42 protein-coding genes and 2 pseudogenes are annotated in these 43,517 nt (G+C 59.5%); 23 read left to right on the top strand and 21 right to left on the bottom strand.

The window, feature by feature from the left end:
- The coding region (locus WLY71_RS13680; protein ID WP_347803967.1) for a cytochrome c oxidase subunit 3 at window positions 1-215 on the top strand (215 nt) is incomplete at its 5' end.
- Between the two features lie 3 nt (window positions 216-218).
- Here WLY71_RS13680 and WLY71_RS13675 read toward each other — a convergent pair.
- Window positions 219-422 carry a twin transmembrane helix small protein gene (locus tag WLY71_RS13675; protein ID WP_008152470.1) on the bottom strand — a complete coding sequence of 68 codons (204 nt, stop codon included), beginning with the start codon at window positions 420-422 and terminating at the stop codon, window positions 219-221.
- 70 nt (window positions 423-492) lie between these two features.
- Here WLY71_RS13675 and WLY71_RS13670 point away from each other — a divergent pair, with 70 nt between their 5' ends.
- From WLY71_RS13670 to WLY71_RS13650, 5 genes are read left to right on the top strand one after another with little or no spacing between them, the layout of a single operon-like run.
- Window positions 493-1,233, top strand: a complete 741-nt coding sequence (locus WLY71_RS13670) for an SURF1 family protein (protein WP_347803966.1) — start codon at window positions 493-495, stop codon at window positions 1,231-1,233.
- Complete coding sequence (locus WLY71_RS13665; protein ID WP_347803965.1) at window positions 1,199-1,792, top strand: hypothetical protein; 594 nt, start codon at window positions 1,199-1,201, stop codon at window positions 1,790-1,792. Before WLY71_RS13670 ends, WLY71_RS13665 begins: the two co-directional genes overlap by 35 nt.
- A 10-nt stretch (window positions 1,793-1,802) precedes the next feature.
- Window positions 1,803-2,882, top strand: a complete 1,080-nt coding sequence (locus tag WLY71_RS13660) for a COX15/CtaA family protein (RefSeq protein ID WP_347803964.1) — start codon at window positions 1,803-1,805, stop codon at window positions 2,880-2,882.
- Window positions 2,870-3,769 (top strand): heme o synthase, encoded by a 900-nt coding sequence (cyoE, locus tag WLY71_RS13655; RefSeq protein WP_111448123.1) that lies wholly within the window; start codon window positions 2,870-2,872, stop codon window positions 3,767-3,769. The genes WLY71_RS13660 and cyoE overlap by 13 nt, the downstream gene beginning before the upstream one ends.
- A complete protein-coding gene (locus WLY71_RS13650) occupies window positions 3,766-4,401 on the top strand; it encodes an SCO family protein (protein ID WP_347803963.1) in 636 nt (211 codons plus the stop codon). The genes cyoE and WLY71_RS13650 overlap by 4 nt, the downstream gene beginning before the upstream one ends.
- A 172-nt stretch (window positions 4,402-4,573) precedes the next feature.
- Here the strand turns inward: WLY71_RS13650 and WLY71_RS13645 are convergent, their stop codons facing one another.
- From WLY71_RS13645 to WLY71_RS13635, 3 genes are all read right to left on the bottom strand, one after another.
- Window positions 4,574-5,347 (bottom strand): MetQ/NlpA family ABC transporter substrate-binding protein, encoded by a 774-nt coding sequence (locus tag WLY71_RS13645; protein ID WP_347803962.1) that lies wholly within the window; start codon window positions 5,345-5,347, stop codon window positions 4,574-4,576.
- A gap of 78 nt (window positions 5,348-5,425) precedes the next feature.
- Window positions 5,426-6,100, bottom strand: a complete 675-nt coding sequence (locus tag WLY71_RS13640) for a methionine ABC transporter permease (protein ID WP_095126765.1) — start codon at window positions 6,098-6,100, stop codon at window positions 5,426-5,428.
- The gene (locus WLY71_RS13635; protein ID WP_347803961.1) at window positions 6,100-7,107 is read right to left on the bottom strand and encodes a methionine ABC transporter ATP-binding protein; all 1,008 of its coding nucleotides are present in this window, start codon (window positions 7,105-7,107) and stop codon (window positions 6,100-6,102) included. Before WLY71_RS13635 ends, WLY71_RS13640 begins: the two co-directional genes overlap by 1 nt.
- 263 nt (window positions 7,108-7,370) lie before the next feature.
- Between WLY71_RS13635 and katE the strand changes: the two genes are divergently transcribed.
- A complete protein-coding gene (gene katE / locus WLY71_RS13630; RefSeq protein ID WP_347803960.1) occupies window positions 7,371-9,509 on the top strand; it encodes a catalase HPII in 2,139 nt (712 codons plus the stop codon).
- 121 nt (window positions 9,510-9,630) lie between these two features.
- On the opposite strand, the gene WLY71_RS13625 is transcribed toward katE, so the two are convergent.
- The 4 genes from WLY71_RS13625 to zur are packed head-to-tail and all read right to left on the bottom strand — an operon-like array spanning window position 9,631 to window position 12,433.
- On the bottom strand, window positions 9,631-10,347 hold the full coding sequence (locus WLY71_RS13625; protein WP_347803959.1) for a PA5502 family lipoprotein: 717 nt from the start codon (window positions 10,345-10,347) through the stop codon (window positions 9,631-9,633).
- Between the two features lie 37 nt (window positions 10,348-10,384).
- Window positions 10,385-11,173, bottom strand: a complete 789-nt coding sequence (gene znuB / locus WLY71_RS13620) for a zinc ABC transporter permease subunit ZnuB (protein ID WP_347803958.1) — start codon at window positions 11,171-11,173, stop codon at window positions 10,385-10,387.
- Window positions 11,166-11,951 carry a zinc ABC transporter ATP-binding protein ZnuC gene (gene znuC, locus WLY71_RS13615; protein ID WP_347803957.1) on the bottom strand — a complete coding sequence of 262 codons (786 nt, stop codon included), beginning with the start codon at window positions 11,949-11,951 and terminating at the stop codon, window positions 11,166-11,168. Before znuC ends, znuB begins: the two co-directional genes overlap by 8 nt.
- A complete protein-coding gene (gene zur / locus WLY71_RS13610; protein ID WP_074872304.1) occupies window positions 11,951-12,433 on the bottom strand; it encodes a zinc uptake transcriptional repressor Zur in 483 nt (160 codons plus the stop codon). The genes znuC and zur overlap by 1 nt, the downstream gene beginning before the upstream one ends.
- A 66-nt stretch (window positions 12,434-12,499) precedes the next feature.
- On the opposite strand from zur, the gene WLY71_RS13605 reads away from it, so the two are divergent.
- Window positions 12,500-13,420 carry a zinc ABC transporter substrate-binding protein gene (locus tag WLY71_RS13605; protein ID WP_347803956.1) on the top strand — a complete coding sequence of 307 codons (921 nt, stop codon included), beginning with the start codon at window positions 12,500-12,502 and terminating at the stop codon, window positions 13,418-13,420.
- A 108-nt stretch (window positions 13,421-13,528) separates the two neighbouring features.
- Here WLY71_RS13605 and WLY71_RS13600 read toward each other — a convergent pair whose 3' ends face one another.
- A complete protein-coding gene (locus tag WLY71_RS13600) occupies window positions 13,529-14,479 on the bottom strand; it encodes a homoserine kinase (protein WP_347803955.1) in 951 nt (316 codons plus the stop codon).
- Between the two features lie 58 nt (window positions 14,480-14,537).
- Window positions 14,538-14,828 carry a DUF2782 domain-containing protein gene (locus WLY71_RS13595; RefSeq protein ID WP_347803954.1) on the bottom strand — a complete coding sequence of 97 codons (291 nt, stop codon included), beginning with the start codon at window positions 14,826-14,828 and terminating at the stop codon, window positions 14,538-14,540.
- 74 nt (window positions 14,829-14,902) lie between these two features.
- On the opposite strand from WLY71_RS13595, the gene polA reads away from it, so the two are divergent.
- A complete protein-coding gene (gene polA, locus WLY71_RS13590; RefSeq protein ID WP_347803953.1) occupies window positions 14,903-17,674 on the top strand; it encodes a DNA polymerase I in 2,772 nt (923 codons plus the stop codon).
- A 301-nt stretch (window positions 17,675-17,975) separates the two neighbouring features.
- On the opposite strand, the gene yihA is transcribed toward polA, so the two are convergent.
- Entirely contained in the window at window positions 17,976-18,617 is a 642-nt protein-coding gene (gene yihA / locus WLY71_RS13585) for a ribosome biogenesis GTP-binding protein YihA/YsxC (protein ID WP_046044882.1), read from the bottom strand.
- 191 nt (window positions 18,618-18,808) lie between these two features.
- On the opposite strand from yihA, the gene WLY71_RS13580 reads away from it, so the two are divergent.
- From WLY71_RS13580 to WLY71_RS13550, 7 genes are all read left to right on the top strand, one after another.
- On the top strand, window positions 18,809-19,099 hold the full coding sequence (locus tag WLY71_RS13580) for a c-type cytochrome (protein ID WP_008156007.1): 291 nt from the start codon (window positions 18,809-18,811) through the stop codon (window positions 19,097-19,099).
- A gap of 46 nt (window positions 19,100-19,145) precedes the next feature.
- Window positions 19,146-19,757 (top strand): c-type cytochrome, encoded by a 612-nt coding sequence (locus tag WLY71_RS13575; protein ID WP_283182376.1) that lies wholly within the window; start codon window positions 19,146-19,148, stop codon window positions 19,755-19,757.
- Window positions 19,758-19,957: 200 nt separating this feature from the next.
- Window positions 19,958-20,599, top strand: a complete 642-nt coding sequence (locus tag WLY71_RS13570) for a thiol:disulfide interchange protein DsbA/DsbL (protein ID WP_347803952.1) — start codon at window positions 19,958-19,960, stop codon at window positions 20,597-20,599.
- Between the two features lie 14 nt (window positions 20,600-20,613).
- Window positions 20,614-21,492, top strand: coding sequence for an endonuclease/exonuclease/phosphatase family protein (locus tag WLY71_RS13565; RefSeq protein WP_347803951.1), 879 nt, complete (start codon window positions 20,614-20,616; stop codon window positions 21,490-21,492).
- Entirely contained in the window at window positions 21,489-23,474 is a 1,986-nt protein-coding gene (locus tag WLY71_RS13560; protein WP_347803950.1) for a GGDEF domain-containing protein, read from the top strand. The genes WLY71_RS13565 and WLY71_RS13560 overlap by 4 nt, the downstream gene beginning before the upstream one ends.
- A gap of 103 nt (window positions 23,475-23,577) precedes the next feature.
- Window positions 23,578-24,357, top strand: a complete 780-nt coding sequence (locus WLY71_RS13555) for an N-acetylmuramoyl-L-alanine amidase (protein ID WP_347803949.1) — start codon at window positions 23,578-23,580, stop codon at window positions 24,355-24,357.
- Window positions 24,358-24,433: 76 nt separating this feature from the next.
- Complete coding sequence (locus WLY71_RS13550; RefSeq protein ID WP_347803948.1) at window positions 24,434-26,047, top strand: EAL domain-containing protein; 1,614 nt, start codon at window positions 24,434-24,436, stop codon at window positions 26,045-26,047.
- 12 nt (window positions 26,048-26,059) lie between these two features.
- Here the strand turns inward: WLY71_RS13550 and WLY71_RS13545 are convergent, their stop codons facing one another.
- Window positions 26,060-27,850, bottom strand: a complete 1,791-nt coding sequence (locus WLY71_RS13545) for an ATP-binding protein (RefSeq protein WP_347803947.1) — start codon at window positions 27,848-27,850, stop codon at window positions 26,060-26,062.
- Between the two features lie 10 nt (window positions 27,851-27,860).
- Window positions 27,861-29,207: a sigma-54-dependent response regulator transcription factor AlgB gene (algB, locus tag WLY71_RS13540; RefSeq protein WP_347803946.1), complete on the bottom strand. Its 1,347-nt coding sequence runs from the start codon at window positions 29,205-29,207 to the stop codon at window positions 27,861-27,863.
- A gap of 434 nt (window positions 29,208-29,641) precedes the next feature.
- Here algB and WLY71_RS13535 point away from each other — a divergent pair, with 434 nt between their 5' ends.
- The 5 genes and pseudogenes from WLY71_RS13535 (at window position 29,642) to WLY71_RS13515 (ending at window position 33,804) form a co-directional block, all read left to right on the top strand.
- Window positions 29,642-29,929, top strand: a complete 288-nt coding sequence (locus WLY71_RS13535; protein WP_347803945.1) for a hypothetical protein — start codon at window positions 29,642-29,644, stop codon at window positions 29,927-29,929.
- An 81-nt stretch (window positions 29,930-30,010) separates the two neighbouring features.
- Window positions 30,011-30,175, top strand: a complete 165-nt coding sequence (locus tag WLY71_RS13530; protein ID WP_003177151.1) for a DUF1328 domain-containing protein — start codon at window positions 30,011-30,013, stop codon at window positions 30,173-30,175.
- 66 nt (window positions 30,176-30,241) lie between these two features.
- A pseudogene (locus WLY71_RS13525) lies at window positions 30,242-30,334 on the top strand (inhibitor of vertebrate lysozyme family protein); the annotation flags it as partial.
- A gap of 706 nt (window positions 30,335-31,040) precedes the next feature.
- Window positions 31,041-32,372 carry a glutamate/aspartate:proton symporter GltP gene (gltP, locus tag WLY71_RS13520; protein WP_347803944.1) on the top strand — a complete coding sequence of 444 codons (1,332 nt, stop codon included), beginning with the start codon at window positions 31,041-31,043 and terminating at the stop codon, window positions 32,370-32,372.
- 202 nt (window positions 32,373-32,574) lie between these two features.
- Complete coding sequence (locus WLY71_RS13515; RefSeq protein ID WP_347803943.1) at window positions 32,575-33,804, top strand: nucleoside recognition domain-containing protein; 1,230 nt, start codon at window positions 32,575-32,577, stop codon at window positions 33,802-33,804.
- A 137-nt stretch (window positions 33,805-33,941) separates the two neighbouring features.
- Here the strand turns inward: WLY71_RS13515 and WLY71_RS13510 are convergent, their stop codons facing one another.
- The 7 genes and pseudogenes from WLY71_RS13510 to WLY71_RS13475 all read right to left on the bottom strand — a co-directional run bounded on the left by WLY71_RS13510 (window position 33,942) and on the right by WLY71_RS13475 (window position 41,770).
- Window positions 33,942-34,448: an ABC-type transport auxiliary lipoprotein family protein gene (locus tag WLY71_RS13510; protein WP_425589924.1), complete on the bottom strand. Its 507-nt coding sequence runs from the start codon at window positions 34,446-34,448 to the stop codon at window positions 33,942-33,944.
- A 1-nt stretch (window position 34,449) separates the two neighbouring features.
- Window positions 34,450-34,986 (bottom strand): annotated as a pseudogene (locus WLY71_RS13500) (ABC transporter permease); the annotation flags it as partial.
- 53 nt (window positions 34,987-35,039) lie between these two features.
- Window positions 35,040-36,071 (bottom strand): DUF5924 family protein, encoded by a 1,032-nt coding sequence (locus tag WLY71_RS13495; RefSeq protein WP_347803940.1) that lies wholly within the window; start codon window positions 36,069-36,071, stop codon window positions 35,040-35,042.
- Window positions 36,072-36,292: 221 nt separating this feature from the next.
- Entirely contained in the window at window positions 36,293-37,681 is a 1,389-nt protein-coding gene (locus tag WLY71_RS13490) for a M16 family metallopeptidase (RefSeq protein ID WP_347803939.1), read from the bottom strand.
- A 56-nt stretch (window positions 37,682-37,737) separates the two neighbouring features.
- Window positions 37,738-39,396 carry a Na/Pi cotransporter family protein gene (locus WLY71_RS13485; RefSeq protein WP_347803938.1) on the bottom strand — a complete coding sequence of 553 codons (1,659 nt, stop codon included), beginning with the start codon at window positions 39,394-39,396 and terminating at the stop codon, window positions 37,738-37,740.
- Between the two features lie 213 nt (window positions 39,397-39,609).
- The gene (locus tag WLY71_RS13480; protein ID WP_347803937.1) at window positions 39,610-40,377 is read right to left on the bottom strand and encodes a TerC family protein; all 768 of its coding nucleotides are present in this window, start codon (window positions 40,375-40,377) and stop codon (window positions 39,610-39,612) included.
- A gap of 85 nt (window positions 40,378-40,462) precedes the next feature.
- Window positions 40,463-41,770, bottom strand: a complete 1,308-nt coding sequence (locus WLY71_RS13475; protein ID WP_347803936.1) for a CitMHS family transporter — start codon at window positions 41,768-41,770, stop codon at window positions 40,463-40,465.
- Window positions 41,771-42,089: 319 nt separating this feature from the next.
- On the opposite strand from WLY71_RS13475, the gene WLY71_RS13470 reads away from it, so the two are divergent.
- Window positions 42,090-42,491 (top strand): GFA family protein, encoded by a 402-nt coding sequence (locus WLY71_RS13470; RefSeq protein ID WP_347803935.1) that lies wholly within the window; start codon window positions 42,090-42,092, stop codon window positions 42,489-42,491.
- Between the two features lie 5 nt (window positions 42,492-42,496).
- Here WLY71_RS13470 and WLY71_RS13465 read toward each other — a convergent pair whose 3' ends face one another.
- The gene (locus tag WLY71_RS13465; RefSeq protein WP_347803934.1) at window positions 42,497-42,823 is read right to left on the bottom strand and encodes a DOPA 4,5-dioxygenase family protein; all 327 of its coding nucleotides are present in this window, start codon (window positions 42,821-42,823) and stop codon (window positions 42,497-42,499) included.
- An 82-nt stretch (window positions 42,824-42,905) separates the two neighbouring features.
- On the opposite strand from WLY71_RS13465, the gene WLY71_RS13460 reads away from it, so the two are divergent.
- Window positions 42,906-43,517, top strand: a 612-nt coding sequence (locus WLY71_RS13460) for an NAD(P)-dependent oxidoreductase (protein ID WP_347803933.1), incomplete at its 3' end; no start/stop codon positions are given.

Genomic DNA, 43,517 nt, shown 5'->3' with positions numbered 1-43,517 from the left:
GTTCGGGCATCTACGGCGCGACCTTCTTCATGCTCACCGGTTTCCCCGGCGCCCACGTGACCATCGGCACCATCATCCTGTTTGTGATGTTGATGCGGGTCATGCGCGGGCACTTCGACGCCGATCATCAGTTCGCGTTTGAAGCGGCGAGTTGGTACTGGCACTTCGTGGACGTGGTGTGGATCGGTCTTTTCGTTTTCGTCTACGTGCTCTGAGGCTTACCAAGGTACATGCGACACCAACTGACCGCTGAAAAAACCCCAGGCAATCAAGCCGACGGTAATGGCGGCCAGCGCGACACGAACACTCAAGGCAATGACGAGGCGGTTCGAGCTGCTGTCGTCCTTGACCAGAAAAAACAGGCCGCTGAACAGGCTGACAACCGTGGCAATCAGCATCAGGACGATGGCTGCTTTGAGCATGGTGAGACTCCGGGGGAAAGGCGATGCACTTGAGTATAGCTATCGCGACTACCGACTTTCTGGCGACGCCATGAAGCGTTTCCGGCCGGGCATCGTACCGACCCTGGTGGTCGCGGTGTTGTTGCCCATGCTGGTGTCACTCGGGTTCTGGCAATTGAGCCGGGGCGCAGAGAAAAGCGCGCTGCTGCAAAGCTACACCGAGCGCCGCGCAGCTGAACCGATGGCCAGCACCGAGCTGCAACACACCGCAGATCCGGCCTTTCGCCGGGTTCACCTGCACGGCCAGTTCGATGCCGCCCACAGCCTGTTGCTGGATAACCGTCAGCGCGACGGCAAGGTTGGCGTCGAACTGCTGCAACCGTTTCAGGATCAGGCGACCGGGCTCTGGCTGCTGGTCAATCGTGGCTGGCTGCCGTGGCCGGACCGACGTACCCCGCCGCAATTCACCACACCGACTCAGGCCTTGAGTCTCGTTGCCTGGGTCTACGTCTCCCCCGGCGCCACCTTCCAATTGCACGCTGATCCGAATACCACGACCTGGCCACAACTGATCACCGCGGTCGAGCCGGTCAAGCTCTGGACGGCGTTGGATCGTGAAGGTTTTGCTTACGAATTACGCGCAGAAAACGGCCCCGCGTCCTACCAGGCCGATTGGCCGGTGGTGGCCATGGGGCCGGAAAAACACCTGGCTTATGCCGTGCAGTGGTTCGCCATGTCGATCGCCCTGTTCGGCCTCTATCTCTATCTCGGCTGGCACAACGCAAAGGAGAAACACCATGGGAGCGGCCATGAATCCACCCAGCATGTCTGAGGCGAAAACGCCGGCGAGTCGGCGTAAAGGTCGCTTGCAGTTACTACTGATCCTGCTTGGGGTGATCGGTCCGATGATCCTCGCCACCGGCATGTACAAATTGCAGTTCTGGGTGCCGGAAGGTCGCAGCTATCACGGCGAACTGATCGGCAACGGCCAGACCCGCGCCGACCTCGGCGTGCAGGCGCAGGAGGATCGTTGGCAGATACTGGTGACCGCGCCCAAGGATTGCTCGGTGGACTGCCAGCAACTGGTGTACCTGGCGCGGCAGATCCAGATCGGCCTCGGCCGTGATGCCGGGCGCGCCAGTCATGCCTTGGCCGCGGCACAACCGCTGAGCAGTGAATACGACGCCAAGCTGACGCGCGAGTATCCTCAATTGCAGCGCTATCCACTGAGCCTGACCGACTTCCATAAAACTGCCGGCGACAAGGCTGTGCCGCAGCTGTGGATCATCGATCCGCATGGCAATCTGGTGCTGCGCTACGACCCGACGGTGAAGGGTAAGGACTTGCTCAATGACCTGCGTCATCTGCTGAAACTGTCGAACATCGGATAAGGGCATCGTCATGGCCAAACCTGGATTTCGCCTCGCGCTGTTTGCCACCTTGCTGGCACTGATTGTGGTGTTGCTCGGCGCCTACACCCGCCTGACCCACGCCGGCCTCGGCTGCCCGGACTGGCCGGGTTGCTATGGCTTTATCAGCGTGCCGAAAAGCGAAGTTCAATTGGCCCATGCCGAACTGCATTTTCCCGACGCTCCCGTCGAAGCCCATAAGGGCTGGAACGAGATGGTTCACCGCTACTTCGCCGGCACGCTGGGGCTGCTGATCTCGGTATTGGCCGGCCGCGCCTGGGTTCATCGTCGTCACCCAGGGCAGCCGGTGAAGTTGCCGTTGTTTTTGCTGGCAGTGGTGATTGCCCAAGCGGCATTCGGCATGTGGACGGTGACGCTCAAGCTCTGGCCGCAAGTGGTCACCGGGCATTTACTCGGTGGTTTTGCGACGTTGAGCCTGCTGTTTTTGCTGACGTTGCGATTGTCCGGCGTGTTGCCGGCGCTGACCGTGCCACGGCGTTTGCAGTACTGGGCGACCGCCGGGTTGCTGCTGGTGATCCTGCAAATTGCCTTGGGTGGATGGGTCAGTTCCAACTACGCGGCGGTGGCCTGTATCGACTTCCCGACCTGTCACGGTCAGTGGCTGCCGCCCGCGGACTTCGCAAACGGCTTTCACCTGACTCAACACATCGGCCCCAATTACCTCGGCGGGCAACTGGACAGCGATGCCCGCACGGCGATTCATCTGACTCACCGCATTGGCGCTTTGCTGGTGACCCTGGTGTTGCTGGGGCTGGCCTGGCAACTGAAGGTGGTCGGCATGACGCGCCTGGCCGGGCTGGTGCTGATCGCACTCGCCGCGCAAATCACCCTCGGCATCAGCAATGTGCTGTTTCACCTGCCACTGCCAGTCGCCGTCGCGCATAACGCGGGCGGCGCGGCGCTATTGCTGACGGTGGTGCTGGTCAATTATCACGCGCGAACCAGTCTGGTTCGGGTCAAGCAGCAACCCCCTGCGCGCTGGCGGTTCAGCCCGCGTAAACACTCAGCCGGGCCCATAACAATAAAAGGAGAGATGCCATGGCGACTCTGATCGGCGCACGTCACAGTCAGGCGATCTGGCGTGACTACCTGGAGCTGACCAAGCCGAAAGTGGTGGTGCTGATGCTCATCACCTCGCTGGTCGGCATGTTCCTCGCGACCCGCGCCGGGGTGCCGTGGACGGTGCTGGTGTTCGGCAATCTGGGGATCGCCTTGTGTGCCGGTGGTGCGGCGGCGGTGAATCATGTGGTGGACCGACGTATCGATGCGGTCATGGCCCGCACGCACAAACGTCCCCTGGCCGAAGGCCGGGTGTCGCCGGCGGCCGCGCTGACGTTTGCCTTGGTATTGGCGGTGCTTGGGCAAGCCGTACTGCTGGCCTTCACCAATCCGCTGACGGCCTGGCTGACCCTGGCCTCGCTGCTCGGCTATGCGGTGGTCTACACCGGTTTCCTGAAACGCGCGACGCCGCAAAACATCGTCATCGGCGGACTTGCCGGCGCCGCCCCGCCGCTGCTCGGCTGGACCGCCGCCACCGGCCACGTCAGCGCCGAACCACTGTTGCTGGTGCTGATCATCTTCGCCTGGACCCCGCCGCACTTCTGGGCCCTGGCCATTCACCGCAAAGAGGAATACGCCAAGGCCGACATCCCGATGCTGCCGGTGACCCATGGCGAGCACTACACCAAGGTCCACATCCTGCTTTATACCTTCGTGCTGCTGGCCGTGAGCTTGATGCCGTACGTGATCCACATGAGCGGTGTGCTCTACCTGATTTGCGCGCTGGGACTGGGCGCGAGGTTTCTGCAATGGGCCGTGGTGCTGTACCGTGGCACTCGGCCGCACGCGGCGATCAACACGTTCAAGTACTCTATTTACTACTTGTTCCTGCTGTTTATCGCGCTGCTCGTAGACCACTACTTACTGTTGAACCTATGACTCGAACCCAGAAAACCGTCTTCATCCTCGTTGCCCTGATCGCGCTGGTCCTGGGCCTGACCATCAACAAAGTGCTGACCGGCAAAGGCCAGGGCGACCCGACGGCTCTGATCGATGCAGGGATCATTCTGCTGCCGCAAAGCCGCAACCTGCCGAGCGTGACAATGACCGACCAGGACGGCAAACCGGTGGCGGTCAACGAGCTGAAAGACAAATGGTCGCTGCTGTTCTTCGGCTACACCTTCTGCCCGGACATCTGCCCGACCACCCTCGCCCAGCTGCGTCAGATCAAGAGCGAACTGCCGCCAGAGGCTGTGGATAAGTTGCAGATCATTCTGGTCAGCGTCGACCCGAATCGCGACACACCCCAGCAGCTCAAGCAGTACCTGGGCTACTTCGATCCTCAGTTCAAAGGGCTGACGGCTTCGTCGGTGGAAGACATCCAGAAACTGGCCAACGCGGTGAGTATTCCATTCATTCCGGCGGACACCAGCAAGCCGAATTACACCGTTGACCACAGCGGCAACCTGGCGGTGATCGGGCCGGACGGGACGCAACGTGGGTTCATTCGGGCGCCGTTGAACAACGTGAAATTGGTGGCACAGTTGCCGGTGATGCTCAAGCGTCTGTAAACGACGCAGAACCTGTGGGAGCGGGCTTGCCCGCGAAAGGGCCAGTCCATTCAACATCCATAGTGACTGACACACCGCTTTCGCGGGCAAGCCCGCTCCCACAGGGTCCGTATTCCAGGCATAAAAAAACGGGGACGCAATCAATGCGTCCCCGTTTTTTATTGCTGTCGGATCAGAACGCCGGCAATACCGCGCCTTTGTACTTCTCGAGGATGAAGGCTTTCACTTCCGGGCTGTGCAGGGCAGCAATCAGCTTCTTCATCGCTTCACTGTCCTTGTCGTCTGGACGGGCAACGAGGATGTTCACGTAAGGCGAGTCGTTGCCTTCGATGACCAGCGCGTCCTTGGACGGATCAAGCTTGGCTTCCAGCGCGTAGTTGGTGTTGATCAGTGCCAGGTCGACCTGGGTCAGCACGCGCGGGATGGTCGCGGCTTCCAACTCACGGAATTTCAGGTCCTTGGAGTTCTCGGTGATGTCCTTGACGGTCGCGAGGATGTTGTTCGAGTCCTTCAACTTGATCAGGCCAGCCTTCGCCAGCAGCAACAGCGCACGGCCGCCGTTGGTGGCGTCGTTCGGGATCACCACGTTGGCGCCGCCTGGCAGCTCGGTCAGTGCTTTGTATTTGCTGGAGTAAGCGCCCAGTGGCTCAAGGTGCACACCGGCAACGGCCACCAGGTTGGTGCCCTTGGCCTTGTTGAATTCATCGAGGTACGGCTGGTGCTGGAAGAAGTTGGCGTCCAGCCGTTTTTCGGCCACCTGCACGTTCGGCTGGATGTAGTCGGTGAAGACTTTGACCTTCAGGTCCACGCCTTCTTTGGCCAGGGCCGGTTTCACGAATTCGAGGATTTCTGCGTGCGGGACCGGGGTGGCTGCGACGGTCAGGGTGTCGGCAGCGTGAGCGGAAAAGGCTGCAACGGCAGCGAACGCGACGAGTAGTTTTTTCATTCAGCTAACTCCTTGTGCGGCGCCTGAATTCGGCGCCTGCCAGCGAATGGCCGGCTCATTTGTCATTTACGGGACTCTTTATTTCCTGGAGAAGTGGACAACCAACTTGTCGCCAACGGTTTGCAGAACCTGAACGATCACCAGCAGCAACATCACCGTCACTACCATCACATCAGGCTGGAAACGCTGGTAACCGAAACGGATCGCCAGGTCGCCCAAACCACCCGCGCCGACCACACCCGCCATCGCCGTGTAGGACACCAGTGTAATGGCTGTCACCGTAATCGCGGCGAAGATGCCCGGGCGGGCTTCCGGCAGCAAGGCATTGGTGATTATCTGCCGCGTCGTCGCGCCCATGGCCTGGGTTGCCTCGATGATGCCGCGATCCACTTCACGCAGGGCGGTTTCCACCAGCCGCGCGAAGAATGGCGTAGCGCCCACCACCAGCGGTGGAATCGCACCGGCGACACCGAGGGACGTACCGGTGATCAACACCGTGAACGGAATCATCACAATCAGCAGAATGATGAACGGCAGCGAACGCAGGATGTTCACCATCAGCGACAGCATCGCGTAGACGCCTTTGGCTTCCAGCAACTGACGCGGGCTGCAGAGGAACAACAGCACGCCCAGGGGCAGGCCGAGCAAAACGGTGAACAACAGCGAACCGAAGAGCATCAGAAAGGTATCGCCGGTGGCCAGCCAGATTTCGAACCAGTCGATATTGACGAAGAAACTTGCCAGGACTTCCATCAGCGCAGCACCTCCATGTGGACGTCAGCTGCGGTGAAGTGGGCGAACGCCGCTTCCATGTCGCCACCGGTAACGGCCAGGGTCAACTGCCCGTAGGGCACGTCTTTGATGCGGTCGATACGACCGGCCAGGATGCTGTAGTCCACACCCGTTTCACGAGCGACAGTGCCCAGTAGCGGTGCGTAGGTCGCTTCGCCCTGGAAGGTCAGACGCACGATGCGACCTGGAACGTGGGCGAAGTCGTCGCGCTGCTCGCTTTCGTCGATCTGCTCGTCTTCTTGCACGAACCGCTTGGTGGTCGGGTGCTTCGGATGCAGGAACACCTCGGCTACCGAACCTTGCTCGACGATCACGCCAGCGTCCATCACCGCGACCTGGTCGCAGACCCGGCGGATCACGTCCATCTCGTGGGTAATCAACACGATGGTCAGCTTCAGTTCGCGATTGATCTCGGCCAGCAATTGCAGGACCGACGCCGTGGTCTGCGGGTCCAGTGCGCTGGTGGCTTCGTCGCACAGCAGGATTTTCGGCTTGGTTGCCAGGGCGCGGGCGATGCCGACGCGCTGCTTCTGGCCACCGGACAACTGCGCCGGGTACTTTTTGGCGTGGTCGGACAGGCCGACCCGCTTCAGCAATTCGGCCACACGCCGGTCAATCTCACTGCGGGACAGCTCACCGGCCAGGGTCAGTGGCAGCGCGACGTTGTCGGCCACGGTCTTGGACGCCAGCAAGTTGAAGTGCTGGAAAATCATCCCGACCTGCTGCCGGAAGCGCCGCAGACTGTTGGCGTCGAGCGCGGTGACTTCTTCGCCGTCGACGATGATCTTGCCGCCACTGGAGTTTTCCAGGCGATTGATCAGACGCAGCAAAGTACTTTTTCCCGCGCCGGAATGGCCGATCAGACCGAAGACCTGACCGTTCTCAATCGTCAGACTGGTCGGATGCAGGGCGGGAATATCCTTACCGGCGACGCGGTAGGTTTTGTGGACGTTTTGAAACTCGATCACGTAGCGAACCTTGTGGGGCGCGTTGGAAAAGGATCAGCGGTTAGCCGGGCGCGCATTTTAGCCTGTCCGTATAGAGGTTATTAGCATTTATTCCGCATTCAACCTTCCATTTGGCAATAACGCGATCAAAGGTTAGAAAAAAGGAACGGCGCAAAACGTCATCAGTCACTAATTAGGCAACTCGAAAACGCCCCCGGTCCGTGCCTGGGGTATTGCTCAACAGTCCTGGCTACGGCGGGAATCGCAACGAGGAGTTTTGTCTGATGAGTACTAAAAAACCTGCCGCAACCAAAAGCGCACTGGCCGGGACCGATACCCCGGACCGCGGTAACACCAATGCCAAGCTCGACAGCCTGGAGCAATTTCGCTCCGACGCCACTGAACAGGCCCTGCGCACCAACCAGGGCGTGAAAGTCGCGGACAACCAGAACACGTTGAAGGCCGGCGCCCGCGGGCCATCGTTGCTGGAAGATTTCATCATGCGTGAAAAGATCACGCACTTTGACCATGAACGCATTCCCGAGCGCATCGTCCACGCCCGCGGCACCGGTGCTCACGGCTACTTCCAGAGCTATGAAACCCATTCCGTGCTGACCAAGGCCGGGTTCCTACAAGACCCAAGCCAAAAAACCCCGGTCTTCGTCCGCTTCTCCACGGTGCAGGGCCCTCGCGGGTCGGGCGATACCGTGCGGGACGTACGAGGTTTCGCGGTGAAGTTTTTCACCGACGAAGGCAACTTCGACCTGGTGGGCAACAACATGCCGGTGTTTTTCATTCAGGATGCGATCAAGTTTCCTGACTTCGTGCATGCGGTGAAACCCGAGCCGCACAATGAGATACCCACCGGTGGCTCAGCTCACGATACCTTTTGGGATTTTGTCTCTCTGGTACCGGAGTCGGCGCACATGGTGATCTGGACCATGTCCGACCGGGCGATCCCGAAAAGCCTACGCAGCATGCAAGGCTTCGGCGTGCATACCTTCCGCCTGATCAACGCCGAAGGTAAATCGCGCTTCGTCAAATTCCACTGGCGCCCCACGGCCGGGACCTGTTCGCTGGTGTGGGATGAAGCGCAGAAACTCGCCGGTAAAGACACCGACTACCACCGTCGCGATCTCTGGGAGTCGATCGAGATGGGCGACTACCCGGAATGGGAACTGGGCGTACAGATTATCGAGGAGGAAAACGAACATAAATTCGACTTCGACATCCTCGACCCGACCAAGCTGATCCCGGAAGAACTGGTGCCCATCACCCCGCTAGGCAAAATGACCCTCAACCGTAACCCCGACAACTTTTTCGCCGAAACCGAGCAGGTTGCCTTCTGCCCAGGGCATATCGTGCCGGGGATCGACTTTTCCAACGATCCATTGCTGCAGGGTCGATTGTTTTCCTACACCGATACGCAAATCAGCCGACTCGGTGGGCCGAACTTTCACGAGATCCCGATCAACCGTCCGGTGGCACCGTTCCACAATGGTCAACGGGATGCGTTGCATCGCTCCACCATCGACAAGGGCCGCGCGTCCTACGAGCCGAACTCCATTGATAGCGGTTGGCCCAAAGAAACACCGCCGGCAGCCCAGGATGGCGGCTTCGAAAGTTATCCAGAGCGCATTGACGCCAACAAGATCCGTCAGCGCAGCGAATCATTCAGCGACCACTTCTCCCAGGCGCGGCTGTTTTTCCACAGCATGAGCAAGCACGAGCAGGAGCACATCATCTCGGCTTACAGCTTCGAGTTGGGCAAGGTTGAGCGGGAGTTCATCCGCGCGCGTCAGGTGAATGAGATTCTGGCCAACATCGATCTGGAACTGGCTAAACGCGTGGCGCAGAACCTGGGGTTGCCAGCGCCCAAAGCCGGGACGGTCGAAGTACGCAAAACCTCACTGGATCACTCGCCGGCCCTGAGTCAGGCCAACTTGCTGCCGGCGGATATCAAAACCCGCAAAGTGGCAATCCTGGCAGCCAATGGCGTCGATGGTGCAGCGATTGATGCCATGAAGAAAGCGCTGAAGGCAGAAGGTGCGCACGCCAAACTGCTCGGCCCGACTTCTGCTCCTGTGACCACCGCCGATGGCAAGGCGTTGCCGGTCGATGCGTCGATGGAAGGCTTGCCTTCGGTGGCGTTCGATGCGGTGTTTGTACCCGGTGGCGCGGCGTCGATCAAGGCGTTGAGCACTGACGGTGTGGCGCTGCATTACGTGCTGGAGGCGTACAAGCACTTGAAGGCGATTGCGCTGCAGGGCGAGGCCAAACAGTTGCTGGATGTGTTGAAGCTCGAGGCTGACGCGGGGTTGATCGTGGGCACGGATGCGAAGTTGATCAAACCGTTTTTTGCCGCGATCGGGCAGCATCGGGTGTGGGACAGGGAGCCTAAAGCCAAGGCGATTCCGGCTTAAGGTTTTGTATCGGTAGTCAGGACGCCATCGCAGGCAAGCCCGCTCCCACAGGGTATGTGGTTGATCACAGACTTTTGATCACCGCCGATCCATTGTGGGAGCGAGCCTGCTCGCGAAGCTTTTAGGGTTTACGCGGGCTCAGAACCATCTGCGCAGGAACGTTGCGCAGAATCTGCTTCTCCAGATTCAGATCAAAATCCGAATCGAGTTTCTTCACGCGTTTGGTCAGCAACGTGGTCAACCATGGGAAGTCCTGGGTGCGTGGCGCCTGAATACTCACATCACACTGGTAATTCACCACATCGGCGGCGATCGCATCCAGTTGACGACGAAGTTTCGTCATATCAGTCAGGTTCAACGCAACTGTGGTGCTTTCAGCCGTTGGATCAATGACCTTGGCCTGTGGCTTGGCTTCGGCAGCCATGAGCGCAGCTTCGGCTCTATCCAGTTCGGCTTTGCGGGCATCGACGATGGCGTTGTTGAGCCCACCGGTCAGCGCCGGAGCCTTGGGCATCAACGACCGAGCGCGGCTCAGCGCAGTGGCAGCGGCATTCACATCGCCTTTTTGCAGCACGATCTGGCTGCGGCGCAGATAGGCTTCGGCCAGTTGCCGCTGGTATTGCTCAAGGGATTGATCGTTGGGCGACTCAGCCTGCAAGGTAGCCAGTTGATCTTCGGCAGTCGCCAGTTCGCTGCTGGCTAGGCTTTGTTGCAGCTGCGCGATGGCCGTGGCCCGTGCACCGGTAGCCTCGGTGGCCGCCGGTGGCGTGCTTTGACAAGCGCCCAGTAGCAGCGAAAATGCGACAAGGAGCAGATAACGGGAGGCGAACGGCTTCATTCCTGCGACTCTCTATTTGCGCAAAAAACGAGCAAGTCTACACCCCTCGACGGGGCAGGACAAAACTCAGCAGAAACAGTGCGGCGGCCGTCACAACAATCGATGGGCCCGCCGGGGTGTCCTTGAACCACGACAGCGCCAGCCCGCCACAGACCGCGAGCATACCCAGCAGGCTCGCGCCCAGTGCCATCTGCTCCGGTGACCGGGCGTGACGTTGTGCCGCAGCCGCCGGGATGATCAGCAAGGACGTAATCAGCAACACACCGACGATTTTCATCGCCACCGCGATCACCACAGCGATCAGCAACATCAGGGTCAAGCGCAACGCCGCCACCGGCAGACCTTCAACCCTGGCCAGTTCTTCATGCACCGTGATTGCCAGCAATGGCCGCCACAACGTCACCAGCAAAGCCAGAACGACCGCGCTGCCACCGAGTATCCAGGCCAGATCGGTCGGGCTGATCGCCAGCAAGTCGCCGAACAGATAAGCCATCAGGTCGATCCGCACTTCGTGCATGAAGCTTAGTACGACCAGGCCCAAAGAGAGCGTGCTCGGTGCGAGAATTCCCAAAAGCGTGTCGGACGCCAGCGGTTGGCGCTGTTGCAAGGTCACCAGCAACACCGCCAACAGCAGGCAGCCTACGGTGACCGCAACGGTCGGGCTGACATCCAGCAGAAAACCCAGCGCCACGCCGAGCAGCGCGGCATGGGAAAGGGTGTCGCCGAAATAGGCCATGCGCCGCCAGACCACGAACGAACCCAACGGGCCCGCGACCAACGCCAGGGCCAGGCCTGCAAGCAGGGCGTAGAGCAGAAAATCAGCCATGCTTGCAGTTATCTCCGTGAACGTGGGTAGGGGCCGACGGGGCCGCGCTGACCACCGAGCCATGCAAGTCATGGGCGTGGTCGTGATGGTGGTGATAAATCGCCAGGCTTTGTGCGTTCTTTCCGAACAGCTCGACGAAAGCCGGATCACCGCTGACCTGCTCGGGATGCCCGGAGCAGCAGACGTGACGGTTGAGGCAGACCACCTGGTCGGTGGTGCTCATCACCAGGTGCAGATCGTGGGACACCATCAACACGCCGCAGCCGTGGCGGTCGCGCAATCGTGTGATCAGGCTGTAGAGCTCGGCCTGACCGGCCACGTCAACGCCTTGCACAGGTTCGTCGAGCACCAGCAGTTCCGGCTCGCGCAGCAATGCCCGGGCCAGCAGCACCCGCTGCATTTCGCCACCGGAAACACTTTGCACCGGGCTGTCGATCACCTGTTCGGCGCCGACTTCCTTGAGTGCCGCCAAGGCCATGGCGCGGTCCACGCCCGGCACCAGACGCAAGAAGCGCAGCACCGACAGCGGCAGCGTCGGATCGACGTGAAGTTTTTGCGGCATGTAACCGACCCGCAGTTTCGGCTTGCGCCACACGCTGCCGCTGTCCGGTTTCAACAGACCGAGTACAGCGCGCACCAGCGTGGTCTTGCCGGCGCCGTTAGGGCCGATCAGGGTGACGATCTGTCCGGGCTCGACGCTCAGCTCGATGTTATCCAGTACGTTTTGCCCGGCAAAGGTGACAGCAACCTGCTCGAGGCGGATCAGCGCATTGCTCATCAAACCCCCTGGCAACCCGAGCAGAGGCCGACCACTTCAACGGTCTGGCCCTCGACGACAAATCCGACATCCTTGGCGCTACTGATGATCGCGTCACTGATGGATTTCTGTTCGAGCTCGATGGCGGCGTGGCATTCGCGGCAAATCAGGAACTGGCCCTGGTGGGCGTGTCCCGGGTGATTGCAGCCGACGAAGGCGTTCAGCGAGGAGATGCGGTGTACGAGGCCGTTTTCCAGCAGGAAGTCCAGCGCACGGTACACGGTCGGCGGCGCAGCACGGCGGCCGTCCTGCTCGCTGAGTACCGCGAGAATGTCGTAGGCACCCAACGGTTTATGGCTTTGCCAGACCAGTTCCAGCACCCGCCGGCGCAAGGCGGTCAGGCGCAGGCCTTGACGTGCGCACAGAACATCGGCCTCAGACAATGCGCTATGGACGCAATGAGAGTGGTCGTGGGGACGGCTGGCAATCGGAGTTTTAGGCATGAGCGGCGACGAGTTTTGTGAGAGACGTTATTATGTTACCCGTTCTCGCCTCTTCGAGTGGTCATCGTGTCCCGACTTTTTTCTATCTTTGTCGCATTTGTCGCCAGTTTTCTGCTGATGGGTTCAGCTCACGCCGAAGTCAAAGTTCTCACCAGTATCAAGCCTCTACAGCTGATCGCCGCGGCGGTGCAGGACGGCGTGGCGATTCCGGAAGTCTTGCTGCCGCCTGGTGCCTCGCCTCATAACTATGCCTTGCGCCCATCCGACGTACGGAAGGTGCAATCAGTGGATCTGGTTTACTGGATCGGTCCGAGCATGGAAGGTTTCCTGCCCCGCGTGCTGAATGGTCGTACGCTACCCAGTGTCGCCGTGCAGGATTTGCCGGGCCTGAAACTGCGACATTTCGCCAAAGATAGCCACTCCCACGCTGAAGAAGCCGACGAACATGATCACGATCACCGTCCAGGCAGTCTGGACGCGCACTTGTGGCTTTCGCCGGTCAACGCCCGTGTCATCGCCACAAAAATGGTTGCTGACTTGAGTGCAGCCGATCCGGCCAATGCCGCGCGTTATCAGAGCAACCTCAAGGCGTTCGATGAGCGTCTGGATGCAATGGATCTTCGCTTGAAGGCGCGCCTGGCCGGCATCGCGGGCAAACCGTACTTCGTATTCCACGAGGCCTTCGACTACTTTGAAGACGCCTACGGTCTCAAGCACGCCGGCGTATTCAGCGTCGCCGCCGAGGTCCAACCCGGCGCCCAGCACGTCGCGGCGATGCGCACTCGATTACAGGAAGTCGGCAAAACTTGCGTGTTCAGCGAACCGCCTCTGCGTCCGCGCCTGGCGGAAACCCTGGTGGCGGGTCTGCCGGTGAAGCTGGCGGAACTGGATGCGCTGGGCGGGTACACGCCGGCGACCGCTCAGGGGTATGAGCAGGTGCTGGAGAAGTTGGGGAATGATTTGGCGGGGTGTCTGGAGTCGTTGTAACCCCATAAAAAAGATCGTCCGAACGCGGCCCGAACCTTCGGCAGCTCCTACAAAGATCAGTGTAGGTGCTGCCGAAGGTTCGGGCCGCGTTCGGACGATCTTTTGACTTTAAAGCGCGAAAGGCAAATGAGTACTGACGTGCTGGCGCTGCGCCAAACGCTGCTGAAACTCCATCGGATCGTGAATCAGCACGTCCTGCCCGGCAAACGACTCGGCGGCGATCAACCGCGACAACCAGAACCGCACACACGCTACCCGCAGCGTGGTCGGCCACAACTCCGCCTCGGCCGCCGTGAACGGTCGCAGCGCTGCATAAGCGCCAAGCAACGCCCTCGCCCGTGGCCCGTCGATCAACCCGCTCTCGTCCGAACACCAGTCGTTCAAGGCGATCGCCACGTCGTAGAGCATCGGCCCCGAACACGCGTTATAGAAGTCGATCAACCCGGTCAGGTGCGTGCCTTCGAACATCGCGTTATCGCGGAACAGATCGGCGTGGATATTGGCTCGCGGCAGCGCCAGAATTTTCGTCTTCTGCTGTGTGATTTCGTCCAGCGCCCGTTGCAGCAGATCGCTTTGCTCGGCATTGAGATGCGACAGCAACTGCGTGCCCTCTTCCAGCATCCAGTCCAGGCCGCGATCGGTCTTGCGCTTGATCATGTTGGCCTGGGTCGCCAGATGCAGATGGCCGAGCAACTCGCCCACCTGAGCGCAATGCTGCGCATTGGCTTCCTTGATGTGCTTGCCGGCCAGACGTGGCTGCAACAGCGCAGGTTTGCCGGCCAGTTCGCGCAAGGCGACGCCGTCGGTGGTGCGCAAGGCATAAGGCACGGGCAGGTCGGCGTCATGCAGCACGTCGAGCAGTTCTATGAAGAACGGCATCTCCTGAACCGGACCACGCTCAACCAGGGTCAGGACAAATTCGCCCTGCTCCAGGCTGATGAAGAAATTGGTGTTTTCGCTACCAGCGGCAATCCCCTGGAAATCAAGCAGGCGGCCGAGCCCGTAAGGGGCGAGAAAGGTTTCCAGCTCGGGCCGAGCCAGCGGGGTGAACACAGACATGTTTGAACTGCCAGTACGGGCGCCGCTGCTTGAGCCAGCGCCGATTGAAATTAAGAAACTACTTCCACTCAAAGATCTTCCACGACGGAATCAGCATATCCGGCTGATCCGAGCGGATGAAGTTTGCATCTGTCCCGTCCGCGCGCACCAGAAAATACGGCGGTGCACCCTTCGGTGTGACCTTGATCGCATACAGGAAACCGTTTTGACGGTACTCCTGGATGGTTTTATCCCCTTCCGTGCGGATAGTGACTTCCGGCTCCGGTGTCGGCGCATCGTCCGCCGCCATGACGGCCACCGGAACGGATGCAAACAACCCAGCCAGCAACAGGCGATTTAGTGTGCGCATGATAACCTTGTCCCTTTGTCGTCAACGGTCCCGCTATTCTAGCGCCGGACCCGCCGAAAAGGTTGATCCTGCTCATGAGCCAAGCCCCCCTCGTCCTGGTGGACGGTTCTTCTTACCTGTACCGCGCCTTTCACGCCCTCCCACCGCTGACCACGTCCAAAGGCCTGCCGACCGGTGCGGTCAAGGGCGTATTGAACATGCTCAAGAGTCTGCGCAAGCAGTACCCGGACAGTCCGTTCGCCGTGGTGTTCGACGCCAAGGGTGGGACATTTCGCGATGACATGTACGCCGAATACAAGGCCAACCGTCCGAGCATGCCCGACGACATGCGTGTCCAGATCGAGCCGCTGCACCAAAGCGTGATCGCCCTGGGTTTTCCACTGTTGTGCGTCGAAGGCGTCGAAGCCGATGACGTGATCGGCACCCTGGCCCGCAGCAGCGCGGCGGCCGACCGCCCGGTGGTGATCTCCACCGGCGACAAGGACATGGCGCAGCTGGTCGATGGCCACATTACCTTGGTCAATACCATGACCGGTAGCGCGCTGGACGTGGAGGGCGTGAAGGAGAAATTCGGCGTCGCTCCCGAGCAGATCATCGATTACCTGGCACTCATGGGCGATTCTTCCGACAACATTCCGGGCGTTCCGGGCATTGGCCCGAAGACCGCTTCCGGCCTGTTGGTCGGCGTGAACGGCGGCCTGACCGAGCTCTATGCGCAGCTCGACATCGTCCCGACCCTGCCGATTCGTGGTGCGAAAACCCTGCCGGCCAAGCTCGAAGAACACAAGGAGATGGCGTTCCTCTCCTATCAACTGGCGACCATCAAGATCGACGTGCCGCTGGATATCGGCCTCGACGACCTGCAAATGGGCAAGCCCGATCACGACAAGCTCGCCGAGCTCTACACCTTGCTGGAATTCAAGAGCTGGTTCGAAGAGAACCAGCGCGACGCCAAGCGTTCCGGTCAGGAAGTCGCCGCTCCGGTGGCTGAAGAAGCGGCCGTCGATACCGAACTCAAGTACACAACGATCCTCACCCAGGCTGATTTCGACCTGTGGCTGAAGAAGCTCAACGACGCCAAGCTGATCGCCTTCGATACCGAAACCACTGGCATCGATGCTCAACAGGCGCAACTGGTGGGCCTGTCTTTCGCTGTACAAGCCAACGAAGCGGCCTACATCCCGCTGACCCATTCCTACATGGGCGTACCGGACCAGCTCGATCGCGACACCGTGCTGCGCGCGCTGAAGCCGATCCTGGAAGATCCGAACAAACTCAAGGTCGGCCAGCACGCCAAATTCGACATGAATATCCTGGCCAACTGTGCCATCGGTGGCGATCAGAGTTGCGGCATCACCGTCCAAGGCATCGCCTTCGACACGATGCTCGAATCCTACGTGCTGGACTCCACCGCGACCCGCCACGACATGAACAGCCTGGCGCTCAAGTACCTGAATCACACCACCACCAGTTTTCAGGACATCGCCGGCAAGGGTGCCAAGCAGCTGACGTTTGACCAGATATCTCTGGAGCTGGCGGGGCCTTACGCTGCCGAAGACGCCGACGTGACGTTGCGCCTGCATCAAACCCTGCTGGAAAAACTCAACGCCATCCCGAGCCTGAGCAAGGTTCTGAGCGAAATCGAAATGCCGTTGGTGCCGGTGCTGGCACGGATCGAACGCCAAGGCGCGCTGGTCGACGCCAACCTGCTGGGCATTCAGAGCGTTGAGCTGGGCGAGAAAATGGTCGCCCTCGAGCGTGAGGCGTTCGCCATTGCCGGGGAAGAATTCAACCTCGGCTCGCCGAAGCAATTGGGCGTGATCCTGTACGAAAAACTCGGCCTGCCAATCCTCAGCAAAACCGCCAAGGGCCAGGCGTCCACCGCCGAAGCCGTGCTGGCGGAACTGGCTGAACAGGATTTCCCGCTACCCAAAGTGCTGATGCAGTACCGCTCGATGAGCAAGCTGAAAAGCACCTACACCGATCGCCTGCCAGAGCAGATCAACCCGCGCACCGGACGGATTCACACCTCTTACCACCAAGCCGTAGCGGCAACCGGACGTTTGTCGTCCAGCGATCCAAACCTGCAGAACATTCCGATTCGCACCGCCGAAGGGCGTCGGATTCGTCAGGCGTTCGTCGCACCAAAAGGCTACAAGCTGCTGGCAGCGGACTATTCGCAAATCGAACTGCGAATCATGGCTCACCTGGCCAAGGACGAAGGTTTGCTGCACGCGTTCCGCAATGACCTGGACGTGCACAAAGCCACCGCAGCGGAAGTCTTCGGGGTTGAACTGGCAGACGTCACCACCGACCAACGGCGCAGCGCCAAGGCGATCAACTTCGGTTTGATCTACGGAATGAGCGCGTTTGGCCTGGCCAAGCAGATTGGTGTTGATCGCAAGCAATCCCAGGCCTACATCGACCGTTACTTCGCCCGTTACCCAGGCGTGCTCGAGTACATGGAGCGCACCCGCGCCCAGGCCGCCGAACAAGGTTTCGTTGAAACCATCTTCGGTCGTCGCCTGTACCTGCCGGAAATCAACGCGAAAAACCCGGCCCTGCGCAAGGGTGCCGAACGCACAGCGATCAACGCCCCGATGCAAGGCACCGCGGCGGACATCATCAAGAAAGCCATGATTGCCGTGGATAGCTGGCTGACAGCATCAGGCCTGGACGCCAAAGTCATCCTGCAGGTGCACGATGAATTGGTTCTGGAAGTGCGGGAAGATTTGGTCAACCAAGTCCGTGATGAAATTCGCGTGCACATGAGCGACGCAGCGAAGCTTGATGTGCCGCTGTTGGTAGAGGTTGGTGTAGGAAATAACTGGGATGAGGCTCACTGAACCGTCTGAAAAGGCGTTTTCCGCTGCGGCATAGTGCCGCGGCAGAAAGACCGAAGAGCTCTTAGTTCGGAAAATTCGATGACCTATTCCAAAGGCTTTTTAAAAAATTCTGAACTAATCTCCTGAATCGCCACTCAGAGTTACTGAATGGGTGGTGAAGCCCTTCGATGCTCCTAATGTTGTGTTAAGTGTTGGCAGATATCTGGACCCCGCCCTAGCGGTCCGGAACTTGAACCCCGGAACTTCCCCCTCCCCATAAGAAGTCCGGGGTTTTTTTTGCCCGCAGTTTTTGTAAATGAGCTTACTCCGCGAGCTCGGCGCCCTTGTCCGCCAGTTCCATCCAACCCGCCAGTACAGTGTAGGCGTCTTCCAGGCCCATGCGTTTTGGCGCCGAGAACAACTGGATGCTGATCGCATCTCCCCAACCCTTGCGGATGTCTGCCTGAACCTTGAGCAGGACGTTTTTCGCCGCGCCGTAGGTCAGCTTGTCGGCTTTGGTCAGCAAAATGTGCATTGGCATGCCGCTGGCGACAGCCCAGTCGAGCATCAGCAGGTCGAAGTCGGTCATTGGATGACGGATGTCCATCATCAAAATCAGCCCCTTCAAACTCTCACGACCTCCCAGATAGGCTTCCAGGTGACGCTGCCAGTGCAGCTTCAACGGGATAGGCACTTTCGCGTAACCGTACCCCGGCAGGTCGACCAGACGACGATCATCGTCTAGCTTGAAGAAGTTCAAGAGCTGTGTGCGACCCGGAGTTTTCGAGGTCCGCGCAAGGCTGGCGTGCGTCAAGGTGTTCAGCGCACTGGACTTGCCGGCGTTGGAACGCCCGGCGAAGGCTACTTCAAAGCCTTCGTCGTCGGGACATTGATCGACTTTGGCAGCGCTGAGCATGAAGGTGGACTGTTGGCACAGGCCGAGGATGGGGTTCTTGAGTTGCATGGGATTTCCGATGTGGGCGGCGCCGGGAATGGACGCGGCGAGCAGTGTCGTTTCCGTTTCAGTGACGCCAGTATATAATGCCGCAGATTTTGTGTGCGCTTTGTCCCAGCGTAGGATGAAGTTCACGAGAGCGATTGACCTTGATTGCGCACTAGAACGCAGAACGCTCTCAACCCTGAAAAGGTCGTTTTATGACGAAATGGCTGCTAGCTGCCGGTGTCTTGATGCCGCTTTACAGCGCTCAGGCTACACAGGATCCGGAAGCTGTGTACAACCGTGTTTGTGGTGCCTGTCATTCCGGCCAACTACCCATGGCGCCCAAAAAGGGCGATCAGGAAGCTTGGACGCCGAGGTTGGCGAAAGGTATGGAGACGCTGGTGCAACACGTGACCCAGGGTTTCAAGGCGATGCCGCCGCGTGGTTTGTGCATGGACTGCAGTGCCGAGGATTACCAAGCAATCATCCAGTGGATGAGCGAGTGATCCCGGTCCATAACTCTTTAACCCTTAGCCGTAGTTGGATTAGCTGATGAACAAATTGATCGTGAGTCTGCTGTTGACCGTGGGGATCTCCGGCATTGCCCATGCTGCAGGTGATGCGACTGCTGGTCAGGCGAAAGCCGCAGTATGTGGCGCCTGTCATGGCCCGGATGGCAACAGTATGGCGCCTAACTTTCCGAAACTGGCAGGTCAGGGCGAGCGTTATCTGAACAAGCAGCTACACGACATCAAGTCCGGTAAACGCACGGTACTGGAAATGACCGGCCTGCTGACCAACCTGAGCGATCAGGACCTGGCCGATATCTCCGCCTACTTCGCCAGTCAGAAAGGTAGCGTTGGCGCCGCCGACCCGAAAGTCGTTTCTCGCGGTGAAGCACTGTTCCGCGGCGGCGATCTGGCCAAGGGCCTGCCAGCCTGCACCGGTTGCCACTCGCCGAATGGTACAGGCAACGCAGCTGCCGGCTTCCCGCACCTGGGCGGCCAACACGCTCAATACATCGCCAAGCAACTGACCGACTTCCGCAAGGAAGAGGCCGGCCGCACCAACGATGGCGACACCAAGCCGATGCAGAGCATCTCCAAAAAGCTGAGCGACGAAGATATCGCAGCGGTGTCCAGCTACATTCAAGGCCTGCACTAAGTCCGGCGAATCGGGCGTTGCGCGAGGTGTACATCTCCTGCAACGTTAACGCTCGATTAATCCGTCGATGCAAGCATAAAAAGGGTGGCTTTGGCCGCCCTTTTTTGTGGCCGCTGCCGTTACACTACAGAACTCAAGCCCGCCAGGACCTGTCTGAAAACAGGTCGCGCGAGGCGACCAAAATTGTCCAGGAGTAAAGCATGCGTAATCTGATCATCAGCGCCGCACTCGTCGCTGCCAGCCTGTTCGGCATGACCGCCCAAGCTGCTGAAGCACCCGCAGCACCTTATGTCGAACTGACCAATCCCGTCCCGGTAGCTGTGCCTGGCAAGATCGAAGTGGTGGAGCTGTTCTGGTACGGCTGCCCGCACTGCTACGCTTTCGAACCCGTGATCAATCCATGGGTTGAGAAACTGCCTTCCGACGTGAACTTCGTCCGCATTCCGGCCATGTTCGGCGGCCCGTGGAACGCACACGGCCAGATGTTCCTGACCCTTGAAGCCATGGGCGTCGAAAACAAGGTTCACGCTGCGGTGTTCAACGCGATTCAGAAAGAACACAAGAAGCTAGTCGACAAGAATGAAATGGCTGATTTCCTGGCCACTCAGGGCGTAGACAAGGACAAGTTCCTGGCCACCTTCGACTCCTTCGCCATCAAGGGCCAGATCGTCAAGGCCACTGACCTGGCCAAAAAGTATGAAATCTCCGGCGTTCCGACCATGGTCGTCAACGGCAAGTATCGCTTCGACGTGGGCTCTGCCGGTGGCGCCGAGCAAGCATTGCAACTGGCCGACAAGCTGATCGAAAAAGAGCGAGCGGCTAACAAGGCTGCTGCCAACTAAGCGCGGCGACTGCCATGCGCCGCTGGGGCACTGAACGCGTCGTTGGCCTGCATGATCCGCGGGTCAACGAACATCATCTGGAATCGACGGGCCTGCCCGCAGACAGTCGTCTGCGTCTGCTCAGTTTCAATATCCAGGTCGGCATCAGTACCGAGCGCTATCGGCATTACCTGACCCGAGGCTGGCAGCATCTGTTGCCGCACACCGGGCGTGCCGACAATCTGCAAAAGATCGGCAATCTGCTGGGCGACTTCGATCTGGTCGCCTTGCAGGAAGCCGATGGCGGCAGCTTGCGATCAGGCTACGTCAACCAGGTCGAACACCTGGCCCAGCTCGGCGCATTCCCCTACTGGTATCAACAACTCAATCGCAATCTCGGACGCCTCGGCCAGCACAGCAATGGTGTGCTCAGCCGCCTGCGCCCGTGGGCGATTGAAGATCATCCGCTACCGGGGCCCAAGGGTCGCGGAGCTATTCTGGTGCGCTTTGGCGAAGGTCCTGAGGCGCTGGTGGTGGTCATGATGCACCTGGCGCTGGGCGCTCGCGCCCGCAGCATGCAACTGGCTTACATCCGCGAGCTGATTGGCGGCTATAAACACCAAGTGCTGATGGGCGACATGAATACCCATGCCAGTGACTTGCTGCAAAACTCCCCGTTGCGTGACCTCGGCCTGCTCGCGCCGCAACTGGAAGCGACGTTCCCTAGCTGGCGCCCGCAGCGCTGTCTGGACCATATTCTGCTGAGCCCCACCCTGACCCTTGAAAAGGTCGAGGTGCTGGCACACCCCATTTCCGATCACTTGCCGGTCGCGGTAGAGATTCGTCTGCCGGGTTCGCTCACGGCCGATGCATTGCCCGCGTTGAGTCCTGCCCCTCGCGGATCCCATGAATGAGCGACGAAGCACAGCGCTGGAAAGAGAAATACCTCAAAAGTATCGAACAACAGGAAAAGCTCGAACGTCGATGGGACGCCCGACTCGACCTGTTGCGTCGTGGCCTGGTGCGCAGCACGCTGGCAGCCGAGGGCACCGACCGCGTCGTTGACCAATGCATGAAGGAAATGCGTGAGGTCGTGCGCACCGACGACATGGACGCCGGCCTGGCCGCCCTGCTTCCGCGGCTGGAAAAAGCCGTGCTCGACTCCGAACAACGCCGGGAAACCCGGGTTAACCAGACCAGCGCTGCATTGACCGCGCTGGTCTCGCAGCTGCAAACATTACCGCTGCCCCGCGAAGTAAGCCGGCCGCTGAAAAACTTCGCCAAGCATCTGGATGCAAGAGTCGGGCAGGCGCGCGAAATTCCGCTGCTGCTCAGCGAACTGAGCGGTCTGCAAGGCAAAGCCCTGACTCAGCTTGAAAACCCGGCAGAACCCGGCCGCCCTGGTTTGCTGCAGCGACTGTTTGGTAGCCGTGAAGCGGATGAAGCGGCATCACAGATTGCCTCCGGCACCTTCCCGACGCCCGCTACTGCATCCGAGCCACCGATGATCGAGGCTCCGCCCGCAGCAGCGCCTTCTCCTGCAGTTGTAGCGTTTGTCCCGCCGGTGCTTGAGCCGGAGCGAGCACGCGCCCAGACTCCAGAGACGCAACCGCAACCGCAACCGCAACCGCAACCGCAACCGGACATAGAACATCCAGAAGAACCCGCTCCATCAATCATCGAGCCGGAAATACAGGCTCAACCAGCTATTAATCCCGACGAACTGACCCCGCTGGTCTATCTCGACAGCCTGCCGTTGCCCCCGGCCTTGGCCGAGGTGTTGGCCGCCGTAGACACTGAACAATCCGAGCCGGATGTTCTCTACGCCCTGCCGGACTCACCCGAGCCGTCCTACAGCTCGGTGGCCAAGCATATCGAAGACACGCTACTGGGCCTGCTCGACGACCTGACGCTGCCCGAGCGTCATCGTCCTCAAGCCGAAGCGATGCGTGATCGCCTGCAAAACGGTTTGAATTGGTACGAACTGCTGCCAATCCTCGACGATCTGGCAACCTTGATGCTGGCAATCACCGACAGTGGCCAGCATGAATTCGAAACCTACTTGCAACAGCTAAACGAACGCCTCGAGTCGTTCCAAAGCAACTTGCAAGCCGCCAGCGAAGGCCATGCCGACAACCGTTCCGCCGCACGCGAGATGGACACGCAGATCCGCGAGCAAGTCGACGGCTTGCAGAGCAGCATGCAGGAAGCCGCCGACCTGGACGATCTCAAGCACGTTCTGGAAAACCATCTGGAAGGGCTGCTCGGCACCATGGACCAGCACCAGAAGCAGCGTGACGAGCGTGAGCAGGAAGTTGCAGCCCGCCTTCATGGTCTGGCCGAGCGCGTTGCGCACATGGAGCAGGAAGCCCTGGGCTACCGCGAGCATCTTGAAGAGCAGCGTCAGAAAGCCTTGATCGACCCACTGACTGGCCTGCCTAACCGGGCAGCCTGGAGCGAACGGCTGGATCACGAAATCAACCAATGGCAGCAACACGGCAACACCCTGTTGCTGGCAATGCTCGACCTCGACCATTTCAAACGCATTAACGATAACTATGGTCACCTGGCGGGCGACAAAGTACTGAAAATCATCGCCAGCGTGCTACGCAAGCGCCTGCGCGGGACGGATTTCATTGCCCGGTTCGGCGGTGAGGAGTTTGTCCTGTTGATGCCAGACACAGTGCCAACTGTTGGTGCGAAACTGCTGGAAAAGCTACGCGCCTCGATCGAAGCCTGTCCTTTCCACTTCAAGGGTGAGCCGGTAACCATCACCATTTCCATGGGTCTAACTGCATTCAAGCCCGGCGAACATAGCGATCTGGTCCTTAAAAGAGCCGATCAGGCCCTATATCGCGCGAAACATGCCGGCCGTAACCAAGTGGCACTGGGCTGACGGTCAATTGTTCCATTTTATTTAAAACTTCGCGTTGGCCGTCTGCCCGCCAGGCAGTACGTTACACTGTTGCATTACTGTCTTGCGTGTATTGCCTTCTGCCATGAAATATCTATCTCTCATCGTGTCGCTGATTCTGTTGGCCGGTTGTGCCAGCGGCCCCCGGTTCGACACCCGTCACCCTTCAGCCAATTACGACAGCCGCATTCAGTTCGTGGTGGTGCACTACACCTCCGCGTCACTGGAGCGGTCGCTGCAACTGCTGACCCACGGCGAGGTCAGCAGCCACTATCTGATTGGCGACGACAAGGGCGCCACCATCTACAAGCTGATGGATGAAAACCTCCGAGCCTGGCACGCCGGGGAAAGCGAATGGCAAGGCCGGACCTGGTTGAACTCCAGCTCCATCGGTATCGAAATCGTCAATCCGGGTTTTATAGACACCCCTGCCGGGCGCCTTTGGTACCCCTACAGCGAAGATCAGGTCCAGTCCCTGATCGTCCTGCTCAAGGACATCAGCAAGCGTTACGCCATCAATCCCCGCAGCATCATCGGCCACAGCGACATCGCGCCGCTGCGCAAGCTTGATCCAGGGCCGCTGTTCCCCTGGAAGCGTCTGGCTGCCGAAGGCCTGGGAATCTGGCCGAATGAGCAGGCGGTAACGCGCCAGCAGGCACAGTTCGAAGTACAACTGCCAACCATCAGCTGGTTTCAGGCACAGCTGGCCCGCGCGGGTTATCCCACGCCGCAAACCGGCGAACTGGATGTTGCGACACGTCATGTGATTGCGGCCTTCCAGATGCATTTCCGACCGTCACGTTTCGATGGCACACCGGATGCGCAAACCGCGGCACTTCTACAAGTCTTGAACCAGACAAAATAACGACGGCCGCCCGACGGTCAGGGCTTTTTTTCCAATCAGCAGCTATAACTCATTGGTAATTCTTCGGATATTCCCTATGCCTGCTGCTCGAGAGACGCTACGTAGTTGGTTCTTTCGCCCTTGGTTTTTGGCGATACTGGCTGCTGCCTTGAGCGCGACACTCCTGATGGCCGGCAGCCTGTACGTGGCCATGCATCAAGTCGAGCAGAGCGAAAGCGAAGAAATGAATGCCCAGGGCGAGCGCTTCCTTGCTCGTCTGGAGCAGCTGTTCGGGCAGTTGCGGGAAAGCCTCGACGACCTGGAAGCCCAGCCGTTACGCGGCTGCGATGACGAAATGATCGCGACCTTGCAACAGGTCAGCTTCAATTATCGTTTCGTTTACGAAGCCGCTTATATGGACGCCACGCGGATCTGTTCCAACCGCCCCCGCCAGGAAGGGCTGTCGATGATAAGGTCGCCAGACATCAAGGGGCCGACCTACAGCTACTGGCTGAACACCACCACCGAACCCGATGAAAACCGCGCCGCGCTGATGCTCGGGCGCGGCAATTTTCGTGTCGCGACATCTCGCGGGCATTTGACCGACATGGTCGACCTGCCACCGGGAAGCAGCCTGCTGGTGGTGCTCGATCGCGGTACACGCGCGATTCCGGTACTGGGTGTCTCGCAGGTCTGGCCACCCACCGAACCCTGGCCCCCGAAAAGCCTCGACGCGCTACAAGTGACGCATTCCCGCTTGATTTACCGCATGCCCACCAACAATCCGGAATACCAATTGGTGCTGATCAGCCCACGCACCGGCATTAATGTACCCGTAGTCTGGTGGTGGTTGCTGCCGGCCAGCCTGGCACTCGCCTTATGCGTGGGTTTTCTGGTGCTTCTGCTGGTGCGCCAGAGACAGTCGCTGGACGCCGAACTGAGTGGCGCCATACGACGAGGCGAATTGCAGGTGCTGTATCAACCGATCTTCGACCTCGACAGCCGCAACTGTGTCGGGGCAGAAGCCTTGCTGCGCTGGCGAAGGCCGGACGGCACCTTGACCAGCCCCGACCTGTTTATTCCGATGGCGGAGAACACCGGCCAGATCCGCCAGATGACCGACTTCGTCCTGCAACGCCTGCTTGAACAGCTGGGTCAATTGTTGCGGGCCAATCCGCAACTGTACATATCGGTCAACCTGGCGGCCTGCGACGTCATGGTGCCGCGTATCGGTCAGGTAATGGCGCGACTGCTGACCTTGCACCGCGTCGCGGCAAAGCAAATTGCCTTTGAGGTCACCGAGCGGGGATTGATCGATGTCGTGGTAGCCCGGGAAAACCTGCAAGCCTTGCGGGATGTCGGGCATCAAGTGTTGATTGATGACTTTGGCACCGGCTATTGCAGCCTCGCCTATCTGCAAACCCTGCCAGTCGATTGCCTGAAAATCGACAAGGCGTTTATCGATGCGCTGGGTCATGACGCTGCAAGTAGCGGTGTCGCCCCGCACATCATTCACATGGCCCAGGCCCTGCAACTCAAGGTGATTGCCGAGGGCATCGAACTTGAATCCCAGGCGGCGCTTCTGAGCAGTGAAGGCGTGAAGTTCGGTCAGGGTTGGCTATTCGCCCATGCGTTGAGTGCGGTGCAGTTCATCGAGCTGATTACCCGTGGTCGCCGATTGGCTGCCCGACGTCTCGATGACGAAGCCTGAAGAGGCTGCGGCTTATACCGACAGCGCCATATAGAACTGGGTACCCTGCCCTGGCCGCGAATAAACACCCATCCGACCGCCGTGCAACTGCACGATTTCCTTACACAGTGCCAGACCGAGTCCGGCACCGCCCTTCTTGCGACCCACCTGTACAAAGGGTTCGAAAATCCGCCCCTGCTGACCATAGGCAATGCCTTCGCCGTTGTCCTCGACGCTGATAATCACTCGCTCCCCATGGCGTCGAGCCTGCAAACGTATTTGCCCGCCGGAAGCGGTGTGGCGCAACGCGTTGTCGATCAGGTTATCGAGCACCCGGTCGAGCTGCGGCTGATCGGCCTGCAATCGCGGTAATGGCCCTTGCACTTCCACTAGCAGGTCGATGCCCTGCTCTTCTGCAGGGCCGGCAAAACGTGCCCGGGCCTGCTCCAGCAAATCCTCGATGGAGCACGGCGCCAACGTGAGTTTCTGCAATCCGTTCTGGTAGCGGGAGAAGTTCAGCAGGTCGTTGATCAACTGCATCAAGCGCTGCATCTCTTCATTCACGGTGTCCAGCAGATCAGCTTCACGCGAGTCCTTGGCAAAGTGCGCGCGCTCGCGGAACAGGCCGAACGCCATGTGCATCCCGGTGACCGGGGTTCGCAATTCATGGGAGGCGCGCAGCACGAACTCACTGCGCACACGTTCAAATGCACGCTGTTCGGTGACGTCATGCAGCACCATCACGGCGCCAAGAATATGGCCCTGTGTATGGCTGACCGGCGTCAGGCTAAAGGTCAGCAACCGCGATTCACCGTCGACTTCGATACTCAAGTCCTCCGGCGCCCGCTCCAGGGTGCCGCCGCGCAGCACCAGTTGCAGCTGTTCATCGAGCTCGGGACGCTCAAGCGCCGTACCCAGACCTTGACCGACACGATCGGTGTCCCAACCCAACTGACGCTGCGCCACTGGGTTGAGGTGTTCCAGATGTCCCTCGCGGTCGATCATCAGCAACCCATCGTCGATGCTGTCGAGCACGGCCTGCAAACGCTGCTGGCCTGCGAGCAGCTCATCGACATTGGTGGCCTGATGCTCGCGCAGGGCCTCGGCCATGATCCCGAAGCGCTTGGTCAGCTGGTTCATTTCCACGCCCGAGGAAATCGGCAGCGTCACTTCGAAATTGCCTTTGCCGATGTTGTCCGCCGCCTGGACCAGGGCCTCGATCGGTGCACCAAAACGTTGAGCAATAGCGTGGGCAGTGACGAAACCGATGATCAGCACCGCCAACCCCACCAACCCGAGCAGGCCGGCAACCAGCAGCGCCCTCTCCCGAGCCTGGCGCTCGGTGGCATTGATGTTATCCAGCGCACGCTGTTGCTCGACGATCAAACCATTGCGCAGCGCATTGAATTTGTCGGTGAGTTCTTTGTTGCCACTCAACACCTGCATCGAGTCACGTGACAGGTCGTATGCCTGTAGAAAGCTCAGGTAGTCAGCCTTGGCCTGTTCGAAACCGTGCTGGCGCTCATCGCCAGCCTGGGCATGGACAATGCCGTCATCAAGCAACTGAAAGTAATGCTGCTTGGACGCCTCGAACGCTGCAGGATCCGGCTTCTCGCTGAGCATGATCATCAGCTGATCGCCCAAGGTCTGACGCAATTTCAGTCCCAGGTCGAGCGTGACGAAATTATTGCGAATCAGCGCTTCCTGGGAACTCGCCATCTGCATCACGCTGACCAGCCCGAGCAACAGCCCAAGCAGCGCAACGGTGATCAGTGCTGAAATACTCAGAAACAGCCGTGTGCGCAACTTCATCGCCAGTCTCATCGGAGACAGCTCACAAGTTGTACTGCTTGCGTTTTCGGTACAACGTCGAGGCGTCGATACCCAGGGTCTTGGCGGCCTGGTCCAGCGTATCTGCAGTGGCGAGTACCGCTCCGATGTGGGCTTTTTCCAATTCATCCAGACTCAGCGCAGCGCCGATGCGAGGAGCGTTGTTGACCGGGGTTTCAGCCATGCCCAAGTGACTGATCTCCACCCGCTCCTGGGGACAAATGATGCTTGCCCGCTCCACAACGTTGCGCAGTTCGCGAATGTTCCCCGGCCAGCGGTAGCCGAGCAGCGCTTCACGGGCTTCGTCGCTGAAGCCCCGAGCCGGACGCGCGTATTCCTTGACGAAACGGGCCAGAAAACGATCGGCCAGGTTCAGAATATCTTCCCTGCGTTCGCGCAGTGGTGGCAGGTGCAAGGTGATGACGTTCAGGCGGTAGAGCAGGTCTTCGCGGAAACGGCCATCGCGGACCATGTCTTCGAGGTTCTGGTTAGTGGCCGCGAGGATGCGCACATCGGCGCGGCGGGTGACCGGGTCGCCCACCCGTTCGTATTCTTTATCCTGGATGAAACGCAGTAGTTTTGGTTGCAAAACCAACGGAAAATCGCCGATCTCGTCAAGAAACAGCGTCCCACCGTCGGCCTGATTGACACGACCCAGCGTACTTTCGCTGGCCCCGGTGAACGCGCCACGGCTGTGGCCGAAGAGCTCGCTTTCCATCAGTTCGGCGGTCAGGGACGGGCAGTTGATCGTGATGCAGGATTTCTTCGCGCGCTTGCTCCAGCCGTGAATGGCTTGGGACAGTTCGCCTTTACCGGTACCGGACTCGCCGAGAATCAAAATATTGGCATCGGTGTTGGCCACCTGGCGGGCGGTTTCGAGCACGACTTTCATCGCCGGGCTGTGAGAGTCCAGGCCATCCTTGGGTTTGCGCACTTCGCCTTCAAGGGCTTCCAGACGTGCCGACAGTTGCCGCACTTCCAGCTGCTTGGCGGTGGCCAGGCGCAATTGGTCGGGGCTGCAAGGCTTGACCAAATAGTCGGCGGCCCCGGCCTGAATGGCATCGACCGCCGTGTCCACGGCCGAATGAGCGGTGACGATCACCACCCTCATCCACGGCGCCTGAATGCGCATTTGGGCCAGCACATCGAGGCCATTGTCTTCACCCAGACGCAGGTCCAGGAAGCACAGGTCGAAGACTTGGCGCTGAAGCAGTGCATCAGCCTGAGCGGCACTGTTGGCGGTAGCGACACTGTAGCCTTCATCTTCGAGGCAATAGCGGAAAGTACGCAGGATGGCGGACTCATCGTCCACCAGCAGAATGCGGCCTTGATGCTGACTGGCTGATTCCATTTTCCTACGCTCCTTAATGAATTATCTTGGTTAGTCCCGGAATAATCGGGCAAGTTGCATGGTTGATTCTGGTCGATTCCAGCCACAGCAGCGTAGCTCTCTCCTCACCCTACGGCTAATCGCCTGATTTTGTTGTTTTTTTATCAGATAGCCGGTTCGCAGGCGATTGCCGGTGTCCCCTTGTGACATCCACGCCCTCCTCGCAATTCAAAAATATTGAAAGTTCCTACGAGTCCATCGTGCATTCCGCACGACTTCAAAAGGACCATCGTGCAGGATGCGTCCGATCCGAATTCGACATCATTCATAACTAATTGATTTTATTGATTTTTATTATCATGAAAAGCTGGCATGCAGGCTGCAATGGTCTGAGTAACCAGGGCATTTAGACGTCGCCCCAACCAAGATCACCACCGTGTGGGAGGAGCTTCAGGATGAGTCGCCAACGTGCCGCCCAGTTGCGTATCTCGCCACTGCATCTCCAGCAAGGTCTGTTTGCTGTTCTAGCGCTATTAATCACCTTGATCGGCGGCCAGCAGTTTCAGCGTTGGGAGCAGAGCCAGCAGCAAGAAGCGCCACGGTTGTCGATTCAGCACCCGACCCAAACCCATTTCAGTGCGGCCAGCAGTAACCAGGCTGACAGCCCCCCAATGCGAATGATGGACGTCGACCAGGCTCAGCCTGCGGATGAGATGCCTCGCCAGGTACGTTGGGTGTTCTAAACACATGAACTTGGCGCGTTCGATGCGCCGGGAAAAGCACCACAAGCAACATCTCTAAATAGAAGCGTAAGGAGAATCACCATGTTGAGCTGGGCAATCACATTCTTGATCATTGCCATCATCGCTGCGGTACTGGGCTTCGGTGGTATCGCGGGCACCGCCACGGGTATCGCCAAGATTCTCTTTGTCGTGTTCCTGGTGATGTTCATTGCCTCCTTCTTCTTTGGCCGTCGCGGTCGAGGGTGAATATGAGCGTTTTGTTAAAGACACTGGCAGCCGCCCTGCTTCTGGGCGGTAGTGCCATGGCAACAGCGACATGCCGAATACCGCTTTCTTGGAAAGCCGGACCAGGGTATGCAGGACTTGTTGATGGAACAGCTGAAGAAAGATCCACACTGGTACTGAATTCGTAACATGACAGAAGCAGCATGGCTTCTTACCACTGCGCTACCCGAGGACGGTAAACGCATGATCAAGGGGCCGGGACGTTCTGCCTGTTTCAGGGGCGGAGTGACCTACGGGTACAGGGAGTGCCTGCGCAAGGGCCGGGTCAGGCAGAAGCTGCGACGCAAGTTCGCCGGTCACTCATGGATCGACGGACTTGCGAAGAGCTTCCTCAGCGCAAAGTGTTGTCCTAGAGCGTTCTGCTCGCATCCTCCGCCCCACCTCCGCTAATCCCTCGCAAAACCATTTCGCGGTGTTTCTTTAGTGACCGTATATCGAGAAAACTGCGACTCAAAGACCGTGAATTTTCGCGCTTAAACGTAGGCTTTTTCCCAAGTTTTAGCCCACACTCCCTTGTTCAAAAAACAACCAACCTCCTCTGCGATGGCCGGTTCACGGCACTTATGCCTGCCGAAATGTCGTATTCGAACCGGTTGGGACGCGAGTTTCAGATCAAAAAGCTCATGCCGATTCGGCATAGGGTAGGCGTTTACGGCATTAGACGTCGCTTCCTTGCATCTGAATAGTTGCGCCTTTTTTCGCCTGCCAGAGAGCCGATAACAAGCGCTCCGGGGCACCTGATACGGGGTAGATGCACAAGACTTTTTCGCCACAAGCGTTCCAGTTCTTGCATCTGTCTGAGTCAAACGCAAGTAAGGGTAAAGATATGAAGAAGGCAAAGCTTAGCCTCGCCTGGCAGATCCTCATCGGTCTGGTATTGGGGATTGCAATCGGTGCGCTGCTCAACCATTTCAGTGCCGAAAAAGCCTGGTGGATCAGCAACGTCCTGCAACCAGCAGGCGATATCTTTATCCGTCTGATCAAGATGATTGTGATCCCGATCGTAATCTCTTCGCTGATCGTCGGTATTGCAGGCGTCGGCGACGCGAAGAAGCTCGGGCGTATCGGTCTGAAGACCATCATTTACTTCGAGATCGTCACCACCATTGCCATCGTGGTCGGTCTGATGCTGGCCAACGTGTTCCATCCGGGCACCGGCATCGACATGAGCACCCTGGGTACCGTGGATATTTCCAAGTACCAGGCCACTGCCGCCGAGGTTCAGCATGAACATGCGTTCATCGAAACCATCCTCAACCTGATCCCGTCGAACATCTTCGCGGCCATGGCCCGCGGCGAGATGCTGCCGATCATCTTCTTCTCCGTATTGTTCGGCCTCGGTCTGTCGAGCCTGCAATCGGACCTGCGCGAGCCGCTGGTGAAGATGTTCCAGGGCGTGTCGGAAAGCATGTTCAAAGTCACTCACATGATCATGAACTACGCCCCGATCGGCGTTTTCGCACTGATCGCGGTGACCGTGGCCAACTTTGGCTTCGCCTCTCTGGTGCCGCTGGCCAAACTGGTGATCCTGGTTTACGTCGCCATCGCCTTCTTCGCCTTCGTGGTGCTGGGCCTGATCGCTCGCCTGTTCGGCTTCTCGGTGATCAAGCTGATGCGCATCTTCAAGGATGAGCTGGTGCTGGCCTACTCCACCGCCAGTTCCGAAACCGTGCTGCCACGCGTGATCGAGAAAATGGAAGCCTACGGCGCGCCGAAAGCCATTTGCAGCTTCGTGGTACCGACCGGCTACTCGTTCAACCTCGACGGTTCGACCCTGTACCAGAGCATTGCGGCAATTTTCATTGCCCAGCTCTACGGCATTGATCTGTCGATCAGTCAGCAATTGCTGCTGGTGCTGACCCTGATGGTCACCTCCAAAGGCATCGCCGGCGTACCGGGTGTGTCCTTTGTGGTGCTGTTGGCCACCCTGGGCAGCGTGGGTATTCCGCTCGAAGGCCTGGCGTTCATCGCCGGTGTCGACCGCATCATGGACATGGCCCGTACCGCACTGAACGTGATCGGCAATGCCTTGGCCGTGCTGGTCATCTCCCGCTGGGAAGGCATGTACGACGATGCCAAGGGCCAGCGCTACTGGAACTCCTTGCCGCACTGGCGCAGCAAGGAAAAATTGCCGGCTGGCGAGATTTCCAGCAATTAAGCAGGTCCCTTGTGGGAGCGGGCTTGCTCGCGAAAGCGGTGTGTCATTCAGCAAATAGGTCGACTGACACTCCGTATTCGCGAGCAAGCTCGCTCCCACACTGGTCCGCGTATATCGCACAAACAACCCCCGGAGAAATCCGGGGTTTGTCGTTTCTGGCTACCCCGCTATCATTCGCCGCATTCTTTGGGGGATTTGACTGATGCTAAATGGCCTGTGGCTAAGCTTCTTCATCGTGGCTGCCGTTTCGGCACTGGCGCAATGGCTGATCGGCGGTAACGCCGGGATCTTCGCGGCGATGGTGGAAAGCATTTTCGCCATGGCCAAGTTGTCGGTCGAAGTCATGGTCCTGTTGTTCGGCACCCTGACGCTCTGGCTGGGCTTTCTGCGGATTGCCGAGAAGGCAGGGATCGTCGAGTGGCTGGCCAGAGCGCTGGGCCCGTTGTTCCTGCGTCTGATGCCGGGAGTGCCGGCCGGGCACCCAGCCATCGGCCTGATCACGCTGAACTTCGCCGCCAACGGCCTGGGCCTGGACAACGCCGCCACGCCGATCGGCCTTAAAGCCATGAAGGCGCTGCAAGAGCTCAACCCCAGCGACACCATCGCCAGCAACGCGCAGATCCTGTTCCTGGTGCTCAACGCCTCCTCCCTGACCCTGCTGCCGGTGACGATCTTCATGTACCGCGCCCAGCAAGGTGCGCCCGATCCGACCCTGGTGTTCCTGCCGATCCTGCTCGCCACCAGTTGCTCGACATTGGTCGGTCTGCTGTCGGTGGCGTTCATGCAGCGTCTGCGCCTGTGGGACCCGGTGGTGCTCGCGTACTTGATTCCCGGCGCCCTGATACTGGGTAGCTTCATGGCGCTGCTGGCGACGCTCTCGGCGACCGCTCTGGCGAGTTTGTCTTCTATCCTCGGCAACGTGACGCTGTTCGGGCTGATCATGTTGTTTCTGGTGATCGGCGCGCTGCGTAAAGTGAAGGTGTACGAAGCGTTCGTCGAAGGCGCCAAAGAAGGCTTCGACGTGGCCAAGAACCTGCTGCCGTATCTGGTGGCCATGCTGTGTGCCGTCGGCGTGCTGCGGGCATCCGGAGCGCTGGACTTTGGACTGGACGGGATTCGACATCTGGTGGAATGGGCCGGTTGGGACACGCGCTTCGTCGATGCGCTGCCGACCGCCATGGTCAAGCCGTTCTCCGGCAGTGCCGCCCGGGCGATGCTGATCGAAACCATGAAAACGTCTGGCGTGGACAGCTTCCCGGCGCTGGTGGCGGCGACGATTCAGGGCAGTACCGAAACGACGTTCTATGTATTGGCGGTGTACTTCGGCGCGGTGGGGATCCAGCGGGCGCGGCATGCGGTGGGGTGTGCGTTGCTGGCGGAGCTTGCCGGCGTTCTCGGCGCGATCGGCGTCTGTTACTGGTTCTTCGGCTAACCAAAAACCTGTAGCAGCTGGCGCAGCCTGCGTTCGGCTGCGAAGCAGTCGTCAATCCGTTATCCCGCATCTATCAGGTGGATCGCGGTGTCTGGTTTTGCGACTGCTTCGCAGCCGAACGCAGGCTGCGCCAGCTGCTACAAGGGATTCGCGGCGTTTCTGGCGGCAGGCGCGAGCTTTTGACCTTGCTCCACTGCCCAAGCCACCACCTGCGCCGTTAACAGGTCACTGGCCTGGCCAAACCCGGCCACCACCGCCGGCACCTTCGCATCGCTCAACGGCTGGCGCACTTCGAAGCGTCGGCTGGCGAGGATTCGCTGGTCATAACCGCGCACCAGCAACGCATCCAGACGCACGACGACGCTCGCGTGCGTTCCTTGGTATTCAGTCTGGAATGCCTGCAGGCTACCGCCCAGTTCAAGATCCGCCTGGAAATTGCTGTCGTCGGTGCTCAGCAATGGCACCCGACCATCACGCTGGAAACCATCCAACAGACGATTGCGCAGCAACACCGGTGCCGGGTCGCTCCAGCGCGAAGCCTTGTAGCTGCTGATCAGATCACCTTGAGGGATCACGGCGATCTTCGGGCTGCTCTGGTCCGAAGGCAACCGATAGACATCGGACGGCTCGGACTTGGGCAGGATCGAAGCCCTCAAGACAGCCGATGGCGGCGATCAGGAACGCGAAGATCGGCGCTTTGACGATCCCAACCAGAAAGTGCTGAACGCCGATGTCCGATTGCAGCAGCGACAGAAACATCGCCGGCGAGATATCCAGCGACACCGCGCACCACACCGCCGCCGACGATCCCCGAAAGCATCGCCAGAAAGGTCAGCATCGGCAGCGCGACCAGTAGGGCCAACACGCGCGGCACCACCAGCAGCTCCATCGGGTCGAGACCCAAGGTGCAATAGCGTCGATTTCGCAATCGGGGTGTTCGGCGGATCGGCCCAAACGCTCGGAACCGAGCAACTCCACCAGCAGCGACGCACCGGCGGTGTCGAGCGCGCCGAGGCCGTTGAGGTCGATGTGAGTGCTGTCGTCGTATTGGCCGTGAAGCTTTTCGCTCAGGTGCTTGAGATCGGCGTAATGGGCAAGCGTCCAGTCACCCGTGACCCGCAACTGAGCAGGGGAGTGGGAGGTGTCCAGTCGGGCACTGCCGGCCATTGTGCTGCTGGTCATAAGCTCCGTGCTTTATCGGCTATTACGCAGATCTACGTAATAGCACGAACGGGTTACTTTGCGGCAGTCGCAGGCTTGCTGTCCTTTATCACGAAGCGCAACACACCGATGACCTGGCCATCTTCGGTCAGCACCCGAACCTGCCATTTACCCGCGGGGTTGCCGGGGAAATTCTGTTTGTGGGTCCAGGCCCGATAGCCTTCCTTGCGCCCGCCGTGGATGTCCAGGGGAATGCGGTCGACCTCTTTGCCGTTGAACATCCAGACGTGATAAATCCGTTCGGCCAGACCTCGCGGGGCATTGATCGCGGTGTACGCGTACAGCCCACCTCCGCGAATCTGCTCGGCGCTGACTTCTTCCAGGCTCTTGCCGGGGGTGCGGTCCTGCATTTGGGTGCTGATCGCCACGTCAGTCATCCACAGTGTCGCCGGCGGCACCCAGGATCGCAGCACCCAACCGAGCGCGCCGATGCCCAGCGTGATACTGAGAATCGCCAGCGCGTTGCGCACGGTACGAATCGGGAAGATCGACGCCAGGCTCGGGAACGACAGCACGACGGCGGTGCCCAGGGCCAGTTTGAAGCTCTGAGCGGTGGTCAGGTGCAGGATGACGGGCAGGGCGGTCAGCAGTGCAGCGAACAGCGTCAGGGTATGCAGCGCCAGGAACGCCCAGCGCCGGGGGGCCAGCCATTTGTAGTAGAGCGGGTCGATGATGGAAATCAGCGCAGCCACACACAGTAACCCGGTGAAGAACAACTGGCTGCTGTTCCAGGTGGTGGTGATGAAAAAGAACGGCAGGACGAAGAACAGGCTTTCCTGGTGGATCATCTGCGTGGCGTAACGCAGCAAAGGCTGGGGAATTTCGCGTTTGAAGAGCCTGGCGAACAACTTGGTGAGGCTGTTTTCCAGCATCAGCCAGATCCAGCTGAGCACCATGATGATGGTGATCCAGGTCGCCAGGCCTTGCTGACGATCCACCAGAATGAAGCTGCCGACCCCGGAAATGAAACCGCCGAGCGCAATGACCCCTGGGTAGCGCTTCATCAGTGCCAGGATGCGCTGGACGTATAGGGTCAGAGTAGGCATTCGGCGGTTCGCAATAGTCGTGGGGAAAATCCCCGACAGGGTAACCGCCGAGAGGGCGGCGTGGCGAGGGGCTACGGTCCGATCACAAAACCCTTGTAGCAGCTAGCGTAGCCTGCGTTCGGCTGCGAAGCAGTCGTAAACCATTCAACGCGATACATCAGGTATATCTGACGTAACGGATTTGCGACTGCTGCGCAGCCGAACGCAGCCTTCGGCAGCTGCTACACGGTTCGCGGTGCCCTTCGATGCAAGCGCCAACTCAGCAGCATCAATACGATGAGCCCCAGCACCCCGGCAATCGCCCACATCAACTGGTCATCACTGATCAACGGCTGTTCGATCCGCAGGTAGCCCGGCTGCATGAGCAATTCACGCATGGCCTTGTTCGCTTCCGCCAGCGTCACCCCTTGCAGTTCCTTGGCCGGGTTGGCGAAACGGCCGTCCTCGTAGTCCCCAAGGGCACTCCAGTAATAATCGGCCAACGCGCTGTTGCCTTGCACGGCCCAGGCCTGGCGGGCGATGGCGGCCTGCTTGAGGCGGTTGAAGGTGTCGGCATTGAGACCGTCCCTGAGCAACCCGGCCTTCAGATCATCCAGCACCCGTTCGGCCTCGGGCACGTCGTCGCGCTCAAGGTCCGCGTTCAGGCTCATGAAGCCCACGCCGCCAAACACCTCGCGCCCGGCCGAAGGCCCGTAGGACAAGCCATGGGCCAGGCGCATTTGGCGGTAGAGCGCCCAGTCCAGATAGTCCTTGAGCAAGTCGAAGGTTTCGTCGTGCTGATCTTCCAGCACCGGCTCTGGCACCAGCCAATGCAACTTGGCACTGCCGCCAACAAAACCGTGACTCAGGGTGCGCTCATGGTCAGCACTGGCCTGGATAGCCGGCAGGGGCGGGTGTTCGGTCGGGTCGACCGCTTCAAGCGCACCATAAGACCGTTCCAGATAGGCCGGCAGCAACCGATCGAGGTCGCCGACCACGATCAGGGTCATGTTGTTCGGCGCGTACCAGGCCTTGCGTACCTTTTCCAGCTGTTCGCGGGTCAGGTGATCGACCTCAGGCCGCTCGGGGCATTTGAGGCCCAGTTCCACCGCCAGCTGATTACTCGCCGTGTGGCCAATATCCTGGCGATCCAGCCAGCGTTGCAGGTGCGAGTAATGGCCGCCGTCTTCGCGCTCGACCACTTGTTTGGCGGCGTTGATCGCGTTGTCGTCGATTCGGGTTTGGGTCAGCAGTGTCAGCAGCAGGTCGAGGACCTTGCGCTGGTTTTTCGCCGGGGCTTCGATGACGAACGTCGTGTCGGCGTTGCTGGTGTAGGCGTTCCACTCGCCGCCCAGGGCCTGCATGCGTTCTTCCAGCCCGCCTTCGCCCGTGGCGTCGATGCCGCTGAACAGCAAGTGCTCAAGCAGGTGCGGCAGCTCTTTGTCGGCACAACTGAAATCATCGATGCCGACGCCGACCACCAGACGAATCGCCACATGCCCGCGCTCGGTGCCGGGTTTGAGCAACAATTGCAGGCCGTTGGGCAGCGTGTAACCCTCGACCTGAAAGCGATCCAGGGCAAATGAAGGGAATGAGCCAAGCAACAGACAGGCGAACAACAGACAACGCATAACGAGTTTCCATACGGCTAGCGTAAGTTCAACAGACTTCAGGCAACTGTGGACGTTCAGGGTGAATGAGTGATGTCAGCGAAATCGTCGACCGCCAGGGCGCCGATGTCGGCAGTTTCCAGCACCACGTAGGCGCTGCTGCAAAACAGCGAATTCAGACGCTTCATGTCGGCAATCAACTCCAGGTGCAACGAACTGGTCTCGATACTCTGCACGATCTTACGTTGCAATCGGCTGACGTGAGCATGGGCCAGGCGGCGTTCCTGTGCGCGAAAGCGACGTTTCTCACGCAATAACTGGCGGGCACTTTCCTTATCGGCACTGAGGAACACCGACAACCCCAGGCGCAGGTTGGATATCAACTGACTGTGCAGCCCCGCCAACTCTTCCAGGCCGACCTCGGAAAAAGACCGACGCTGCGAGGTTTTCTGCTGCTGGACCTTGCGCAGCATGCGTTCGATGAGGTCGCTGGCGAGTTTAAGGTTGATCGCCAGCTCGATGATTTCCGCCCAGCGCCGGCTGTCCTGCTCGCTGAGGTCTTCACGGGGCATTTGTGCCAGATACAGTTTGATGGCGCCGTAGAGCGATTCCACATCATCGGTCAGGCGCCGCATTTCCTGGGTAATGGCGGTTTGCTTGCCGTTCAGCACGTCGAGCATGGCCTCGAGCATGTTGTCGATCAGGTCGCCGATGCGCAGGGTTTCCCGGGCGGCATTGGCCAGCGCCAGGCTGGGCGTGACCAGCGCTGTTGGATCAAGATGCCGCGGTTTGGCAGTGCCATTGACTTGCGGGCGCTCCGGCAGCACCCACGCACAGAACCTGGCCATCGGTCCGACACTCGGCAGCAAAATCAGGCAGCGCGCGGTGTTGTAGAGCAGGTGAAAGCCAATGACCATTTCCTGTGGGCTGAAGTCCAGACTGTCGATCCAGTGCACCAACGGGTCGAGCACCGGAATGATCAGTAACAGGCCGATCAGTTTGTAGAGCAGGCTGCCCAACGCCACCTGACGACCAGCGGCGTTCTGCATGCTGGTGCTGAGGAAGGCGAGGATGCCGCTGCCGATGTTGGCGCCGATCACCAGGCCGATAGCCACGGGCAGGCTGATCACTGCGGCACCGGCCAGGGTCGCCGTCAGCAGGACGGCGGCCAGGCTGGAGTAGGAAACCATCGCAAACAGCGCGCCGACCAGGGCATCCAGCAGGATGTCGCCGGTCAGCGAGGCGAAAATCACCTTCACGCCTTGGGCCTGGGTGATCGGCGCGGCAGCCTCGACGATCAGTTGCAGCGCCAGAATGATCAGCCCCAGTCCGATACTGACCCGGCCCATCTGTCCGACCCGGGTCTGTTTGCGCGACAGGAAGAAAATCACCCCAAGAAAGATCAGCAGCGGCGACAGCCATGACAGGTCGAGGGTCAGCACCCGCGCCATCAGCGCGGTACCGACGTCGGCCCCGAGCATCGTCGCCAGGGCCGGGGTCAGCGCCATCAGGCCCTGACCGACAAAGGAGGTGACGAGCATGGCGGTGGCGTTGCTGCTCTGGACCATCGCTGTCACGACGATCCCCGAGATGAACGCCAGCCAGCGCTTGGACATGTTCCGGCCGATCACGTGGCGCAGGTTGGAACCGTAGACCCGCAGGATGCCGGTTCGGACGATGTGCGTGCCCCAAATCAACAAGGCCACGGCAGATAACAAATTGAGCAGGGTGAGCATGCAGGCCCCCTGTGGCGGTAGCGCCCCAAAGGGGCAAGTTGACGGTGCCGCGCGTTCTTCTACGTTCTGTACTTAAGCTGTAGTTGGCTAACGGTCTGCGCGCCAGCATCGCACAGCTAAAGAAGCGATTGAAACAAAACTGTCATGAAAACAGGTTGATGCAGATATGAAAAAGGGACCCGAAGGCCCCTTTGTCATAACATGGCATTCGGGTTACTGACCCGGAACGTCCTTGCGCAGTTTCACTGGGTCTTGCTGCTTCTTCTTTTTCATCATCGCGCTGCGCATCTTGATGTTGATCGCTTCCACCGCCAGCGAGAACGCCATGGCGAAGTAAACGTAGCCTTTTGGCAAGTGCACTTCGAAGGACTCGGCAATCAGCACGGTACCGACCAGCAACAGGAACGACAGTGCCAGCATTTTCAGCGACGGGTGCTTGTCGATGAATTCACTGATGGTGCCAGCCGCCAGCATCATCACCAGAACGGCAACGATGATCGCCGCGACCATGACTGGGACATGGGAAACCATACCGACAGCGGTAATCACCGAATCCAGGGAGAACACGATGTCGATGATCGCAATCTGGATGATGGTGTAGAGGAAGTTGCCCCCCTTGCCAGTCGGTTCGTCATGGCTTTCATCTTCGCCTTCCAGTGCGTGGTACATCTCTTGCGAACTCTTCCACAGCAGGAACAGACCACCGAAGAACAGGATCAGGTCACGCCCGGAAATACCTTGGCCGAACACTTCGAACAAGTCGGCGGTAAGGCGCATGACCCAAGTGATCGACAGCAGCAACAGGATCCGCGTAACCATGGCCAGTGCCAGGCCGAAAATCCGGGTGCGCTGTTGCATGTGTTTGGGCATGCGGCTGACCAGGATCGAAATCATGATGATGTTATCGATACCCAGGACGATTTCCAGGGCGGTCAGGGTGAAGAAGGCAACCCAGATTTCAGGGTTGGTCAGCCATTCCATGTGTATTCCTTTGAGCGATTGTTAAACCACGAAGGGCCCGGGCTTCAAACAGCAAAGCCTGGACCCGTCATGGTGAGTCTTGGGCTTATAGAGTGCTGAACAGCGGAAAAATCCCCATCAGCAACGCGGCAACCAGTATGCACATGCACACCAGCACTGCCCATTTCAGGGTGAAGCGCTGATGGTCACCGAAGTCGATACCGGCCAGGGCCACCAACAAGTAGGTCGATGGTACCAGCGGGCTCAACAAGTGGACGGGCTGACCGACGATCGAGGCACGTGCCATTTCAACCGCGGTTATACCGTAATGGCTGGCGGCTTCCGCAAGTACCGGTAACACGCCGTAATAAAATGCATCGTTCGACATGAAGAACGTGAACGGCATGCTTACCAGCGCAGTGATCACGGCCAGATACGGGCCGAGAAAATCCGGGATGACCGCCAGCAGGCTTTTCGACATCGCGTCGACCATACCGGTGCCCGTCAGGATACCGGTGAAGATGCCCGCGGCAAAGATCAACCCGACCACCGCCAGCACGCTACCGGCGTGGGCCGCGACGCGATCCTTTTGCTGTTGCAGGCACGGGTAGTTGACGATCATCGCGATACTGAAAGCCACCATGAACAGCACCGGCAGCGGCAACAGACCGGCGACCAGGGTGCACATCAGGCCCAGGGTCAGGGCGCCGTTGAACCAGATCAACTTCGGACGACGGGCATCCGGGAATTGCGAAACGCTGATTTCACTGTGGTCGATTTCATCGCCCACCAGGTGCAGCTCACCCAGACGTGCACGCTCACGCTTGCCATAGAAGTAGGCAATCATGAGGATTGCCAGCACCCCGAAAGCCATCGCCGGAATCATGGGTACGAAGATGTCGGACGGGTCCACATGCAGCGCACTGGCGGCGCGAGCGGTCGGGCCGCCCCAAGGCGTCATGTTCATCACGCCACCGGCGAGGATGATCAGGCCGGCCATGATCCGCGGGCTCATGCCGATGCGGCTGTAGAGCGGCAGCATAGCGGCCACGCAGATCATGTAAGTGGTCGCGCCGTCCCCATCGAGGGAGACGACGAGCGCCAGTACGGCGGTGCCGACCGAAACTTTCAACGGGTCGCCCTTGACCAGTTTGAGGATCTTGCGCACGGCCGGGTCGAACAGGCCGGAGTCGATCATCAGGGCGAAGTACAAAATGGCGAACATCAGCATCACACCGGTCGGTGCGAGCTTGGTGATGCCTTCGAGCATCATCGGGCCGATCTTCGGCGCAAAACCACCGAACAGCGCGAACAGGATCGGGATGATGATCAGAGCGATCAGCGCGGACAGGCGCTTGGTCATGATCAGGAACATGAACGTGATGACCATGGCAAAGCCAAGGAAAGTCAGCATGGGAATACTCCAGGCATAGCGCGGCTAGGGAATGGGCGAACCGGGTGGGTCAGCGCAGAACGGGAAGCACGAGGCGTATGGGCGGAGTGACAGCGAAGAGGCGGGTAGAAGAGGACATCAGGATCACCATTGTTGTTGTTAAATGGGCTGTGCGAGCGATAAAACACTGGCATTGGCCGACCGGTCTGTTGCCGGTAGTGGGGGCGATCCTAATCGGGGAAGCTTTCACCCAGCTTTCGCGGATGAAAGCATTGACCAGATGTGCAACCGGTCGTCGGACGGGTTTGAAGTCCCTGAAAACAGGGCAGGAGGACAAAACATGGCCGAAATTCATACGGGCGGCTGCCATTGTGGACATCTGCGCTATCAATTCAGCGGGCCTTTGCACGACATCGCCCACTGTCATTGTTCGATTTGCCGACGGGTCAGCGGCGGGATCGTGACCACCTGGATCACCGTGCCCGCGTCAGCCTTTGAATGGGTGAAAGGCACGCCGGCGCAGTACGACTCTTCAACAACCTGCGTGCGGTATTTCTGCTCAAACTGTGGGGCGCAGCTGGCGCTGGTCACGCACCTGAGCCCGGACAGCATCGACGTGACCATCGCGACCCTCGATCATCCCGAGCACGCACCCGCCGAAAGGCATATCTGGACTGACAACCGACTGCCTTGGCTGCATCTGGATGAACATTTGCCCGGCGAAGCCGAGGAACAGTTGTAAACTGATCAAAAAATAGACAGGTCCAGTGGCCTAATCGCGCCCATCCAGATGGCATGCTCGGTGTGGTCGAGCAGATCGTCGCCGGTGTCCGGGTGCAGGAACACCACCAAACCCTTGCGGTTGAGCGCAAGCCAGGGCAGCACGTCGCCGATGTATTGCGGCTCGAAAGCCAACTGGCAGCTCCAGTCCGGGTGCGGGCCCACCGGGCGTTCATGGACGCGCCCCATCTTCAGTGGAAACAGTTGCGCCGCCTGCTCACACAAGGCTCGCGCCTGAGGAAGGGTGCTGGCGTCGAAGTAGACATGGGCGTGGTAGCCCTTGATCCGCTGCATTTGAAACCCTCTGAACCGAGTCGAACCGGCGTTGTTTCCCAAAGGTCACACGCCATATAGATAGGAAGAACGGAGCACGGCCATGAAAAATGCCGAAACCCCGGTGGTGAAAGTGGTGCTTTATGGTGCCATGAGTAGCCTGGGCAGTGCGCTGATGGCTGAAATGCTGCGGCGCCAACATGAAGTGATCGCGATTCTCGATGATTTGACGGCGCTCGCGCCGCGCCCGGGATTGCGGACCAAGACCGGTGATTTGTTCGACGCCAAGCGGGTCAAGCAGAGCGTCGCCGGGTGTTCGGCGGTGATCTGTCTGCTGGATGCACCCGGATTGCCGATGAACAGCGAGCACGTGGAAAAATCCATCGTGCCCGGCCCGGTCGAGCAAGTGCTGGCGGTGGATGCTCTGATTGATGGCATGCAGGCCTCGGGAATTGCCCGGTTGTTTCTGGTCGGAGATTTCGAGGCACTGGATGATCCGGAGATAGAAGATCGACTGCAACGCCACGCCGCCGAAGAAATCCGCGAGGCCCTGCAAAGCAGCACCTTGCACTGGACGCTGGTGAATGCGCCGCGCGGGGTGCCCGGGCTGACCATCGAACATTTCAGCCACGTCAGCAGCAGCCTGGAACCGGGCCTCGCCGAACCGCTTGAACGGTTAAGCCGGGTGGCGGTCGGGATTGCCGATGAGTTGCGG

Origin of the sequence: Pseudomonas rossensis, from assembly GCF_039888995.1 — a bacterium.
GTDB lineage: Bacteria > Pseudomonadota > Gammaproteobacteria > Pseudomonadales > Pseudomonadaceae > Aquipseudomonas > Aquipseudomonas rossensis.
Note: the sequence above shows the minus strand (reverse complement) of the source record. Positions and strands in the feature narration are given on the sequence as shown.

Excerpts from the sequence above, each read along its gene's own strand:
- WLY71_RS13675 (WP_008152470.1), bottom strand. The coding sequence starts at position 422 with ATGCTCAAAGCAGCCATCGTCCTGATGCTGATTGCCACGGTTGTCAGC.
- WLY71_RS13670 (WP_347803966.1), top strand. The coding sequence starts at position 493 with ATGAAGCGTTTCCGGCCGGGCATCGTACCGACCCTGGTGGTCGCGGTG.
- WLY71_RS13665 (WP_347803965.1), top strand. The coding sequence starts at position 1,199 with ATGGGAGCGGCCATGAATCCACCCAGCATGTCTGAGGCGAAAACGCCG.
- WLY71_RS13660 (WP_347803964.1), top strand. The coding sequence starts at position 1,803 with ATGGCCAAACCTGGATTTCGCCTCGCGCTGTTTGCCACCTTGCTGGCA.
- cyoE (WP_111448123.1), top strand. The coding sequence starts at position 2,870 with ATGGCGACTCTGATCGGCGCACGTCACAGTCAGGCGATCTGGCGTGAC.
- WLY71_RS13650 (WP_347803963.1), top strand. The coding sequence starts at position 3,766 with ATGACTCGAACCCAGAAAACCGTCTTCATCCTCGTTGCCCTGATCGCG.
- WLY71_RS13645 (WP_347803962.1), bottom strand. The coding sequence starts at position 5,347 with ATGAAAAAACTACTCGTCGCGTTCGCTGCCGTTGCAGCCTTTTCCGCT.
- WLY71_RS13640 (WP_095126765.1), bottom strand. The coding sequence starts at position 6,100 with ATGGAAGTCCTGGCAAGTTTCTTCGTCAATATCGACTGGTTCGAAATC.
- katE (WP_347803960.1), top strand. The coding sequence starts at position 7,371 with ATGAGTACTAAAAAACCTGCCGCAACCAAAAGCGCACTGGCCGGGACC.
- WLY71_RS13625 (WP_347803959.1), bottom strand. The coding sequence starts at position 10,347 with ATGAAGCCGTTCGCCTCCCGTTATCTGCTCCTTGTCGCATTTTCGCTG.
- znuB (WP_347803958.1), bottom strand. The coding sequence starts at position 11,173 with ATGGCTGATTTTCTGCTCTACGCCCTGCTTGCAGGCCTGGCCCTGGCG.
- znuC (WP_347803957.1), bottom strand. The coding sequence starts at position 11,951 with ATGAGCAATGCGCTGATCCGCCTCGAGCAGGTTGCTGTCACCTTTGCC.
- zur (WP_074872304.1), bottom strand. The coding sequence starts at position 12,433 with ATGCCTAAAACTCCGATTGCCAGCCGTCCCCACGACCACTCTCATTGC.
- WLY71_RS13600 (WP_347803955.1), bottom strand. The coding sequence starts at position 14,479 with ATGTCTGTGTTCACCCCGCTGGCTCGGCCCGAGCTGGAAACCTTTCTC.
- WLY71_RS13595 (WP_347803954.1), bottom strand. The coding sequence starts at position 14,828 with ATGCGCACACTAAATCGCCTGTTGCTGGCTGGGTTGTTTGCATCCGTT.
- polA (WP_347803953.1), top strand. The coding sequence starts at position 14,903 with ATGAGCCAAGCCCCCCTCGTCCTGGTGGACGGTTCTTCTTACCTGTAC.
- yihA (WP_046044882.1), bottom strand. The coding sequence starts at position 18,617 with ATGCAACTCAAGAACCCCATCCTCGGCCTGTGCCAACAGTCCACCTTC.
- WLY71_RS13580 (WP_008156007.1), top strand. The coding sequence starts at position 18,809 with ATGACGAAATGGCTGCTAGCTGCCGGTGTCTTGATGCCGCTTTACAGC.
- WLY71_RS13575 (WP_283182376.1), top strand. The coding sequence starts at position 19,146 with ATGAACAAATTGATCGTGAGTCTGCTGTTGACCGTGGGGATCTCCGGC.
- WLY71_RS13570 (WP_347803952.1), top strand. The coding sequence starts at position 19,958 with ATGCGTAATCTGATCATCAGCGCCGCACTCGTCGCTGCCAGCCTGTTC.
- WLY71_RS13565 (WP_347803951.1), top strand. The coding sequence starts at position 20,614 with ATGCGCCGCTGGGGCACTGAACGCGTCGTTGGCCTGCATGATCCGCGG.
- WLY71_RS13560 (WP_347803950.1), top strand. The coding sequence starts at position 21,489 with ATGAGCGACGAAGCACAGCGCTGGAAAGAGAAATACCTCAAAAGTATC.
- WLY71_RS13555 (WP_347803949.1), top strand. The coding sequence starts at position 23,578 with ATGAAATATCTATCTCTCATCGTGTCGCTGATTCTGTTGGCCGGTTGT.
- WLY71_RS13550 (WP_347803948.1), top strand. The coding sequence starts at position 24,434 with ATGCCTGCTGCTCGAGAGACGCTACGTAGTTGGTTCTTTCGCCCTTGG.
- WLY71_RS13545 (WP_347803947.1), bottom strand. The coding sequence starts at position 27,850 with ATGAGACTGGCGATGAAGTTGCGCACACGGCTGTTTCTGAGTATTTCA.
- algB (WP_347803946.1), bottom strand. The coding sequence starts at position 29,207 with ATGGAATCAGCCAGTCAGCATCAAGGCCGCATTCTGCTGGTGGACGAT.
- WLY71_RS13535 (WP_347803945.1), top strand. The coding sequence starts at position 29,642 with ATGAGTCGCCAACGTGCCGCCCAGTTGCGTATCTCGCCACTGCATCTC.
- WLY71_RS13530 (WP_003177151.1), top strand. The coding sequence starts at position 30,011 with ATGTTGAGCTGGGCAATCACATTCTTGATCATTGCCATCATCGCTGCG.
- gltP (WP_347803944.1), top strand. The coding sequence starts at position 31,041 with ATGAAGAAGGCAAAGCTTAGCCTCGCCTGGCAGATCCTCATCGGTCTG.
- WLY71_RS13515 (WP_347803943.1), top strand. The coding sequence starts at position 32,575 with ATGCTAAATGGCCTGTGGCTAAGCTTCTTCATCGTGGCTGCCGTTTCG.
- WLY71_RS13495 (WP_347803940.1), bottom strand. The coding sequence starts at position 36,071 with ATGCCTACTCTGACCCTATACGTCCAGCGCATCCTGGCACTGATGAAG.
- WLY71_RS13490 (WP_347803939.1), bottom strand. The coding sequence starts at position 37,681 with ATGCGTTGTCTGTTGTTCGCCTGTCTGTTGCTTGGCTCATTCCCTTCA.
- WLY71_RS13485 (WP_347803938.1), bottom strand. The coding sequence starts at position 39,396 with ATGCTCACCCTGCTCAATTTGTTATCTGCCGTGGCCTTGTTGATTTGG.
- WLY71_RS13480 (WP_347803937.1), bottom strand. The coding sequence starts at position 40,377 with ATGGAATGGCTGACCAACCCTGAAATCTGGGTTGCCTTCTTCACCCTG.
- WLY71_RS13475 (WP_347803936.1), bottom strand. The coding sequence starts at position 41,770 with ATGCTGACTTTCCTTGGCTTTGCCATGGTCATCACGTTCATGTTCCTG.
- WLY71_RS13470 (WP_347803935.1), top strand. The coding sequence starts at position 42,090 with ATGGCCGAAATTCATACGGGCGGCTGCCATTGTGGACATCTGCGCTAT.
- WLY71_RS13465 (WP_347803934.1), bottom strand. The coding sequence starts at position 42,823 with ATGCAGCGGATCAAGGGCTACCACGCCCATGTCTACTTCGACGCCAGC.